Source organism: Pseudomonas sp. So3.2b (genome assembly GCF_019464415.1).
Classification (GTDB): Bacteria; Pseudomonadota; Gammaproteobacteria; order Pseudomonadales; family Pseudomonadaceae; genus Aquipseudomonas; species Aquipseudomonas shahriarae.
This window is the reverse complement of sequence record NZ_CP080494.1, coordinates 6,123,891-6,167,549: the sequence shown is the minus strand read 5'-3', so window position 1 is coordinate 6,167,549 and position 43,659 is coordinate 6,123,891. Positions and strand designations below refer to the sequence as shown.

At 61.8% G+C, this 43,659-nt stretch carries 44 protein-coding genes and 1 pseudogene (1 of these 45 cut by a window edge); 24 read left to right on the top strand and 21 right to left on the bottom strand.

Translation table 11 applies throughout. The features are described from left to right. The first annotated feature begins 268 nt into the window (after positions 1-268). Positions 269-1,942, top strand: a complete 1,674-nt coding sequence (locus K1X80_RS27995) for a bifunctional diguanylate cyclase/phosphodiesterase (RefSeq protein ID WP_057960988.1) — start codon at positions 269-271, stop codon at positions 1,940-1,942. A gap of 65 nt (positions 1,943-2,007) precedes the next feature. On the opposite strand, the gene K1X80_RS27990 is transcribed toward K1X80_RS27995, so the two are convergent. Next, the gene (locus K1X80_RS27990) at positions 2,008-3,402 is read right to left on the bottom strand and encodes a NorM family multidrug efflux MATE transporter (RefSeq protein ID WP_057440496.1); all 1,395 of its coding nucleotides are present in this window, start codon (positions 3,400-3,402) and stop codon (positions 2,008-2,010) included. A 152-nt stretch (positions 3,403-3,554) separates the two neighbouring features. On the opposite strand from K1X80_RS27990, the gene K1X80_RS27985 reads away from it, so the two are divergent. Together K1X80_RS27985 and K1X80_RS27980 are read left to right on the top strand one after the other, a co-directional pair. Beyond that, positions 3,555-4,475, top strand: coding sequence for a LysR substrate-binding domain-containing protein (locus tag K1X80_RS27985; RefSeq protein WP_057960987.1), 921 nt, complete (start codon positions 3,555-3,557; stop codon positions 4,473-4,475). A gap of 189 nt (positions 4,476-4,664) precedes the next feature. Continuing rightward, positions 4,665-6,641: a methyl-accepting chemotaxis protein gene (locus K1X80_RS27980; RefSeq protein WP_057960986.1), complete on the top strand. Its 1,977-nt coding sequence runs from the start codon at positions 4,665-4,667 to the stop codon at positions 6,639-6,641. A 6-nt stretch (positions 6,642-6,647) separates the two neighbouring features. Here K1X80_RS27980 and K1X80_RS27975 read toward each other — a convergent pair whose 3' ends face one another. Beyond that, positions 6,648-7,559 (bottom strand): ABC transporter six-transmembrane domain-containing protein, encoded by a 912-nt coding sequence (locus tag K1X80_RS27975; protein ID WP_057960985.1) that lies wholly within the window; start codon positions 7,557-7,559, stop codon positions 6,648-6,650. Positions 7,560-7,672: 113 nt separating this feature from the next. On the opposite strand from K1X80_RS27975, the gene K1X80_RS27970 reads away from it, so the two are divergent. After that, complete coding sequence (locus tag K1X80_RS27970) at positions 7,673-8,257, top strand: TetR/AcrR family transcriptional regulator (protein ID WP_220172600.1); 585 nt, start codon at positions 7,673-7,675, stop codon at positions 8,255-8,257. On the opposite strand, the gene K1X80_RS27965 is transcribed toward K1X80_RS27970, so the two are convergent. Together K1X80_RS27965 and K1X80_RS27960 are read right to left on the bottom strand one after the other, a co-directional pair. Then, entirely contained in the window at positions 8,254-9,750 is a 1,497-nt protein-coding gene (locus K1X80_RS27965; protein WP_057960983.1) for a YifB family Mg chelatase-like AAA ATPase, read from the bottom strand. The genes K1X80_RS27970 and K1X80_RS27965 overlap by 4 nt on opposite strands. Positions 9,751-9,898: 148 nt before the next feature. Next, entirely contained in the window at positions 9,899-10,159 is a 261-nt protein-coding gene (locus K1X80_RS27960; RefSeq protein WP_057444205.1) for an accessory factor UbiK family protein, read from the bottom strand. Positions 10,160-10,579: 420 nt separating this feature from the next. Between K1X80_RS27960 and glnK the strand changes: the two genes are divergently transcribed. From glnK to sutA, 4 genes and pseudogenes are all read left to right on the top strand, one after another. Next, positions 10,580-10,918 (top strand): P-II family nitrogen regulator, encoded by a 339-nt coding sequence (gene glnK, locus K1X80_RS27955; protein ID WP_002555808.1) that lies wholly within the window; start codon positions 10,580-10,582, stop codon positions 10,916-10,918. A 34-nt stretch (positions 10,919-10,952) separates the two neighbouring features. Beyond that, positions 10,953-12,290 (top strand): ammonium transporter, encoded by a 1,338-nt coding sequence (locus K1X80_RS27950; RefSeq protein ID WP_029289659.1) that lies wholly within the window; start codon positions 10,953-10,955, stop codon positions 12,288-12,290. Between the two features lie 252 nt (positions 12,291-12,542). Continuing rightward, positions 12,543-12,703: pseudogene (locus tag K1X80_RS28350) on the top strand (YjbQ family protein); the annotation flags it as partial. 103 nt (positions 12,704-12,806) lie between these two features. Then, positions 12,807-13,133 (top strand): transcriptional regulator SutA, encoded by a 327-nt coding sequence (sutA, locus tag K1X80_RS27940; protein WP_057440491.1) that lies wholly within the window; start codon positions 12,807-12,809, stop codon positions 13,131-13,133. Positions 13,134-13,243: 110 nt separating this feature from the next. Here sutA and K1X80_RS27935 read toward each other — a convergent pair whose 3' ends face one another. Genes K1X80_RS27935 through lptM form a run of 6 tightly spaced genes read right to left on the bottom strand, consistent with a single transcriptional unit; the run spans position 13,244 to position 17,829 of the window. Continuing rightward, positions 13,244-13,939: an HAD family hydrolase gene (locus K1X80_RS27935; protein WP_057440490.1), complete on the bottom strand. Its 696-nt coding sequence runs from the start codon at positions 13,937-13,939 to the stop codon at positions 13,244-13,246. Beyond that, positions 13,936-14,835: a tyrosine recombinase XerC gene (gene xerC / locus K1X80_RS27930; protein WP_057440489.1), complete on the bottom strand. Its 900-nt coding sequence runs from the start codon at positions 14,833-14,835 to the stop codon at positions 13,936-13,938. Before xerC ends, K1X80_RS27935 begins: the two co-directional genes overlap by 4 nt. Positions 14,836-14,837: 2 nt before the next feature. Further along, positions 14,838-15,563 (bottom strand): DUF484 family protein, encoded by a 726-nt coding sequence (locus tag K1X80_RS27925; RefSeq protein WP_057440488.1) that lies wholly within the window; start codon positions 15,561-15,563, stop codon positions 14,838-14,840. A 13-nt stretch (positions 15,564-15,576) separates the two neighbouring features. Beyond that, entirely contained in the window at positions 15,577-16,407 is an 831-nt protein-coding gene (gene dapF, locus K1X80_RS27920) for a diaminopimelate epimerase (protein ID WP_057440487.1), read from the bottom strand. Positions 16,408-16,410: 3 nt separating this feature from the next. Then, a complete protein-coding gene (gene lysA / locus K1X80_RS27915) occupies positions 16,411-17,658 on the bottom strand; it encodes a diaminopimelate decarboxylase (protein WP_057440486.1) in 1,248 nt (415 codons plus the stop codon). 9 nt (positions 17,659-17,667) lie between these two features. Next, a complete protein-coding gene (gene lptM, locus K1X80_RS27910; protein WP_038444426.1) occupies positions 17,668-17,829 on the bottom strand; it encodes an LPS translocon maturation chaperone LptM in 162 nt (53 codons plus the stop codon). A 239-nt stretch (positions 17,830-18,068) separates the two neighbouring features. Here lptM and cyaY point away from each other — a divergent pair, with 239 nt between their 5' ends. From cyaY to rnk, 3 genes are all read left to right on the top strand, one after another. Further along, positions 18,069-18,401: an iron donor protein CyaY gene (gene cyaY / locus K1X80_RS27905; protein ID WP_057440485.1), complete on the top strand. Its 333-nt coding sequence runs from the start codon at positions 18,069-18,071 to the stop codon at positions 18,399-18,401. Between the two features lie 2 nt (positions 18,402-18,403). Beyond that, a complete protein-coding gene (locus K1X80_RS27900) occupies positions 18,404-18,622 on the top strand; it encodes a DUF1289 domain-containing protein (RefSeq protein WP_057440618.1) in 219 nt (72 codons plus the stop codon). Positions 18,623-18,765: 143 nt separating this feature from the next. After that, positions 18,766-19,176 carry a nucleoside diphosphate kinase regulator gene (gene rnk, locus K1X80_RS27895; RefSeq protein WP_057444204.1) on the top strand — a complete coding sequence of 137 codons (411 nt, stop codon included), beginning with the start codon at positions 18,766-18,768 and terminating at the stop codon, positions 19,174-19,176. Here rnk and K1X80_RS27890 read toward each other — a convergent pair. The 3 genes from K1X80_RS27890 to K1X80_RS27880 form a co-directional block, all read right to left on the bottom strand. Next, a complete protein-coding gene (locus tag K1X80_RS27890; RefSeq protein WP_186625823.1) occupies positions 19,173-21,998 on the bottom strand; it encodes a class I adenylate cyclase in 2,826 nt (941 codons plus the stop codon). The genes rnk and K1X80_RS27890 overlap by 4 nt on opposite strands. A 167-nt stretch (positions 21,999-22,165) precedes the next feature. Beyond that, positions 22,166-22,420 carry a TIGR02647 family protein gene (locus K1X80_RS27885; RefSeq protein WP_057440483.1) on the bottom strand — a complete coding sequence of 85 codons (255 nt, stop codon included), beginning with the start codon at positions 22,418-22,420 and terminating at the stop codon, positions 22,166-22,168. Between the two features lie 172 nt (positions 22,421-22,592). Continuing rightward, on the bottom strand, positions 22,593-22,877 hold the full coding sequence (locus K1X80_RS27880; RefSeq protein ID WP_057440482.1) for a hypothetical protein: 285 nt from the start codon (positions 22,875-22,877) through the stop codon (positions 22,593-22,595). A gap of 125 nt (positions 22,878-23,002) precedes the next feature. On the opposite strand from K1X80_RS27880, the gene K1X80_RS27875 reads away from it, so the two are divergent. Beyond that, a complete protein-coding gene (locus K1X80_RS27875) occupies positions 23,003-23,662 on the top strand; it encodes a glutathione S-transferase family protein (protein WP_170059889.1) in 660 nt (219 codons plus the stop codon). 169 nt (positions 23,663-23,831) lie between these two features. On the opposite strand, the gene argH is transcribed toward K1X80_RS27875, so the two are convergent. Continuing rightward, a complete protein-coding gene (gene argH, locus K1X80_RS27870) occupies positions 23,832-25,226 on the bottom strand; it encodes an argininosuccinate lyase (RefSeq protein ID WP_057440480.1) in 1,395 nt (464 codons plus the stop codon). A gap of 550 nt (positions 25,227-25,776) precedes the next feature. On the opposite strand from argH, the gene K1X80_RS27865 reads away from it, so the two are divergent. The 7 genes from K1X80_RS27865 (at position 25,777) to K1X80_RS27835 (ending at position 32,166) form a co-directional block, all read left to right on the top strand. Continuing rightward, on the top strand, positions 25,777-26,523 hold the full coding sequence (locus K1X80_RS27865) for a LytTR family DNA-binding domain-containing protein (RefSeq protein ID WP_057440478.1): 747 nt from the start codon (positions 25,777-25,779) through the stop codon (positions 26,521-26,523). Positions 26,524-26,661: 138 nt separating this feature from the next. Further along, a complete protein-coding gene (hemC, locus tag K1X80_RS27860; RefSeq protein WP_057440477.1) occupies positions 26,662-27,603 on the top strand; it encodes a hydroxymethylbilane synthase in 942 nt (313 codons plus the stop codon). Then, positions 27,600-28,367: a uroporphyrinogen-III synthase gene (locus K1X80_RS27855; protein WP_057960979.1), complete on the top strand. Its 768-nt coding sequence runs from the start codon at positions 27,600-27,602 to the stop codon at positions 28,365-28,367. The genes hemC and K1X80_RS27855 overlap by 4 nt, the downstream gene beginning before the upstream one ends. 19 nt (positions 28,368-28,386) lie before the next feature. Beyond that, positions 28,387-29,499, top strand: a complete 1,113-nt coding sequence (locus tag K1X80_RS27850; RefSeq protein ID WP_057960978.1) for a uroporphyrinogen-III C-methyltransferase — start codon at positions 28,387-28,389, stop codon at positions 29,497-29,499. 5 nt (positions 29,500-29,504) lie between these two features. Further along, a complete protein-coding gene (locus tag K1X80_RS27845) occupies positions 29,505-30,746 on the top strand; it encodes a heme biosynthesis protein HemY (RefSeq protein ID WP_057440474.1) in 1,242 nt (413 codons plus the stop codon). 235 nt (positions 30,747-30,981) lie between these two features. After that, positions 30,982-31,503 (top strand): disulfide bond formation protein B, encoded by a 522-nt coding sequence (locus K1X80_RS27840; protein WP_057440473.1) that lies wholly within the window; start codon positions 30,982-30,984, stop codon positions 31,501-31,503. Positions 31,504-31,707: 204 nt separating this feature from the next. Continuing rightward, positions 31,708-32,166: an Rsd/AlgQ family anti-sigma factor gene (locus K1X80_RS27835; RefSeq protein WP_057440472.1), complete on the top strand. Its 459-nt coding sequence runs from the start codon at positions 31,708-31,710 to the stop codon at positions 32,164-32,166. Between the two features lie 54 nt (positions 32,167-32,220). Here K1X80_RS27835 and K1X80_RS27830 read toward each other — a convergent pair whose 3' ends face one another. Further along, a complete protein-coding gene (locus tag K1X80_RS27830) occupies positions 32,221-32,886 on the bottom strand; it encodes an FKBP-type peptidyl-prolyl cis-trans isomerase (RefSeq protein ID WP_057440471.1) in 666 nt (221 codons plus the stop codon). 192 nt (positions 32,887-33,078) lie between these two features. Here K1X80_RS27830 and K1X80_RS27825 point away from each other — a divergent pair, with 192 nt between their 5' ends. Continuing rightward, positions 33,079-34,287, top strand: coding sequence for an AlgP family protein (locus tag K1X80_RS27825; protein ID WP_220172599.1), 1,209 nt, complete (start codon positions 33,079-33,081; stop codon positions 34,285-34,287). Here the strand turns inward: K1X80_RS27825 and K1X80_RS27820 are convergent. Beyond that, positions 34,284-34,748, bottom strand: coding sequence for a TIGR02444 family protein (locus K1X80_RS27820; protein ID WP_057960967.1), 465 nt, complete (start codon positions 34,746-34,748; stop codon positions 34,284-34,286). The genes K1X80_RS27825 and K1X80_RS27820 overlap by 4 nt on opposite strands. A 50-nt stretch (positions 34,749-34,798) precedes the next feature. On the opposite strand from K1X80_RS27820, the gene K1X80_RS27815 reads away from it, so the two are divergent. The 3 genes from K1X80_RS27815 to K1X80_RS27805 all read left to right on the top strand — a co-directional run bounded on the left by K1X80_RS27815 (position 34,799) and on the right by K1X80_RS27805 (position 37,982). Further along, entirely contained in the window at positions 34,799-36,709 is a 1,911-nt protein-coding gene (locus tag K1X80_RS27815) for an ATP-binding cassette domain-containing protein (RefSeq protein WP_057960966.1), read from the top strand. Beyond that, positions 36,709-37,278 carry a mechanosensitive ion channel family protein gene (locus K1X80_RS27810; RefSeq protein WP_120734326.1) on the top strand — a complete coding sequence of 190 codons (570 nt, stop codon included), beginning with the start codon at positions 36,709-36,711 and terminating at the stop codon, positions 37,276-37,278. The genes K1X80_RS27815 and K1X80_RS27810 overlap by 1 nt, the downstream gene beginning before the upstream one ends. Before the next feature lie 71 nt (positions 37,279-37,349). After that, complete coding sequence (locus K1X80_RS27805) at positions 37,350-37,982, top strand: LysE family transporter (RefSeq protein WP_057960965.1); 633 nt, start codon at positions 37,350-37,352, stop codon at positions 37,980-37,982. Between the two features lie 78 nt (positions 37,983-38,060). Here K1X80_RS27805 and K1X80_RS27800 read toward each other — a convergent pair whose 3' ends face one another. Genes K1X80_RS27800 through K1X80_RS27785 form a run of 4 tightly spaced genes read right to left on the bottom strand, consistent with a single transcriptional unit; the run spans position 38,061 to position 41,204 of the window. After that, positions 38,061-38,801 carry a hypothetical protein gene (locus K1X80_RS27800; RefSeq protein ID WP_057440467.1) on the bottom strand — a complete coding sequence of 247 codons (741 nt, stop codon included), beginning with the start codon at positions 38,799-38,801 and terminating at the stop codon, positions 38,061-38,063. 3 nt (positions 38,802-38,804) lie between these two features. Next, positions 38,805-39,392 (bottom strand): penicillin-binding protein activator LpoB, encoded by a 588-nt coding sequence (gene lpoB, locus K1X80_RS27795; protein WP_057960964.1) that lies wholly within the window; start codon positions 39,390-39,392, stop codon positions 38,805-38,807. A gap of 35 nt (positions 39,393-39,427) precedes the next feature. After that, the gene (locus tag K1X80_RS27790) at positions 39,428-39,796 is read right to left on the bottom strand and encodes a YcfL family protein (RefSeq protein ID WP_029289599.1); all 369 of its coding nucleotides are present in this window, start codon (positions 39,794-39,796) and stop codon (positions 39,428-39,430) included. 10 nt (positions 39,797-39,806) lie between these two features. Next, positions 39,807-41,204, bottom strand: a complete 1,398-nt coding sequence (locus K1X80_RS27785) for a COG3014 family protein (RefSeq protein ID WP_057440465.1) — start codon at positions 41,202-41,204, stop codon at positions 39,807-39,809. A 303-nt stretch (positions 41,205-41,507) separates the two neighbouring features. On the opposite strand from K1X80_RS27785, the gene K1X80_RS27780 reads away from it, so the two are divergent. Further along, positions 41,508-43,406, top strand: a complete 1,899-nt coding sequence (locus K1X80_RS27780; RefSeq protein ID WP_120734324.1) for an FTR1 family protein — start codon at positions 41,508-41,510, stop codon at positions 43,404-43,406. Positions 43,407-43,497: 91 nt separating this feature from the next. Here K1X80_RS27780 and elbB read toward each other — a convergent pair whose 3' ends face one another. Beyond that, positions 43,498-43,659: the end of an isoprenoid biosynthesis glyoxalase ElbB gene (gene elbB / locus K1X80_RS27775; protein WP_057440464.1), read on the bottom strand. Its footprint extends 504 nt past the window's final position; only the last 162 of its 666 coding nucleotides appear in the window; its start codon lies off the right edge, out of view — the gene reads right to left on this strand; it ends in the stop codon at positions 43,498-43,500.

Here is a 43,659-nt window from a genome sequence, read left to right as displayed (position 1 = left end):
ACAGGGTTTTGGGAGTCTTTGAGCGAAAAGGGCGGGCATTTTAACAGGCTGGCAAGATTCTGCCGCCTCTGAACGACAGTGTGACGTACCACTCGATCTAAATTTGCCGGTTTTGTTACTTTGCCGCAGGATGTGCGGTGTTTTTGGGTCTATTGTTCGATCTAGACCTGCACTGCGCGTATTTGATAACCAATATCATTGGTCATTATCAGGCTGCGCGTCATAATGCCCGCCGCCAACGAATTTTTGCAAAGTCTAGGGAGCTAGCTTGTCTACGCCTGTCGAACCCTTGCGTTTGCTGCTACTGGCCGATGAGCCAGCGTGGGCAGCGTTGTTGCGCGAGTGCCTGGCGCCGATGGGCGATGGGGCTGTGCTGGTCAGTGCGCCAAGCTGGGAGTCGGTGAGCAGCCTGTTCGACGACGACCGCACGGCTGTCTTGCTCACCACCCCGGGTCTGCAACCTGGCCCTGGCCGTTGTAACCTGCCCACCGTAATGCTGCTGGAGCAGGAACCGCTGGTTGCACCGTTGGGCGCCAGCGATTGGTTGATCCGTGGCGCGTTTGATGTGGATACGCTGCGCCGCTGCCTGCGCCATGTGCGCGAACGCGGCTTGCTGGAAAACACCCTGCAACGCCTGGCCGCACAAGACCCCTTGACCGGCATCGCCAACCGCCAGGGTTTCCAGACCCTGCTGGCCGCGCGCCTGGCGGAAAACGACGGGCGTGGCCTGGCCCTCGGCCACCTGGACCTGGACAACTTCCGCCATGCCAACGATGCCCTCGGCCATCAGGCGGGCGACCGGCTGATCCTGCAAGTGGTCTCGCGGCTCAAGAGCCAACTGGAGGTCGGCGACCAACTGGCGCGCCTGGGCAGTGATGAATTTGCCTTGTTGATCGACACCCGCCGTGCGCCGCAACGCGCCGAGTGGATGGCCGAGCGCATCACCGAGGCCATGGCCGAACCTTACTGGGTCGATGGCGAGAGCCTGCTGATCGGTTGCAGCCTCGGTGTGGCCCATGCCCGCGCCAAGGCCGGCGCCGACCCGTTGATGTGGCACGCGCATATCGCCATGCAACAGGCCAAGAGCACCCAGGGCTGCACCTTTCATATCTTCAATGAACGCATCAACCGCAATGCCCGTAGCCTCGCCGACCTGGAAAGCGAACTGCGCCGGGCGCTGCGCCGTGACGAACTGGAACTGCATTACCAGCCGCGGCTGGACCTGGACGATGGGCATATCGTCGGCCTCGAAGCCCTGGTGCGCTGGCGCCACGGTGAACGTGGCTTGCTGCCGCCGAGCGAGTTCGTGCCGCTGGCCGAGCAGAGCGGCCTGATCGTGCCGTTGGGCTACTGGGTGATTTCCCGGGCCCTGCGCGATATGCAGGACCTGCGCGAGCGCGGCCTGCCGCCGTTGCACATGGCGGTCAACCTGTCGTTCCGTCAGTTTCAGGACAGCCAGTTGCTCTCGACCCTGAGCCGTTTGATTGCCGAGCGTGGGGTGGAGGCGCAATGGCTCGAATTCGAGCTTACTGAAACCGCCGTGATGCGCCGCAGCGACCTGGTCAAGCAGACCATGGATGCCTTGGGCCGCCTGGGTGTGCGCTTCTCCCTGGATGACTTTGGCACCGGGTTCTCGTCCTTCGTGCACCTCAACAGCCTGCCGATTGCCTTGCTCAAGATCGACAAGAGCTTTGTCGGCGGTATGGAAGAGCGCGAAGAAAACCGCAAGCTGGTGCACGCCATGATCAACCTGGCCCACAACCTCAACCTGGAAGTGGTGGCCGAAGGCGTGGAAACCCCGGAGCAACTGGCGTTGTTGCGCTTGTTCGGCTGCGACCAGGCCCAGGGTTACCTGATCAGCAAGCCGTTGCCGCTGGCGGAATTGGTGGAATACCTGACGTTTGGCAGCAGCCAGCAGGCGTTGTTGGGCGATGTGATCTAGCCCTGTAAACCAATCAAAAAGGTGGGGGCTGGCAAGCCAGCTCCCACACTGACCGAGTACATCCTTCAGTTAGGCTGTGGGACCGCATCGACTTGCGGCTCCTGGGCAATCATCCGCTTCATCTTCGCCTCAAACGCCCAGGTCAGGGTAATCGCCGCACAGGCAAGCCCCAGCGCCAGACCCCACCACACGCCGGTCGGGCCCCAGTCCAAGGTAAACGCCATCAACCAGGCCGCCGGTGCGCCAATCAACCAGTAACAACCCAGGCCGACGAGGAACGTGGTCTTGGCATCCTTGAGCCCTCGGATGCAACCCATGGCGATGGTCTGCACGCCGTCGAACAGCTCGAACCACGCCGCCACGGCCAACAGGCTGACCGCCAGGCTGATCACTTGGGCGAAGGCCGGGTCGTCATGGTCGAGGAACAGGCCGATCAGCGGGTCTGAAAACAGCCAGAACACCATGGCAAACCCCAGCATCACGCTCGCGCCGAAGGCGATACCCACGCGTCCGGCCAGCCGTGCATCGAGCAGTTGCCCGCCGCCATAGTGCAAGCCGATGCGCATGGTGACGGCATAGGACATGCCCGCCGGCACCATGAACGCCACCGAGACGATTTGCAGGGCAATCTGGTGGGCCGCCAACTGCGTACTGCCCATGGTGCCCATGCACAGCGCCGCAAAGGCGAACAAGCCGACTTCCACCGCATAGGTACCGCCAATCGGCAGGCCCAGGCGCCACAGCTCGCGCAAGTAATGCAGGTTGGGCCGCAGCAGGCCCTTGCCCAGGGGGTAGGCCGCGTAGGCGCGGTTGTATTTGATGTACCACAACAGTGCCAGGGCCATGCAGTTGGCGACAATCGCCGTGACCAGGCCAATGCCCATCAGGCCCAGCTTGGGCAGGCCGAACATGCCTTCGATCAACGCATGGTTGAGCAGGTAGTTGAGCACCGTGCCGCACAGGCTGATCACCATCACCGGCGTGGCTTTGCCGATGGCGCTGGTGAAGCCGCGCAGGGCCATGAACGTCAGGTAGCCGGGCAGGGCGAACGGCAGGATCATCAGGAATTGCCCGGCCGACTGCACGTTGGTTTCGGTCTGGCCGAACATCAGCAGCACCGGCTTGAGGTTCCACAGCAGCAGGCCGGCCACCAGGGCCATCAGCCAGGCCAGCCACAGGCCGGCCTGGGTCAGGCGGGTGGCGCCCTCGATGTCGCCGGCGCCCTGGCGAATGGCGACCAGGGTGCCCACGGCGGCAATCACGCCGATGCAAAAGATCGACACAAACGAATAGCTTGCCGCACCCAGCCCGCCGCCGGCCAGGGCTTCGGGGCTGAGGCGGGCCATCATCAGGGTGTCGGTCAGCACCATCAACATGTGCGCCAACTGCGAGGCAATCAACGGCCCTGACAGCCGCAGAATGGCCCAGAGTTCGGTACGCGCCGGATGCTGCATGATCATCACGCTCAATAATTGCACAAGGGGTAGAAGGGTTGATTCTCGGCGCTCTCAGCGCTTTGCACAAAGGGATAAATGCGATCATTCGCATGATTAAAACTCATGCCAGGATGAATCTGGTAGGGTTTCGGAATCGTGCCGTCGGAGTTTTCCTCATGTCTCGTCGCCTGCCTCCGCTGTATGCCTTGCGTGCATTTGAAGCCGCCTCACGGCATAACTCCTTCACCCGTGCGGCCGAAGAACTGTCCATCACCCAAAGTGCAGTCAGCCGGCATATCCGCACCCTGGAGGAGCATTTCGCCTGCCGCCTGTTCCAGCGCAGCGGGCGCACCTTGCAGTTGACCGAGTCGGCGCGCCTGCTGCTGCCTGGGGTGCGCGAGGGCTTCGCCGCCCTGGAGCGCGCCTGCCATACCTTGAATGCCGAAGATGACATCCTGCGCATGAAGGCCCCGTCGACCCTGACCATGCGCTGGTTGCTGGCGCGCCTGAGCCGGTTCCGGCACTTGCAGCCGGGCAACGAGGTGCAGTTGACCAGCGCCTGGATGAGCATCGACGAAGTGGATTTCAATCAGGAACCGTTCGACTGCGCGGTCTTGCTGAGTGACGGGCACTTTCCGGCGGACTGGGAAGCCAGCTACCTGTTTCCCGAACTGTTGATCCCGGTGGGCGCGCCGAACCTGCTCAATGACGGCCCCTGGGATGTGGAGCGCCTGGCCAGCGCTGAACTGCTGCACCCCACGCCGGATCGGCGTGATTGGCGCCGCTGGTTGCAGCGTACGGGGCTGGCGTCCCGCGTCGCCATCAAGGGCGGGCAGGTGTTCGATACGCTGGAGCTGGGGATGATTGCCGCTGCCCGGGGCTATGGCGTGTCCATGGGCGATCTGCTGATGGTCGCCGAGGATGTGGCCCAGGGGCGCTTGAGTTTGCCATGGCCGACTGCGGTGGCCAGCGGCGAAAGCTATTACCTGGTCTGGCCCAAGACCCGCCCCGGTGGTGAGCGCCTGCGCAGGCTGTCGGACTTCCTGCAAAGTGAAGTCCGGGCCATGGCCTTGCCGGCGGTGGAACAGCTCGAGTGAAACGATGCAGCGTCCTACACACGGTGCCTTTGAGTGATGCCCCTGTAATTTGCTCAAGTATTGATTGGGGCCGCCGAAGTAGGTGTGTCGGAGTCGCCATTAGTTGCGGCTCAGCGTGCCCCCAATCCAAGAAATTTGCCGATTAGCGCTATGAGATCAGGACGATCCGGGCCTCGGCCAGGAGCTGTCATGTCTCAACCCCGCGCCCGCATCGCTTCGCAGCTGGGCATTGCCTTGGCGGTCATATTGGCTGTCGTGATCAGCGGCAGCACGGTATTTGCCCTGCGCTCCCTGGACTCGGCCAACCTGCTGACCCGGGAAGAACACCTGGCCAGCGAAGCGCGTTTGCTCGCCGACCAACTCAATACCTTCCACAGCACCCTGCGTGAGAGCACCCAGCGTTTGAGTGGGTTGTTTGAAAAGCGCTTCGGCGCCGGGTTGAGCGTACGTCCCGAGCAGATGGTGAGTGTGGCCGGGGTGCAGACCCCGGGCCTTTACCTGGGCACTGAAGTACTGAACAACAACTTCGACGAGGTCGATGAGTTCAAGCAGATGTCCGGCGGCGTGGCCACGGTGTTCGTGCGCAGCGGCGAAGACTTTGTCCGTATCAGCACCTCCCTGACCAAACAGGACGGCAACCGCGCCATCGGCACCGTGCTGGATCGCCAGGGGCCGGCCTACCAGCGCCTGCTCGCCGGGCAGAGCTACATCGGTCGCGCGGTGCTGTTCGAACGTTCCTACATGACCCAGTACAGCCCGGTACGTGATGCCAGCGGCCAGGTGATTGCGGTGTTGTTCATCGGTTTCGACTACACCGATGCGCAGAACGCCCAATTCGCCAACCTCAAGCGGTTCCGCATTGGCCAGACCGGCTCGCTGGCGCTGCTGGACGAGCAAAAACACTGGCTGGTGCCGCCTGCCGGCGTGCAGGCGTTGGAGCAGGCCGTTCCGGTGATCCTGGAGCTGGCGCAAAAGCCTGGCCAGGGGCGTTTCTGGAGTGACAAGGGCGAAGACTTCTACAGCGTTGCAGTGCCATTTGACGGCGGCCCGTGGTCGGTGGTGGCGAGCATGCCCAAGGCCGAGATCCGCGCGGTGACCTGGGCCGTGGGTATCCGCCTGGTGATCGGCAGCGTGCTGGCGATGCTGTTGGCGGTAGGCGCGGCGGTCTGGTTGCTACGCAGCAAATTGCAGCCCCTGGGCGACCTGGTGCGCCAGGCCGAAGCCCTGGGGGCCGGTGATTTGAGTGCGCGGCTGAATGTGTCCAGCCACGATGAAATCGGACAGCTGGCACGCAGCTTCAACCAGATGGGCGAGGCCTTGTCGACCATGGTCTCCCATATCCGCAAGGCGGCCGAAGAGGTCAACAGCCGCGCCCAGGCGCTGTCAGGTTTGTCGGGAGGCGCTTATGAGGGCATGGAGCAGCAATCCGGCGAGATCACCAGCATGGCCGGCGCGGTGGAAGAGTTCAGCGCCACTTCGCTGAACATTGCCGACAACATGGGCAATACCGAACGCATGGCCCAGGAAAATGCCCAGCAGACCCGCATTGGCCGCAACTCGATGCAGGAGGCGTCGTCGTCCCTGGAGCATATCGCCACGGCACTGAACAGCACGGCCAAGGTGATCAATACCCTGGGCCAACGTTCCCAGGAAATCGGCGGCATCGTCGGCGTGATTACCTCGATCGCCGAACAGACCAACCTGCTGGCACTCAACGCCGCCATCGAGGCGGCGCGGGCCGGGGAGCAGGGGCGTGGATTTGCCGTGGTCGCCGATGAGGTGCGCAACCTGGCCTCGCGTACCCGCCAGGCCACCGATGAGATTTCCGGGATGATCCAGAGCATCCAGCAGGAAACCGGCAATGCCATCAGCACCATGGAACAGGGCAATGTGCTGATGCAGGAAGGCTTGTCGCGCAACGCCGACGTGGCCTCGGCCCTGGCGCGCATCGACGAGCAAAGCCGCTCGGCGGGGCAGCAGTTTGCCGCGATTACCACAGCGACCCAGGAGCAAAGCAGCACCGCGACCTTGCTCAGCAGCAACCTGCAGAGCATTGCCCTGGCCAACAGTGAGCAGCGGGAAGTGGTCTCGAACCTGGCGATTACCGCCAGGGAGCTGGAGACGTTGGCGGCAGGGCTGCGGCAAGAGGTGGATCGGTTTCGGTAAGGCTGATCAATTCCCGAGTCCCGGATCCACCCGTTTGCCGATGTCCTTGAGCCGCGCCAGTTGATCAACCATCCCTGGCGCTTCGTCGAGGCTGCTGGCGAAGGTCCACAGGTACGTCATCACCGCATAGACATGGCCGGCCTTGACCGCTGGCGACAAGGCCAGTTGGCTGATCGCTACGATGAACAGTAGCGCTGCCAGCGCGCCGAGAAACAGGTAGGCGACGGCTTCGCGGTCCGACAGCCAGATACGCAGGCGTGACAGCAGTTGGTAATGGCGTCGCAACGTCTGGGCGCCAACCTTTTCCACCAGGCCAATCTCTTTCTCCAGGCGGTTATTCAACCGTTCGTGCAACTGCTCGTTACGGCGGGCAAAGCGCGGTAGCAGGATGATGCAAAGCAGCAGTGCCGCAAAGCAGGCCAGGCCCACCCAAGGTTCAATCACCAATAACATCGCGGCCGCGCCAACGATGGAGACCAAGGCTGTTGCGATCACCGGCACATGCTTTTCGAAGAAGTCGACAAAGTCCCGCGCCAGCACCACCCGTGCGGCGGCCTTGGACGTGCTGTGATTCTGTAGACGCTGGTTGAGAATCACAGGCACGGCAAGATCGGCGTAGATCCGCGTGAAGGTACGGGTATCCAACGCCCGGCGTGCGGCGCCGACCACCCAGAACGCCATCACCACGGCCGCATAGAACAGCGCACTGCTGGCATCGCCGCGCAGGATCGAGTCCACGGCGAAACCGGCAAACAGGGGATAGGCCAGCAGCAACGCGTTCTCCAGCGCAACCAACGACAGCGTGCAGAACAGCTTGCCGGGATAAGCCTTGGCGATTGCCTTGAGGGTTTGGCTGGCCGATTGCTGGCCGATTTTCTTGCTTTCTTCGATCAGGATCTGTGGCGTTGTGGATGGCATGGGTGCACCAAAGGAGTAATAGGCGCTACTATTGAGCGACTGCTCAAGTATCCTTGAGCAGTCGCTCAAAAAGCAAGCGCCGCTTATCTGACGGCGCCCGTAAGGAATTGCCCATGTCGCGTATCGACCGTAAAGACCAGATCATCGCCGCTGCCCTGGAGCTGTTTCACAGCAAGGGCTTTGCCGATGTCTCCACCCGCGATCTGGCGGAGCATGCGGGCTTGTCCCGCAGCCACGTGTATCACTACTTCAGCGACTGGAAAGAACTGCGCCGCGAAGCCTTTGTTCGCTTCGCCAATGAGCAGTTGGACGAAGTGCGCGGGCCATTGGCAGATGCGCCGCCGCTTGAGGCCTTGGTGGGTTTCCTCAAGGGTTGCCTGCCGTGTACCGCCGACGCCGGCTGGGCGCTCTGGCTGGATGCCTGGGATGAGGCGATGCATGACGCGGAACTGGCTCAGGCGTATCTGCTGGTCAATGCCCAGTGGCAAGCCATGCTTGCCGATGTGATCGAGCAGGGGATCGCTGCCGGGGTATTCCGCTGTGGCTCATCCAGTCGTGCGGCCCGCCAGATCTTTGCGGTGACGATGGGTTATACCGATGACCTGTTGCTCAAGCCCTCCGTCGAGTCGGCGCAAGTGGTACTGGGTGAGGTGATGGAAGTGGCGGGGCTGCTGCTGGATTTGCCCAGGGATCGCTAAGTCACGGCGGTTGGCCGGTACTGCAACGCTTCGGCCAGATGATGGCGAGCGATGGCGTCTGCCTGTTCCAGGTCGGCCAGGGTGCGCGCGACCTTGAGTAGCCGATGAGCTGCGCGCAACGACAGGGTCAGGCGCTCACAGGCGCTTTCCAGCCAACCCTCATCGGCTTTCGATAGCTCGCAGTGGCGCCGCAAACCCGTCAGGTCGAGGAATGCATTTGCACAGCCCTGGCGTTGTTGTTGGCGATCCCTGGCGCTGGCGACGAGGGTTGAAGCGCTGGCAGTGTCATTGCCGGTTTGTTTGGCTGGGTTCAGCGCGGTGCTTTCCCGGGCAACGGTCAGGTGCAGGTCGATTCGATCCAGCAACGGCCCCGAGAGCTTGTTGCGGTAGCGCTGGATCTGTTCCGGCGTACACCGACAGCGCCCGCTGGGTTCGCCCATATAGCCGCAGGGGCAAGGGTTCATGGCTGCCACCAGTTGAAAACGTGCGGGGAAGCTCACGCGGTCGCGCGCCCGGGAAATCACGATATGCCCGGACTCCAATGGCTCGCGCAGCACCTCCAGCACCTTGCGATCAAATTCCGGCAGTTCATCGAGAAACAACACGCCGTGATGGGCCAGGGTGATTTCCCCAGGTTGTGGCTTCGAACCGCCGCCCACCAGCGCCGGCCCGGACGCCGAATGGTGCGGCTGACGAAATGGCCGGTGGGGCCAGTGGCTCAACGGTGCGAGGCTGACCACCGACTGGATGGCCGCCACTTCCAGGGCTTCCTGTTCGCTCAAGGGCGGCAGCAGGCCGGGCAGGCGGCTGGCGAGCAAGGTCTTGCCGGTGCCGGGTGGCCCGCTGAACAGCAGGTTGTGGGCACCCGCTGCGGCAATCAGCAACGCGCGCTTGGCGGCAAGTTGGCCCTGCACCTCGCTCAGGTCCGGGTAAGGTTTGTTCAGGTACAGCAGCCCGTCGGACTTGTACGGCTCGATCGGCACCCGTCCATTCAGGTGCGCCACCACTTGCAGCAGATGATCCACTGCAATCACCTTCAACCCGGAGGCCAGGCACGCCTCCTCGGCATTGGCCCTGGGCACGATCACGCTGCGCCCGGCCTTGCGTGCCGCCAGCGCGGCCGGCAACACCCCTTTGACGGCCCGCACTTCGCCAGACAGGGCCAGTTCGCCAAGGCATTCAACGTCATCCAACTCCAGCGCCGGTACCTGCACGCTGGCCGCGAGAATCCCCAGGGCAATCGCCAGATCAAAACGCCCGCCGTCCTTGGGCAGGTCGGCGGGCGCCAGGTTGAGGGTGATACGGCGTGCGGGGTATTGCAGCGCGCTGTTGAGAATGGCGCTGCGCACCCGGTCCTTGCTCTCCTTGACCGCGGTCTCCGGCAGGCCCACCAGGGTCAGGGACGGCAAGCCATTGGCCATATGCACTTCGACAGTGACGGCGGGGGCTTCGACGCCGATCTGGGCGCGGCTGTGGACGATGGCGAGGGACATGCTCGTTCCTTGAAAGGGAGGGCCGCGTGCTGCGGTTTTTCAAGGGTAGACGAGGGAGGGTGAGGCGCTGTGTGCAGGTTTTACAGAACGTATCCAGGCGCTGTCATTGCAGGAGCCGGCAAGCCGGCTCCAAGAGGGGACGCGGTGGTTATTCCTGAGGTGGATTCAGCCGCGCTTCCAACTCCGCCACCTTCGCCTCCAGGCTCTCCAGCCGCGCACGGGTGCGGGCCAGGACTACCATCTGGCTGTCGAACTCCTCACGGCTGACCAGGTCCAGCTTGCTGAACCCGCTTTGCAGCAGCGCCTTGAACTGGCTTTCGATTTCATTGCGGGGCAGCGGGGTTTCGCCGCTGAACAGGCGAGAGGCGTGGCCGCTCAGGGCGTCGAGGAGGTCTTTGGGCGCGAGCATGGGAAACATTCCGGAAAACAGTTGGCCGGCAGTGTATCACGCAGCGCCTATAGTCTTTTCAGCGTGGCCTGCGCACGCTTTTCGCGCATTGGGCTGAATGCGGATGCACTGTTTTTGTGCGTATCCAGGCTGCTGCACCGGCCCATTGGTGGGCGTAGACGGGCAACGGATTGATTTCAGTGACTTTTACGGAGCTGGCAAGGTTTCTGCTTAGACGATCATGACCCATGCACTGATGCAGTCGCTGTGACGAATGCAGTGCGCTGACGGACCAGGGTACATGTTTCGTCACCAACGGTTAGCTGGCGTCGCAAAGGCATTTGCCGAGGCGACGATGCGTTACAAAGCCAGGCACTGCGCTTAGACTTGAGACGGGTTTGTTTTCCTGGGGCAAGTCCACCAATTCGGGAGAGAGTTTTCATGAAGCTAGTCACTGCCATCATCAAGCCGTTCAAGTTGGACGATGTACGCGAGTCACTGTCCGAGATCGGCGTGCAGGGCATTACCGTCACTGAGGTCAAAGGCTTCGGTCGGCAGAAGGGTCATACCGAGCTGTATCGCGGCGCGGAATACGTAGTCGATTTCCTGCCGAAGGTGAAGATTGATGTCGCCATTGACGACAAGGATCTTGATCGGGTTATCGAGGCGATAACCAAGGCAGCCAACACCGGCAAGATCGGTGACGGCAAGATCTTCGTGGTCAATCTGGAACAGGCTATTCGCATCCGTACCGGCGAAACCGATACCGACGCAATCTAAGCCGCCAAACCCCAACGCCCCAGGAGAAAACAATATGACTCTGCGTAAATTCGCAGGGCTAGGAGCCCTGTTGTCCATCGTAATGCCCAGCCTGGCCATGGCGGCAGACGAAGTGGCGGCTCCAGTCCTCAATTCCGGCGACACTGCCTGGATGCTGACAGCCACCGCACTGGTGCTGTTCATGACCATCCCTGGCCTGGCGCTGTTCTACGGCGGCATGGTCCGCTCCAAAAACATTCTTTCTGTGATGATGCAGTGCTTCGCCATTACTGGTCTGATCAGCATCCTGTGGGTCGTCTACGGCTACAGCATCGCGTTCGACACCACGGGCATGGAACAGGGCGTCGTCAACTTCAACTCGTTCTTCGGCGGCATGGGCAAGGCGTTCCTGGCGGGTGTCACACCGTCCAGCATCACTGGGCCTGCGGCGCTGTTCCCGGAAGCGGTGTTCATCACCTTCCAGATGACCTTCGCGATCATCACCCCGGCGCTGATTGTCGGTGCGTTCGCCGAGCGCATGAAGTTCTCCGCCATGCTGCTGTTCATGGCCATCTGGTTCACCCTGGTCTATGCGCCGATCGCGCACATGGTCTGGAGCGGCAACGGCGGCCTGATGTGGGACTGGGGCGTGCTGGACTTCGCTGGCGGCACCGTGGTGCACATCAACGCCGGTGTGGCTGGCCTGGTGGCGTGCATCGTGCTCGGCAAGCGTAAAGGCTACCCGACCACCCCAATGGCCCCGCACAACCTGGGCTACACCCTGATCGGCGCGGCGATGCTGTGGATCGGCTGGTTCGGCTTCAACGCCGGCTCCGCTGCTGCGGCCAACGGCACGGCCGGCATGGCGATGCTGGTGACTCAGATCGCCACTGCTGCTGCGGCACTGGGCTGGATGTTCGCCGAGTGGATCACCCACGGCAAGCCAAGCGCCCTGGGCATTGCCTCGGGTGTGGTAGCCGGCCTGGTGGCCGTTACCCCGGCCGCCGGTACCGTAGGCCCGATGGGCGCACTGGTGATCGGCCTGGCGTCTGGCGTGATCTGCTTCTTCTGCGCCACCAGCCTCAAGCGCAAGCTGGGCTACGATGACTCCCTGGATGCCTTCGGTGTGCACGGTGTGGGCGGGATTGTCGGGGCGATTCTCACCGGCGTATTCGCGGCGCCGATCCTGGGTGGCTTCGGCACCGTGACCGATATTGCTGCACAGGTCTGGATCCAGGCCAAGGGCGTAGGCTTTACCGTGATCTATACCGGCATCGTGACCTTCGTAATTCTCAAGGTGCTGGATTTGACCATCGGCCTGCGTGTGACCGAAGAGGAAGAGGCCGTTGGCCTGGACCTGGCGGAGCACAACGAACGTGGCTACAACTTGTAAGAACGTATGAAAAAAAACATGCCCGGCTTGCCGGGCATTTTTTTGTCTGGTATTTGCCTGTGGTGAAGGCGCGTGAGCATTTTTGTGCCGAGTTTGTGATTGGATCCACACGGTACTTTTCAGTGTGCGAATGTCTTACAGGCATGTAGGCGTATTCGGCACTTTGTTTTTTCCCAGAGCGCGCTAGAATGCGCGCCGATGGGCGCAGAACTGTATATGGCGACAGACCCTGATTACCCAGCGGGCCAAGCCCCGGGTCATTTCAAGGGCAGCCTATCGGGTCGCCAACTGAGTTTGCCGGTCAAGGCCGGCCACTTGGCAATGGGCACATGGCAACGCGTTTATCTGGACGAGCACCCTGATCATGGCGGTGCTCGTAAAGTCCTCGCCACCTGCACGGTGATGGGGCATAAGCCACTGGTTATCCGGTGGACGTTGATTTTTTTCCGGCAGCCTTCGACAGATGGTGAAGCTGGGCTATAACTAATCTGCTTTTCGCAAGTCATGAGGTAGAACATGAGCGACGATGATCTGGAAAACGACGAACTGGAAGTAGGTGACGAAGACGACACCGAAGAAGGCCTTGAAGCGGTAGCGGAAGACGTTGCTGACGATGACGGTGGCGATGATGCACCTGTTCCGGCCGCCAAAGGCAAGGCCAAGGCTGCTGTTTCGGTAGACGAACTGCCGAGCGTCGAGGCCAAGAACAAAGAGCGCGATGCGCTGGCCCGTGCGATGGAAGAGTTCCTCGCCAAAGGCGGTAAAGTGCAGGAAGTCGAGGCCAACGTGGTGGCAGATCCACCGAAGAAGCCGGATAACAAGTACGGCAGTCGGCCTATCTGAGGCCGGTTACTTGCTTGCTGAAAAAGCCCGCCGTCGCTGCGGGTTTTTTCATGCCTGGAATAAACTCCAGCAGGCTCCCACCTTGGATTTCCAGTGGTATCGCAGCCGCGTTATTTCCAGCTGTGGAGCAGCTCCGGTAGCTCGGTCAGGCTGCGAATCTGCGCATCCGGCAATGCCTCACCTTCCCAAACCTTGCCGGTCGGGTTGAACCACACGGCTCGCAACCCCGCCTGCTGTGCCCCGGCGATGTCATCGCCAGGGTGATCGCCAATATGCACCGCCGCACTGGCATCCACCCCGCCCCGCTGCAACGCCTCTTGAAACAAGCGCGCATCCGGCTTGGCGATGCCGATATCCTCGGCCCTCAGGGCAAAGTGGAAGTAATCCGCCAGGCCTACGCGCTGCACATCGGCATTGCCATTGGTGATCACCCCCAGCAGAAAGTGCTGGCGCAGGGCTTGCAGCATCGGCTCGGCTTCGGGGAAGACGGTGAGCTGGTGCCGCGCATGAATGAACGCTTCAAAACACACATCGGCCATCTCCGTGGCTTGCGGCTGTGGATAACCGGCCTCTTCAAAGGCGTGCATCAGCACCCGCTGGCGCAGCACACTGATCCGGTGTTTGAGCTCGGGATGACGTTGCAGCACCTGCTGGCGCAGGCTGGCGAAATGCTCCAGGGGCAGGTCGCCGACCTTGGACGCATGGGTCGCCAGCCATTCGCGCATCGACGCTTCGGCGCTGATGATGACGGGGACGTTGTCCCACAGGGTGTCGTCCAGGTCGAAGGTGATTAGCTTGATGCTCATGAGTCGCCGCCTTTAACACGTTTGGCCCTGGGATGGGCGCTGTCGTACACCGTTGCCAGGTGCTGGAAGTCCAGGTGGGTGTAGATCTGGGTGGTCTTGATATCCGAGTGGCCGAGCAGTTCCTGCACGGCGCGCAAGTCTTGTGACGATTCCAGCAGGTGGCTGGCAAAGGAGTGCCGGAGCATGTGCGGATGCAGGTTCTGCCCCAGCTCCCGCTCGCCGGCGGCCTTGACCCGCAACTGAATGGCTCGTGGCCCGAGGCGTCGGCCTTGCTGGCTGACAAACACCGCGTCGTCCGGCGGATTGCTCAGGGCTCGCAGGGGCAGCCACACCAGCAGGGCGTCGCGGGCCTTTTTGCCGATGGGCAGCACGCGGGTCTTGCTGCCTTTGCCATGCACTTGCACCAGGCCGTCGGCCAGGTCCAGTTGCTCGAGGTTGAGGCTGGTCAGCTCCGACAGGCGCAGGCCCGAGGAATAGAACAGCTCCAGGATCGCCTGGTCGCGGTGCGCCAGGAAGTCATCTTCGACCGCGCCATCGAGCAATTGCAGGGTGCGGTCGGCATCCAGGGTCTTGGGCAGGCGGCGCTCACCCTTGGGCGGCGCCAGGCCGTTGGCCGGGTCGTGATCGCACAGGCCTTCGCGGTTGAGGTAGTGATACAGACCACGTACCGCCGACAGCAGGCGCGCCAGGCTGCGGGAGGATTGGCCCTGCTGGTGCAGGCGTGCAATCAGGCTGCGCAGGCCCTGGATATCAAGGGCCTTCCAGCTGCTGATCTGGTGTTTCTGGCAGAACGCCAGGACCTTGTTCAAGTCCCGTCGGTAGGCTTCCAGCGTATGGGGAGACACCTGGCGCTCGCTGCGCAGGTGAGCGCAGTAGGCGTCCAGTTGCCGTTCCATGGCTAGCGCACCGCGCGCAGGGCAGTGGTAAAGCGCGGCAGGCTGCGGCTCAACACTTCAGCAATGTAGGTCAAAAACAGCGTGCCTACCGTGCTCTTGTAGTGCTGCGGATCACGGCTGGCAATGGCCAGGACGCCATGCAGGCCTTGATGGTTGAGGGCGACCACGGCAGTCGAGCCGATCTGCACGCGCTGGTCCTCGCCAAACAGGAAGTCCAGTTCATGCTCGCGCAGGGTGCCGCTGATGGTCTTGCCTTCCGACAACAGGCCGCCAATGGCGGTCTGCGCTTCGCTGCCCTTGACCCAGCGCCCGACCGGCATCGGGTTGTCACTGAACAGGATCAGGCTGACAAACGGCACCTGGAAGTCCTGGCGCAGGCTGTCTTCGACGGCAATGGTCAGGTCTTCCAGGCTGGCGGCATCCAGCAGTGCCAGGATCAGGCGGCGGGTCTTGTCGAACAGGCGGTCGTTGTCGCGGGCCACGTCCATCAACTGTGAGAGCCGATGGCGCATTTCGATATTGCGCTCGCGCAGGATCTTCATCTGCCGCTCCACCAGCGACACGGTATCGCCGCGCTGGTGAGGGATGCGCAGGGCCGGCAGCAGTTCGTCGTGTTCGACGAAGAAGTCCGGGTTAGCCTCCAGGTAAGCGGCGACGGCCGCTGCCTCCAGGCTTTCGCAAGGGGATCCTTCGGGCTGCTTGGCGGGTGCCTGGGGCTTATCGGTCATTGGCGAGTCGCTCTCATAGACGGACCTGTCCTTCGTATACACGGGATGCCGGGCCGGTCATCTTCACCGGTTGGCCTGGGCCTGCCCATTCGATGGACAGGCGTCCGCCGGGCAGGTCGATCAACAGGGGCGAATCCATCCAGCCCTGGCTGATCGCAGCCACGGCGGCGGCGCAAGCGCCGGTGCCACAAGCCTGGGTTTCCCCGGCGCCGCGTTCCCACACGCGCAATTGCGCACGGGAGCGGTCGATGACCTGCAGGAAGCCGACGTTGACCCGCGCCGGAAAGCGCGGGTGATGTTCGATCTTCGGTCCCAGTTCATGCACCGGCGCATTGTTGATGTCGTTGACCCGCAGCACCGCATGGGGGTTGCCCATGGACACAGCGGCCACCTCGACCACAGTGCCGTCGACATCCAGTGGATAACTCAAGGCCTGGGCCTCAGCCTGGAACGGAATATCGGCCGGCACCAGGCGCGGGGCGCCCATGTCGACGCTGATCTGGCCGTCGCTGCGGATATCCAGCTCGATAATGCCGCTTTTGGTCTCGACGCGAATCTGCCGTTTGGCGGTCAGGCGCTTGTCCAGCACGAACCGGGCGAAGCAGCGCGCACCGTTGCCGCACTGTTCCACTTCGGAACCGTCGGAGTTGAAGATCCGGTAACGGAAATCCACCTCCGGATTGCTTGGCGCCTCGACGATCAGCAACTGATCGAAGCCGATGCCGGTATGGCGGTCGCCCCACAGCTTGGCGTGCTTGGGCAGGATATGCGCGTGCTGGCTGACCAGGTCAAGGACCATAAAGTCATTGCCCAGGCCGTGCATCTTGGTAAAACGCAGCAGCATGGCTTACTCCGGCAGCAGGCTTTCGCCAGCAAACAACTCGGCTACCGTCTCGCGGCGACGCACTTCAAACGCTTGATCACCGTCCACCAACACTTCGGCGGTACGCCCGCGGGTGTTGTAGTTGGAGCTCATGACAAACCCGTAGGCACCGGCCGAATGCACGGCCAGCAGATCGCCTTCTGCCAGGGCCAGTTCACGGTCCTTGGCCAGGAAGTCGCTGGTTTCACAAATCGGGCCGACGATGTCATAGGTGCGCGGGGCGCTGTCGCGCGGGCGCACGGCGCTGACATCCATCCAGGCCTGGTACAGCGCCGGGCGGATCAGGTCGTTCATCGCCGCATCGACGATGGCGAAATCCTTGTGTTCGGTGTGCTTGAGGTACTCGACCTGGGTCAGCAGTACGCCTGCATTGGCAACGATGTAGCGGCCCGGCTCGAATATCAGCTTCAGGTCGCGGCCTTCGGTGCGCTCGCGTACGGCCTTGACGTAGTCGGCCACCAGCGGCGGCTCTTCGTCGCGATAACGCACGCCCACGCCACCGCCCAGATCAATGTGGTGCAGGTAGATGCCGCACTCGCCGAGGCGGTCGATCAGCGCCAGTAGGCGGTCGAGGGCATCGAGGAAGGGGGGCAGGCTGGTCAGTTGCGAACCGATATGGCAGTCCACACCCAGTACTTCCAGGTTTGGCAGTTGGGCGGCGCGGATATACACGTCTTCGGCGTCGGCAATCGCGATGCCGAACTTGTTCTCTTTGAGACCGGTGGAAATGTACGGGTGGGTACCGGCATCGACATCCGGGTTGACGCGCAGGGAGATCGGCGCACGCACGCCCATCTCGGCGGCCACCACTTGCAGGCGCTCCAGCTCGTCGGTGGACTCGACGTTGAAGCAATGCACGCCGATTTCCAGGGCGCGGCGCATGTCTTCGCGGGTCTTGCCGACCCCGGAGAACACGATTTTGTCAGCCTTGCCGCCTGCGGCCAGTACACGCTCCAGCTCGCCACGGGACACGATGTCAAAACCAGCGCCCAGGCGCGCCAGGACATTGAGTACACCCAGGTTGGAGTTGGCTTTTACTGCATAGCACACCAGGCTTGGCGTGCCCTCCAGTGCATCGGCAAAGGTGCGGTATTGCGCTTCGATATGCGCTCGCGAGTACACATAGGTCGGGGTGCCGAAGCGTTCGGCAATCGCGGACAGCGCCACGCCTTCCGCGAACAGCTCGCCGTTCCGGTAGTTAAAAGCGTCCATGAAATTCCCTTAGTAGGTGTCGTGCTTGTGCGCTTTGGATTGCGACGTTTGCGCCTGTTCATTCGGGTCTTTGCTGTCATCGGGCAGGTACAATGGGCCTTTTTGACCACAGGCACTGACGAGGCAAGCGACCGCGACGAGCGCAGCAAGGGAAGAGATCAGGCGCTTCATGGCTAAATCCTTGAATATGCATTAATTGCGCCCGAGTATACCGACCACCCGCCAGCTTGCCTATGTGCCGGGACACCCGTCCGGCGGGGCTTTGCCGAGTATGTCGTGAAGTGGCCTACATTAATTTGGGATATTTCTCGCGGCTGATGGGAACGAAATCGGTATTCTTTGCAATCATGATGGCGCCTCCGTATCGTGCGGCGCTTGAGCGTGAGTAGACACTTTTTGAGGTTCCCACCATGAGTTTGACCGAAGCCCGCTTTCACGACCTGGTCGATGCGACCCAGCAAGCGCTGGAGGATATTTTCGACGAGAGTGGCCTGGATGTGGATCTGGAAAATTCTGCCGGCGTGCTGACCGTCAAGTTCGAGAACGGCAGCCAATTGATCTTCAGCCGCCAGGAGCCGCTGCGTCAGTTGTGGCTGGCGGCACGTTCCGGAGGTTTTCACTTCGACTATGACGAAGAAGAAAAACGCTGGTCCCACGACACCAGCGATGAGCTGCTGAGCGAAATGCTTGCACGCATCACTCAGGAACAGGCCGGCGTCGAGCTGGATTTCGACGAGATTTGATCGTGACCCAGCCCACACCCGCCCGTCCGCCCAAGCCGCTGTTCAGCAATGTCAGCCCGGCAGTGCCGTCACCTTGTATCAGTTTGTGTCGGCTGGATGAGCAGAAAGTCTGCCTTGGCTGCTTCCGACACGTGGAAGACATCCGGGAATGGCGTTCCGCCGACGATCAGCGGCGCCGCGTGATCGTCGCACAGGCCGAGCAACGCAAGGCCGGTGCCTGACCTTCAGACCAGCCCATCTTGTTTATTTGGTGTGCTGTGGTAGTGTCCGGGTACACCTCAACTCATCGAGGTCCGTGAGAACCCCGCCGTTTATTGGCGGGGTTTTGCTTTTTTGTGCAGAAAAAAAGGAGTCTGCCGCAATCATGACTGCACCTTCCATCATCCTCACCCGTCTCGATGTGCAACGTCTTGAGCAACTGATCGACCGTATGGACGATAAACTGCCAGGCGTCATCGCCCTGCAAGCCGAACTTGACCGCGCTGAAGACGTGGTTGGTCACGATGAAGTGCCTGCCGGTGTCGTGACCATGAACTCCAGCGTGCATTGCCGCGAGCAAAGCAGCGGCAAGGACTATCACCTGACCCTGGTCTACCCCAAGGACGCGAATGCCGACGAAGGCAAGATCTCGATCCTCGCCCCTGTGGGCAGTGCGCTGCTGGGCCTGCAGGTTGGCCAGCACATCGACTGGCCCGCTCCAGGTGGCAAGACCCTCAAGCTTGAGCTGCTGAGTGTCGAAGGCCAGCCTAAAGACGGCGGCGCATTCACGCTCTAGACCTGATTCAAGGCCTGGTTGAGCGCCTGCTCCAACTCGGCCTTGTAGCGCAGGTAGAGATTGCTTGGGCTTTGAACATCACCGAGTAGCCCGGACAGGTCCAGGTCGGTGATGTAGCAACGATAGCGCTCGGTTTCCCGACGCTGCCCGACGATCTCCTGGGCGACCACTGCAAACAGCTGGTCGCCAAATTCCAGTTCACAAAACTCCCGCTGATTGCAGTACAGGGTAATCCCCACCTGGCCTGGCGCGCCCTTGCCGATAATCGCCTGCACGTCGTAGAACGGTTTGTTGGCCTGGACCTGGGGTGCCGGTCGTGGCTCGACCCGACGGGCCCGACCGCTTGCCGATGGCAACAGCTGGTAATACAGCGTTTGCACGGCCCCCAGTGGCTGCTGCGGGTCCAGCGGTGACAGCGCGTCCCGACGATAGATGACCGACTGCAGGAAGCGCTGCAAAGGGGCGAGCAAGCTTTGCTCATCATGAAACGGCAGGCGCTGTTGCCAGAGGGCGTTGAATTCGTCGAGCACGTACAGCTCGGCAAAACCGTCATTGATGCGGTAGAACACCTGCACACAATCCGCCTGGCCCATCGGTAGCAGCGCCGCCAGATCGTGGTCTTCCAGGGCCATGGCATCCAGGTGCAACGGGCTGTAGCTGGCCAGTTCTTCGCTGAGGTATTCCACCAGCGCCTGCTCGCTGGCCAGGGACACATGATTGGCCTGCCCCGGCGCCAGTTCCATGACGTGATAGTGCTGCTGCACCTGGATCAGATAGCGGTGGTTGAGCTGGCTGAGCATCAGGTTTTGCGCGGTATCGAAAATCTCTTCCACACGCTGGGCAATGAACTGCGCACGGTTATGGCAGAAACAGCGCACCCGCAGCCGTGGCAGTTGGTCGTGTGGTAACTGATTCAGGTAATCGCGCAGGCAATCGAGCAGGGCGTGAGGGCCCTCGTAACGGCTGACCATTACCTCGTTCCAGCTGTTGAGTGTCACCTGGTCCAGGGTCAACACCAGGTTTTCCCTGACGCCGGCGTAACTCAGGGAGTCGGTGCGCTCGGTGGTCATCAGGATATTCAAGTCACGGTGGTGCTTGAGCGGGTCGACGCCGACGTTGACCAGCAACAGCACCTCCTCGGGTATCGCCGTACGCAGCAGGCGTTCCTCATCCACCGTGGCCAGGGGCAGGGCGACGGTCTGTTGCAGGCTGCCCAGCAGATTGAACAGCTCGAATTCGCTCAAATCGCTGGTGCCCGGATGCAGGGCCAGGCGCGTGCTGCTGTCGATCACGCCGTTGCGATGGCACCAGGTGAGCATCTCCAGCAGGTCGCGGCTGCGTTTGATCGGCGCAAAGTGCTCCCATTCCAGGGCGGTCAGGCTGCCGTTGTACAGGCCCCAATGGTACTGGCCCGGCTCCTTGCGATTGGGCGAGTGGACCAGGGTGAGGGTGTCTTCGGCCAGGTCCGGGGCAATCCCCGGGTTGATGAACTCGACCTTGCCGGCCTTGCGTTCAAAGGCGGCGTACAGGCGCCGGCCCAGCACATTGAGGTCGCGCTTGTTGATCAGGCTCACGGTCTGTTCGGTGCGGGCGAATTGGGTCAGGAAGCGATAGCTGTAATTGAGCTCATTGACCAGGGCGCGGCGTTCGGACGCGACCTGTCGCACTTTCCACTGGCTGCGGCTGTCGAGCAGGGCCAGTTGCCGCTGGTCCCAGCCCCATTCGTGGGCCAGGCGCTCCAGCAGCGCGCGTTGCCAGCTGGTGGTGCGCTTGCGGTTGACCTTCAGGTACAGGCTGCGCCGCACCAGTTCCAGGCGCTCGGGTTCGTTGCGTCCGCGCAGGTATTCCTCGATGCGACGGTAGACCACGATATACGGGTCCAGCTCATCCAGGTCCAGTTGGTTGGCGAACACCGCGCGTTTGAAACGCAGGCTCAGGCACTGCACCTTGGGGTGCTCGCTGGCATACACCTCGGTGAGCAACAGCTTGAGCACCGACTTGTAGGGTGACTCGATACCCTTGAACAACTGCCACAGGCCGGCGCCGATAAATTCTCCCGGCGGGATATGGGCCAGGTGCCCGAGGTCGAGGGTTTCGTCGGCGCGGATAAAACGTTTGGAAATCAGCGCGTGGGTAAATTCGGCGTAGCGCGCTTCTTCGTAGACTGGCACCAGCCACCAGATTGGCGTGCGCCCGGCCAGCCAGATGGCGGTGCGGTAGAACTCATCGAGCAACAGATAGTGCTGGCTGGTGCCGCAGTCATCTGAGCTGAGCTGGGTATCGCGACCGCCCTGAGCAAAACGGCTGGGTTCGATCAGGAAAAAATGCGCCTCGGCGCCCATGCTCAGGGCCCAGGCCTCCAGCAACTGGCACTTTTTGCGCAATTCGACCAGCTCGGCCTCGTTTACCTCGGCGGCGTGGCAGACCCACACGTCCATATCACTCTGGTCGGCCTGGGCCAGTGTGCCAAGGCTGCCCATCAGGAACAGACCGTGGATCGGGGTGGGCGGGTTGCCGTGGCGTGGCTTGTAGGAAAACGAGCGGGTCAGGCGCTGGGCTTCGGCCAGGACCTGGGCATCCGGTTCAAAATTCGACAAACCGGCCGGCGTACTGCCCGAGACATAGCCAGGCAACAAGGGGTGATTGACATGGAAAAACAGCGGCAGCAGTGCCAGCACGCTTTGCTGGCGCGGCGTCAGGCCTTCGACAGCCCGGGCCATGCGGCCGGCATTGAGGGTGAGGAAACGCGAGCGCAGTTGGGCCAGTACCTTGCGGTCAATGCCTTCATCCAAGTCAGGGCGGATTTCATGGGTACTGGTCATGTCGAACTCAACGGCTCGCAGGCCCGGCGTGGGCGGCCGTGTAGGAGTTTACAGACAGAATCGTAGGAGGTTTAAGGGGAATTTGTTTTTGGCGCCAGAATTTTATCGTCGGCGCAGAAGTGCCCGCGGAATCCGTGAACAGAGGATTCCGTGGGCGATACGGTGGGTCAGGCGGCTTCTTTGGTGGTAGCGGTGGTCAGGATCGTCAGCAGTGTTTGCGCTTGTTCTGCTGCGTCGCGGCCCAGACTGGTCAGGTAGCCGCCATCTGGCTGGTCGATCAGTTTTTTCTCGAACAGGCGTTTGGCCGCAGCAATGGCAGTGGGAGCAGCGGTCTGATGGACTTTCAGACCTTCCTGGGAACTGCCCAGGTTGAAAAGTGCAAGGATTTCCAGTTCGGCAACCAACTCAGGGGTATACGACATAAGGACTCCAGACGTTCTAGGAATTGTCAGACGCTAGCAGCCCCTAAGGTGAACGTACTTGGGCGAACTGTCCAGTCTGGAGGAGCGAGCTTGCTCGCGAAAAGCGTTAACGTTGACCCGGGGCAGTTGGAGAAACGCGGCGCGCTCAGGTTTTTCGCGAGCAAGGGCAGGGTTACTGGTTTTCCGGCGGCAGCTCTGGCAGGGCGCGCAGGGCGGTTTCATACCAGTCGGTGTTGAACGGCCGGTCTTCTTCCAGCATCGCGTCGATTTCCACGGCCAGCACATGAGCCATCAGGTTCAGGATGTCTTCGCGCTCGTAGCCCACCAGGGTCAGCTTGTTGAATGTGGCCTTGGCCGCCGGCGGGTTATCGCTTTCGATCTGGTTTTCGATCGCTTGGGTCAAGGTGGATTCGGCGAACTCTTCGTCGTCGTTGTCGATATCGGTTGGCTCGCTCATGGCTGCCTCCTGTCAGGAAAGGGCGCCAGTCTACCTCCATTCAGCCCGGTGATGCTGCTGGTCAGGTGGCGCGTCACGTTCTATAACCTAACCAGCCAACCCCTGCACGGCCTGGAGGCTTTGTGATGCTCAAGCTCTACGGATTTTCGGTCAGTAACTACTACAACATGGTCAAGCTGGCGCTCCTGGAAAAGGGCCTGCCCTTCGAGGAAGTGGCGTTTTATGCCGGGCAAACCCCTGAAGCCCTGGCGGTGAGCCCGCGCGGCAAGGTGCCGGTGCTGAAGGTGGAAAACGGCTTTATCAACGAAACCAGCGTGATTCTCGAGTACCTCGAACAGACGCAATCGGGCCCGGCCCTGCTGCCAGGCGATGCGTTCCAGCGTGCCCAGGTGTTGGCGTTGTGCAGGGAAATCGAGTTGTACATCGAACTGCCGGCCCGGGCTTGCTATGGCGAGGCGTTCTTTGGCATGCCGGTACCGCAGGCGATCAAGGACAAGGCCAAGGCCGAGTTGCTGTTAGGGGTTGCTTCGCTGGGGCGGCACGGCAAGTTTGCGCCGTATGTGGCAGGGGAGCGTTTTACGCTTGCTGATGTGTACTTCATGTACAGCGTGGACTTGGCGTGCGCGGTTGGTGGGAAGCTGTTCGGCCTGGATCTGCTGGCTGAGTTGCCGAAGGCCAAGGCTTTGCTGAAGACGCTGCAAGACCTGCCCAACGCCCAGCGAGTGGCGGCGGACAAGGACGCGGCGATGCCGGCCTTTATGGCGATGATCGCGGCGAAGAAGTAATAAATGTGGGAGCTGGGCTTGCCCGCGATGCAGGCACCTCGGTGTGTCAGTGACACTAAGGTGATGCTATCGCAGGCAAGCCAGCTCCCACACAAGCGGGCTCCCACAGTTGACCGAGGTAGATTGAAGGCCCCGGTCAAAGGTGGGAGCTGGCTTGCCTGCGATGCTTTTAGCGGCTGGCGAGCAGGGCCTGGCCGCGCACTACGGCTGCCTTGACCTGGGCCGGAGCCGTGCCGCCGATATGGTTGCGAGCATTGACCGAGCCTTCCAGGGTCAGTACCGCAAACACGTCTTGCTCGATCTGGTCGCTGAACTGGCGCAGCTCTTCCAGGCTCATTTCCGCCAGATCCTTGCCAGTATCCACGCCGTATTTCACCGCATGGCCAACGATTTCATGGCAGTCACGGAATGGCAGGCCACGGCGCACCAGGTAGTCCGCCAGGTCTGTGGCGGTAGAGAAACCGCGCAGGGCCGCCTCGCGCATGATGGCGTGCTTGGGCTTGATCGCCGGGATCATGTCGGCAAACGCGCGCAGCGAGTCGCGCAGGGTATCGGCGGCGTCGAACAGCGGTTCCTTGTCTTCCTGGTTGTCCTTGTTGTAGGCCAGAGGCTGGCCTTTCATCAGGGTCAGCAGGCCCATCAGCGCGCCGAATACACGGCCGCTCTTGCCCCGCACCAGCTCTGGCACGTCGGGGTTTTTCTTTTGCGGCATGATCGAACTGCCGGTGCAGAAACGATCCGGCAAGTCGATGAACTGGAACTGCGCGCTGGTCCACAACACCAGCTCTTCGGAGAATCGCGACAAGTGCATCATCGCGATGCTGGCGGCGGCGCAGAACTCGATGGCGAAGTCGCGATCCGATACGCCGTCCAGGGAGTTGCCGCCCACGGCGTCGAAACCCAGCAGTTGCGCGGTGTATTCGCGGTCGATCGGGTAGGTGGTGCCGGCCAGCGCGGCGCTGCCCAGGGGCATGCGGTTGGCGCGTTTGCGGCAATCGACCAGGCGCTCGTAGTCGCGGCTGAGCATTTCGAACCAGGCCAGCAGATGGTGGCCAAAGGTCACAGGCTGCGCGGTTTGCAGGTGGGTGAAGCCGGGCATGATGGTGTCCGATTCACGCTCTGCCTGCTCCAGCAGACCTGTTTGCAGGCGGGTGATTTCGGCCAGGATCAAGTCGATTTCATCGCGCAGCCACAGGCGGATATCGGTGGCTACCTGATCGTTGCGGCTACGCCCGGTGTGCAGTTTTTTGCCGGTAACGCCGATGCGATCGGTCAGGCGCGCCTCGATATTCATGTGCACGTCTTCAAGGTCCACGCGCCAGTCGAAGGTACCGGCCTCGATTTCGCCACGGATCGTGGTCAGGCCGTCAATGATGCTGTCGCGCTCGGCATCGGTCAGCACGCCGACCTTGGCCAGCATGGTGGCGTGGGCGATGGAGCCCATGATGTCGTGGCGATAGAGGCGCTGGTCGAAATTGACGGAGGCGGTGAAGCGCGCGACGAAGGCGTCGACGGGCTCACTGAAGCGGCCGCCCCAGGACTGGTTGGTCTTGTCGGTGCTCATGGATTCGCTCGTGATCTGCTTAAAAGAGGCATGAAAGTGTGCCGCCGATAATAACAGGGTTGCTGATGGAGGCGTTGATACGCCGCGTCGGCATTTTTATTTGTTTGCTGGATGGCAAAGTGCCTTGCCGTCTGCCGCGTCCGGGATGAGACTGGAGGTGGGAGTGACGCGGGGGTTTAACCCGGCCGGTTCCTGAGGTAAACAAAGGATGTTTATTGAAACGATATTTGACGATTGAGCAATGTCGTCTTCATGAGCGTCTACAGTTGCACTGACAGGGGTGCACTGCACCAATGCCAGGCAATGAGGTCGAACTCCAGGCTAACCTTAAAGTAGAGGGGGTGTTCATATTGTGTATCAGCAAACCCTATGACGATGCCCTGCGGTATCGGGTTATGGGCGGTATTGAACAGGTCCGGGTAAATATTGGTGTCGCTCTCGGGGCACTTTTTGCCGCTCGCGCTAGTCTTAGCGTGGATCGCCGTGACGGAAGTCACCGCACCTGTCTACGCTATCCTTGTGCGAGACTCACGCAGGAATCCAGCGCAATATGAATGTCCTGATCGTTGATGACGAACCCCAAGCCCGCGAGCGACTGAGCCGTATGGTCAGTGAGCTTGAGGGGTACAGTGTCCTTGAACCCAGCGCTTGCAGTGGCGACGAGGCATTGGCCTTGATCGAAAGCCTGAAGCCGGATGTGGTGCTGCTCGATATCGCCATGCCGGGCCTTGATGGCCTGCAGGTAGCTGCCCGCTTGAGCGAGCGCGAGTCGCCGCCGGCATTGGTGCTTTGTGCCAGTGAAGAGGAGTTTCCCTCCCAGGCCCTGGAGGCCAGCGGTGTCAGCTTCCTGGTCAAGCCAGTGGCTGCCGATGCGGTACTCAAGGCCTTGAAGAAGGCTGAGCGACCCAATCGCGCCCAGCTCGGCGCCTTGACCCAGCCCGCAGCGCAAAGTGGCAACGGCCCGCGTAGCCATATCAGCGCGCGGACCCGCAAGGGCATCGAGCTGATTCCCGTGGACCAGGTGATTTACTTTATCGCCGACCACAAGTACGTGACCTTGCGCCACGAGGTCGGCGAAGTGCTGCTTGATGAGCCGCTCAAGGCCCTGGAAGACGAATTTGGCGAGCGCTTTGTGCGCATCCATCGCAATGCGCTGGTGGCCCGCGAGCGTATCGAGCGCCTGCAACGCACGCCCCTGGGGCATTTCCAGTTGTTCCTCAAAGGGCTCAACGGCGATGCGTTGATCGTCAGCCGACGCCATGTCGCAGGCGTGCGCAAAATGATGCAGCAGCTTTAGCCCGAGGGCTTGAGCGACCTGCATGCCCCGAATCCCGGAGTGACGCGGCCAGGGAGGCCCCGCACTTGCTGATTCAAATCAAGGCGGTTCTGCCTGAGCTGTTATTATCTGCCGTATCTATTCAGTACGGATTGATCCATGTCCTCTCGCGAAATCCGCATCGCCACCCGTAAAAGTGCCCTGGCCTTGTGGCAGGCCGAATACGTCAAAGCCCGCCTTGAGCAAGCCCATCCGGGCCTTACGGTGTCCCTGGTGCCCATGGTCAGTCGCGGCGACAAGCTGCTCGACTCGCCACTGTCGAAAATCGGCGGCAAGGGGCTGTTCGTCAAGGAGCTGGAAACCGCGCTCTTGGAGAATGAAGCCGACATCGCCGTGCACTCAATGAAAGACGTACCGATGGACTTTCCCGAAGGCCTGGGCCTGTATTGCATCTGCGAGCGTGAAGACCCGCGCGATGCCTTCGTGTCCAACACCTACGCCTCCCTTGATGAGCTCCCCCTGGGTAGCATCGTCGGGACTTCCAGCCTGCGTCGCCAGGCCCAGTTGCTGACCCGTCGCCCGGACCTGCAGATCCGCTTCCTGCGGGGCAACGTCAATACCCGCCTGGCCAAGCTGGATGCCGGCGAGTACGACGCGATCATCCTGGCGGCGGCGGGCCTGATTCGCCTGGGCTTTGAAGACCGCATCACGTCGGCCATCAGTGTCGAAGACAGCTTGCCGGCCGGTGGGCAGGGGGCCGTCGGTATCGAATGCCGTACCGCAGACCGTGAAATCCAGGCGCTGCTCAAGCCTCTCGATCATCAGCAAACCGAAATTCGCGTCACCGCCGAACGCGCCCTGAACAAGCACCTCAACGGTGGCTGCCAGGTACCGATCGCCTGTTACGCGGTCCTTGAGGGTGACAACCTCTGGCTGCGTGGCCTGGTGGGCGATCCCGACGGTGGTTTACTGCTCACCGCTGAAATTCGCGGGCCACAAGCCGAGGCCGCCAGCCTGGGTGTGAAGGTTGCCGAAGAATTGCTGGCCAAAGGCGCCGGCGCCATTCTGCAAAAAGTCTATGGCGAGGCCGGTCCGCAGTGACCGGTTGGCGTGTGCTGCTGACGCGGCCTGCCGAGGAATCGGCAGCCCTGGCGGCCTCGTTGTCCGAAGCCGGTATCTTCAGCAGCTGCTTGCCGTTGCTGGAAACCGAACCCTTGCCCATCACTCCTGAGCATCAGGCGGTTTTCCAGGGCCTGGATCGCTACTGCGCGGTGATCGTGGTAAGCAAGCCGGCCGCGCGCGTGGCGCTGCAATTGCTCGATCAGTACGCGCCAGCGGTGCCGGCGTTGCCGTGGTTCAGCGTCGGCGCAGCAACGGCCCAGGTTCTGGCTGACCAAGGCCTGGATGTGAGCTACCCCGAGGTTGGGGATGACAGCGAAGCCTTGCTTGAAGTGCCCCGGTTGCGCGAGGCTGTCGCCATTGCCGATGCCCGGGTATTGATCCTGCGCGGGCAGGGTGGGCGAGAGTTGCTGGCTGAGCGTTTACGCGGCCAAGGTGCTAGTGTCGATTATCTGGAGTTGTATCGTCGGTTTCTGCCAGCCTACGACCCGGATGTGCTCGCCCAGCGCATTGCTGTGGAACGCTTGAACGGCCTGGTGGTCAGCAGTGGGCAGGGTTTTTTGCATTTGCAAAGCCTTGCCGGCGCCCATTGGCCACGCGTGGCACAGTTGCCGTTGTTCGTGCCCAGCCCACGCGTCGCCGAAATGGCGCGGGCGGCGGGCGCGGAAAAAGTTGTGGATTGCCGCGGTGCCAGTGCCGCGGCTTTGCTAGTGGCGTTACGGAGCCAGCCCGTTCCCACTCTCTAATAACGCAAAGGATGGACACGTGAGCGAAACAGCCTTGCCTAAAGATGAAGCTCAGCCCGCGCTTGATGCGCCTGTTGAGACCCCGGTCACTGCGCCGCGCCGTGGCAACGGCCTGGCGGTCTTCGCCTTGCTGCTCGGTGCCGCCGGTGTTGCGGCCGGCGGCTGGGGGCTCTGGCAGGTCCGGGCCCTGCAAGCGAGCAGTCAGCAACAGTTGGGGCAGGTGCGTACCCTGGATGAACAATCCCAGGGTATTGAGCAGGCACAACAGCAGTTGGCCGCGCGCCTGGCGCAATTGCCGGGTGCTGATGAGCTGGAAGAACGCCGTCGATTGGTGGCGCAATTGCAGGGCGACCAGCAACGCCTGAATCAGCGTCTGGAAACCGTCCTGGGCGCTAGCCGCAAGGATTGGCGCCTGGCCGAGGCCGAGCATCTGCTGCGTCTGGCCAGCCTGCGCCTGTCGGCCTTGCAGGATATCAACAGTGCCCAGGCGCTGGTGCAGGGCGCCGATGAGATCCTGCGCGAGCAGAGCGATCCCGGTTCCTACGCCGCCCGTGAGCAGTTGGCCAAGAGTTTGGCGGCCTTGCGCAGCGTCGAGCAGCCAGACCGTACCGGGCTGTACCTGCAACTGGCGGCGCTGCGGGACCAGGTGGTGCAACTGGCCGCCGTGTCCCCGGAATATCAGCTGCAAGAGAGCCCACAGGGCCGTCCGAGCACCGACACGGACAGTCGCTGGAGCCAATGGTGGGAACAGATCTCCCGCTACTTCCGGATCGACTTCAACCCCGACGATAACATCCGCCCGCTGCTGGCAGGCCAAGGCTTGAACCAGGTGCGACTGGCCCTGAGCCTGGCGCTGGAGCAGGCGCAATGGGCGGCGCTCAATGGCGAACCGGCGGTGTACGCCCGTGCGTTGGGCGAGGCGCGCAGCGTCTTGCAAGACAACTTCAACCAGGACAACCCGCAAAGCCAGGCCATGCTGGCGCGTATCACCGAGCTTGAGCCCAAGGCCGTCTCGGTGGTGACCCCGGACCTCGCCGCGAGCTTGTCTGCGGTGCAGGCTTACCTTGAACGCCGCCATCTGTCTGCCGATGAAGCCAAGGCTTCCGCCGGTAAGCCGGCGACCCAGGAGTAAAGCCGATGAAGCGTTTCTATGTGATCCTGGTGCTGGCGATTGCCCTCGCCCTGGCGCTGGCGGTAGGCATCTCGAAACACACCGGCTATGTGCTGATCACCTATCCCCATGTGCTGCATTACGAGTCTGGCCTGTGGTCGACCCTGGTGGCGGTGTTTGTCGTCGGCCTGGCGATCTATCTGCTGCGGGTGCTGCTGGGGCTGGTGACAACCTCTGGTGGCGTGGTCAATCCCTGGTCGCGCCGCAATCGCAGCCGACGCGTGCAGGTCGCCATCGAGCAAGGGCAGATGGACCTGGCGGAAGGCCGCTGGGCCAGCGCCGAGCGACACCTGCACCGTGCTGCAGAAGCCGAGCGTCAGCCGCTGCTGTATTACCTTGGCGCGGCCCGGGCCGCCAACGAGCAGGGGCGTTATGAAGAGTCCGACGGCCTGCTTGAGCGCGCCCTGGAGCGTCAGCCCCAGGCCGAATTGGCCATCGCCTTGAGCCACGCGCAGTTGCAGATGGACCGTGGCGACACCGACGCCGCCCTGGTGACTCTGCAGGCCATGCATGAACGCCATCCGCACAACGCCCAGGTATTGCGTCAACTCCAGCGCTTGCACCAGCAGCGCGGTGACTGGTCTTCGGTGATCCGCCTGTTGCCGGAACTGCGCAAGGACAAAGTGCTGCCTGCCGCCGAACTGGCAGATCTGGAGCGCCGGGCCTGGGGTGAAAACCTGAGCCTGGCGGTCCAGCGTGAAGAGCACGGTGAAGCCGGCCTGCAATCCCTTGAGCGGGCCTGGCAGCAGTTGACCTCGGCCCAGCGCCAGGAGCCCCAACTGGTGCTGGCCTATGCCGAGCAGTTGCGTCAGCTGGGCGCCGATGCCAAGGCCGAAGAGGCGTTGCGTGTGGCGCTCAAGCGCGGTTATGACAGCCACCTGATCCGGTTGTATGGCCTGTTGCGCGGTAGCGATCCGGCACGCCAGCTGAAATTCGCCGAAGGTTGGCTCAAGGATCACCCGGGGGATGCCAGCCTGTTGCTGACCTTGGGTCGGCTTTGCCTGCAAAACAGTTTGTGGGGCAAGGCGCGGGACTATCTGGAAAGCAGCCTGCAAGTGCAGCGCAACCCCGAGGCCTGCGCCGAGTTGGCGCGCTTGCTGGCGCAGTTGGGTGATACCGAGCGCAGTAATCAGCTGTTCCAGGAAGGCCTTGGGCTGCTGGATAGCCGTCTGCTGGCTTCACCGCTGCCGGTGCCTGCACGGGTTTGACGTAGGATTTTTTGAAGGGTTGGCTGGGAAACATCTGGCAGCCAGCCCTTCAAATCCCCTTGGTTAGGGGCGTTTCAGGGGCTGAGGTGGTTTCCCACACTGAGCCACGCAAAGTTACCTACCTTCTGACGGTATATCCCTGCAATCTCACGGAAGCGTCTGCTCCAGCGCGTATTGAAAGGGGTAAGGTCTTTCCTCTACCGTAACTACCTATCTCTTGCGTTGCGGATAAACAATGTCTTTGGCCCCCTCACGCTCCTTGTTCTTCCTGGCGTTCATGGCCGGTGTGCTGACGTTGGGCGCGTCTTTTTATCTGGAATATGGGGCATTGCTGCGACCTTGTTTCCTGTGCCTGATCCAGCGCAGCCTGCTGGCGGTGTTCACCCTGATCAACCTGATAGCGACGCTCCATGGCCCCAGGCGTGTGGGCATTTACCTGTATTGGGCGGCGAGCATGGGCTGTGCATTGCTCGGCGCAGTGACAGCGGTGCGCCAGGTGCTGTTGCAGAATATCCCGCCTGACCAGATGCCCAACTGCTGGCCAAGCCTGGAATACATGATCGAAAACCTGACGCTGGGGCAAGCCCTGCAACTGGCATTCAAGGGCACTGTCGACTGTGTGGAAATCAACTGGACGTTGTTCGACTTGAGCATCCCGGAATGGAGCCTGCTGTTCTTCATTGCCATGCTCATCCTGGGAGGGACGCAGTTTTCACGCCTGTTGTCCGGTCAGGGTTTGCGGTTTGTGAAGCACTGATTGGGGTTGTTGGCTCGTAGGATGGGATTAAACACTTGTATGAACTTTCTGGTCTGCGTACCTTGAAGCCATAGTCATGCGGGCATAATCTGGCCCGCACGCGTTATTGAAACAGTTTGTTCGATGCGGCGTTGTCCGGTGCCGCTTTATCCTCGAAGTGTTGCGCGGGCAAAAGCGGCACCGCCCATAAGGGAAGAGATCATCATGTTGGAAAGTTGTCAGAATGCTCAGGAACGCTGGGGTGGTGTGCATAAGCTGATCGACAGCTGGTTGAAGGCACGTCACGAATTGGTTCGAGCCTTTGATGCTCTCGGTGAGAAGCCCGAAGCGCTGGCTGAGAACCGTGGATCTCTGCAGGACTTCTGTGGTGTCTTGGTGGATTACGTCTCGGCAGGTCACTTCGGGGTCTATGAGCAATTGACCAAGGAGGCCGAGGCCTTCGACGACCAGCGTGGCCTGGACTTGGCCGAGACTATTTACCCGCGCATTGATGTCATCACCGAAAAACTCCTGGCCTTTAACGACCTTTGCGACAAAGGCAAGTGCGTTGCCGAAAAATTCAAAGAGCTGGGCGGCCTGCTCCATGAGCGCTTCGAACTGGAAGACTGCCTGATCGAAGTGCTGCACAACGCCCACAAGGAAGAGCCTGCAACCCAGGCTTGAGCCTCAGCGGCAAGACAAAAAACGGTGCGCATGGCGCACCGTTTTTCGTTGGGTTCAGCTACCGATTGCGAGCAGCTCAATCTCGAAAACCAGTGGCGTGTAAGGCGCGATCAGCTCACCCGCACCGTCTGCGCCATAAGCTTGGGCCGATGGAATGACCAGGCGCCACTTCGCGCCAACCGGCATCTGTTGCAATGCGCTTTGCCAGCCGCTGATCACGCTGTCCAGGCGAAACCATTGGGGCTGGGCACTCTGGTCGAAAATCGTCCCATCGGGCAATCGCCCCACGTACTTCACTTGAACCCTGTCACGGGCGCCCGGCTTTTTCCCGCTGCCGGCGGCCAACTCTGTGAGCAAGATACCGTCGGCCAATTCGCGCACGCCGGCCCGGGCTTTTTCCGTGGCCATGAATTGTTGCTCGGCGGCGAGGGCCTTTTCGCTTTGCGGCACTTGGGCCTCGGCGCTGGCCTGTGCTTCGTGCTGGGCAAGAATTTGTGTGATACGCGCGTCATCCAGGGCCAGGGGCTTGCCTTGATAGGCCTGCTTGAGGCCTTCGAGCAAGGCCTGGATCTGCAAGTCGGGGACTTCCTGGCGCAGGCGTTCGCCTAGGCTGGCGCCCAGGCTGTAGGCCAGATCGTGGCTGTCTTTGGACGCCGTCGGCTCACTTGCGTTGGCCACTGAAAGCGACAAACCCAGGATGAAAAAAAGGTAACGCGACATGGGTGTTCTCCAGCCGAAAGTGCGGTGGATTATGCCAGTGTGGATGGGCAAAAACCGGAGCGGTTTTTCGTTATATCAATAAGAATTTTTGTGCGGTGCAACGCAACGCATTCGATACTGTCAACATGCCCTAGCGGCGGTAAGAGCAGAGGGCTAGTATGAGCCGCACCCACGTCAGCCAGGAGGTAAACCATGTCGGCCAAACAGAAGCCTGTTAATACCCCGTTGCACTTGCTCCAACAACTCTCGGGCAGCCTGCTCGAACATTTGGAAAGTGCTTGCTCCCAAGCCTTGGCTGATGCAGAGAAATTGCTCGCCAAGCTGGAAAAACAACGCGGCAAGGCTCAAGAAAAACTGCACAAATCCCGCACTAAACTGCAAGACGCCGCGACCGCCGGCAAAGCCAAGGCGCAAACCAAAGCCAAGGGCGCCGTCAAAGAACTTGAGGACTTGCTCGATGCCCTCAAGGATCGTCAATCCGAAACCCGCACCTACATCCTTCAACTCAAGCGCGATGCCCAAGAGAGCCTGAAACTGGCGCAGGGCGTGGGTCGTGTGAAAGAAGCTGTGGCCAAAGTGTTGAGCACTCGTACACCAGCCAAGGCAGTTGCGGCCAAGGCGCCGGCCAAAGTTGCGGCCAAGCCTGCTGCTAAAAAAGCGCCTGCTAAAGCTGCTGCTGCGAAACCAGCCGCCAAGCCAGTTGCTAAAACTGCTGCTGCGAAACCAGCCGCCAAGCCAGTTGCTAAAACTGCTGCTGCGAAACCAGCCGCCAAGCCAGTTGCTAAAACTGCTGCTGCAAAACCAGCCGCCAAGCCAGCTGCTAAAACTGCTGCTGCGAAACCAGCCGCCAAGCCAGCTGCTAAAACTGCTGCTGCAAAACCAGCCGCCAAGCCAGCTGCTAAAACTGCTGCTGCGAAACCAGCCGCCAAGCCAGCTGCTAAAACTGCTGCTGCGAAACCAGCCGCCAAGCCAGCTGCTAAAGCTGCTGCTGCGAAACCAGCCGCCAAGCCAGCTGCTAAAACTGCTGCTGCGAAACCAGCCGCCAAGCCAGCTGCTAAAACTGCTGCTGCGAAACCAGCCGCCAAGCCAGTTGCTAAAACTGCTGCTGCAAAGCCAGCGGCCAAGCCAGCTGCCAAACCTGCTGCTGCAAAACCAGCGGCCAAGCCAGCTGCCAAACCTGCTGCTGCAAAACCAGCGGCCAAGCCAGCTGCCAAACCTGCTGCTGCGAAACCAGCAGCCAAGCCGGTTGCCAAACCTGCGGCTGCCAAACCCGCGCCAGCTCCAGCAGCTGCCAAGCCAGCGACTCCTGCCGCACCGGCAGCGCCAGCCGCTACCACTGCACCGGCCAGCAGCACGCCTGCCCCGGTAGCACCAGGCACCACCCCAACCAGCGCTTCCTAAGTGCCGGTGGCCGCGGCGCGCAGCTGAAGCAGCGCGTCGTGGTCAAGGTTGGCGGCTTCGGTCGCCAGTCCTTCAAGCCATGTCTGATGCGTGGCGCGTTCTCCCGTTGGCCAAGCCTGTGCCAGCGCTTCCAGACGTAACAGCAACTGCTGTTCGGCTTCCAGTTCCAGGGCCTTGACCCGCTCGCGCAACGTTCCCAGCCCCACATCCTGCTGCGCTATGGCGCGCCATTGCTTGCGCACCCTGCGCAAGGGCTCCACAACGTCTGCCTGCCAGGGACCGGCGATTGCTCGCAGCGCCTGCACGCGTCCAGGTTCAAGGGCCACCCCGCGCTGTTCCAGCCACAGCCCGCACAACAACAGACACACATCCGCCCCTTGCTCCTGCAAGCGCAGGCAGGCATCTTCAGCGCCCGTACGGGCGTAGGTCGAGAGGGCAAAGCTCCACAGGTCAGCGCACATGTTCACACCCAAGCCAGCGGCCAACGAAGCTGGTAGACTCCGCCGCCATTATGATCCGACTTCAAAGCCTAACATTACAGCGTGGCCCGCAACGTCTTCTCGAAGACGCCGAGCTGACCCTGCACGCCGGTCACAAAGCCGGCCTGATCGGTGCCAATGGCGCCGGCAAATCCACGTTGTTCGCCCTGTTGCTCGGTGAGCTGACCCCTGATTCCGGGGACTGCCTGCTGCCAGCCGACTGGCGTATCGCCCACATGCGCCAGGAGATCGACACCCTGGACCGCATCGCGATCGACTACGTGCTCGATGGCGACCTGCGTCTGCGTCAGGTGCAACACGACCTGGCCGAGGCCGAGAAAGCCCAGGACGGTGCCGCCCAGGCCCGCCTGCACTCGGAACTCGACAGTGCCGACGGCTACACCGCCGACGCCCGCGCGCGCAAAATGCTCGCCGGCCTCGGGTTCACCAACGAACAGATGGACCGCCCGGTTGCCGACTTCTCCGGTGGCTGGCGCATGCGCCTGAACCTGGCCCAGGCGCTGATGTGCCCCTCGGACCTGTTGCTGCTCGACGAACCGACCAACCACCTGGATCTGGATGCAATCCTGTGGCTGGAGGATTTCCTCAAGAGTTACCCAGGCACGTTGCTGCTGATCTCCCACGACCGGGATTTCCTCGACGCCGTGGTCGATAACATCGCCCATGTCGAACAGAAGAAAATCACCCTCTATCGCGGCGGCTACACCGCGTTCGAGCGGGCCCGTGCCGAACGCCTGGCCCAGCAACAGCAGGCCTTCGAGAAGCAGCAGGCGCAACGTGCGCATATGGAAAGCTACATCGCCCGGTTCAAGGCCCAGGCCACCAAGGCCCGTCAGGCCCAGAGCCGGATCAAGGCCCTGGAGCGCATGGAAGAGCTGTCGGCGGCCCACGTCGATTCGCCGTTCGACTTTGTGTTCCGCGAGTCAGTGAAAATCTCTAGCCCCTTGCTCGACCTCTCGGATGCCCGCCTGGGTTATGGCGACAAGACCATCCTGGAGAAGGTCAAGCTGCAGCTCACCCCGGGCGCGCGCATCGGCTTGCTCGGCCCCAACGGCGCGGGCAAGTCGACGCTGATCAAGAACCTGTCGGGCGAGCTGCAACCCCTGGCCGGACGCCTGACCCGTGGCGAGAACCTGGTGGTGGGCTACTTCGCCCAGCATCAATTGGACTCCCTCGACGCCAAGGCCAGCCCGCTGTTGCACCTGCAACGCCTGGCGCCGACCGAGCGCGAACAGACCCTGCGCGACTTCCTTGGCGGTTTCGACTTCCGTGGTGCGCGCATCGACGAGCCGGTGCTGAATTTCTCCGGCGGCGAAAAAGCCCGCCTGGCCCTGGCCCTGATCGCCTGGGACCGTCCCAACCTGCTGCTGCTCGACGAACCGACCAACCACCTGGACCTGGAAATGCGCCTGGCGCTGACCATGGCCCTGCAGGAATTCAGTGGCGCTGTGCTGGTGGTGTCTCACGACCGCCACTTGCTCAAGAGCACCACCGACAACTTCCTGCTGGTGGCCGATGGCAAGGTCGAAGAGTTTGATGGCGACCTGGACGACTACGCCCGTTGGTTGACCGACTACCGTCTGCGCAACGCGCCGGTCAGCAACACCCCGGTCAACCCGGACAAGACCGACAAAAAAGCCCAGCGCCAGGCTGCTGCGGCCCTGCGCCAGCAGTTGGCACCGCACAAACGCGAAGCCGACAAGCTTGAAGCCGAATTGGGCAAGGTCCACGAACGCCTGGCCAAGATCGAAACCAGCCTCGGCGACAGCGCGGTGTACGAAGCGGCCCGCAAGGATGAGCTGCGCGACCTGCTGGCCGAACAGGCCAAGCTCAAGGTGCGCGAAGGGCAACTGGAGGAGACCTGGATGGAAGCCCTCGAACTGCTGGAAGGCCTGCAAGCGGAGTTGGAGGCGCTGTCCTGATGGAAGCCTTGCAGCTGCCACTGCCGGCGCAATGGATCGAACCGATGTGGGTCGGTGTGCAAATCCTGCTGATCCTGCTGGCCGGTTACCTGGCCCAGCGCTTCGTCGCCAAGGGCCTGACGCGCCTGGGTGAGCGCTATCCGTTTCCGCCGCAACTGCTGATGCCCCTGCGTGGTGGCCTGCGTTGGCTGATCATGGGCAGTGCGCTGATCTTCGTCCTCGAACGCCTGGGGGTCTCGGCCACCGTGCTGTGGACCGCGCTCTCGGGTTTTGTGGCCGTCGCGGCGGTAGCGTTCTTTGCCATGTGGTCGGTGCTGTCCAACCTGCTGTGCGCGATCCTGATCTTCACCGTCGGGCCGTTTCGCCTGGGTGATGTGGTCGAGCTGGTGGACACCGTCGACAAGCCCGGCGTCAAAGGCCGGGTGATCGCGATCAACCTGCTGTACACCACGCTGATCGAAGTGGCCGAAGCGGGCACCGACAGCGCCGTGGTGCAAGTACCCAACAGCCTGTTCTTCCAGCGCTCGGTACGCCGCTGGCGCGGTAGCGATATCAGCCCTTTACCTTAAAAATTCTCTAGCCAGCCCTCGGTCCTTGGCGTTAGCTTAGTGCTGACAACGAATTTGCTACGAGGTGTGTAATGGCGCTCGACACATGGCTGGCCTTCTTCCTGGCCAGTTGGATCATCAGTCTCTCCCCCGGCGCGGGCGCCATCGCCTCCATGTCCAGCGGCCTGCAATATGGTTTCCTGCGCGGTTACTGGAACGCCATTGGCCTGCAATTGGGCCTGGCGATGCAGATTGCCGTGGTGGCGGGCGGCCTGGGCGCCGTTCTGGCGACGTCCTCAACCGCGTTCTATGCGATCAAATGGTTTGGCGTGGCGTACCTGGTGTACCTGGCCGTCAAGCAATGGCGCGCCCTGCCCATGGACATGAGCGATGACGGGCCAGTCCGCCCGATCGGCAAGCCGCTGGCGATGATGTTCCGTGGTTTCCTGGTCAATGCCAGCAACCCCAAGGCTCTGGTGTTCATGCTGGCGGTGCTGCCGCAGTTCGTGAACCCACAGGCGCCGCTGCTGATTCAGTACCTGATCCTCGGTGCGACCATGATTGGCGTGGATATGATCGTGATGGCGGGCTACACCGGGCTGGCGTCGAAGGTGCTGCGCCTGTTGCGCACGCCCAAGCAGCAGAAACGCGTGAACCGCACGTTTGCCGGGTTGTTCGTGGGCGCTGCGGGTTTCCTCGCCAGCCTGCATCGCGCCACGGCCTGACTGAACAAGTCCAATCAAAACTGTGGGAGCAGGCAAGCCAGCTCCCACATTGATGTGTGCTAGCCGAGCCATTGAGCTTCAGTGCAGGATTTTCGGCGCCTCATCCCTTGGCAGGTTGTTGCGCAATGCCGGCTGCCCAGGCTCCTGGTAGCCACCGCCCAGTTGCTCCTGCAGCTGGCGCGCCACATCTTCACCCAAGGTTTTCGACACTTCCTTCACCACCCGTGGCCGGCTCAGGCTGACGCGCACGTCGCGACTGTTCACCAGCTTGGTGTCCTGGCCCTCACCCATGGCGGTAAACGCCGAGGTGATTTCATAGGTGCGGGTGTTGATCAGGCTGAAGTCCGCCACGACCGCCAGTCCCAGCACCGCTGAATAGCTGTTGGTGCGATCCAGGGCGTTGATGTCCTGGGTGAAGTCGATATCCGACAAAGTACCAAACAGCACATAGTCGGCGCCCTTGAAGTGGCCGGCCTTGATCCGCTTGATCACGTCGTACACATCGCCCTTGGCCTCGCTGGTGTAGGGCGTGCCCTGGACCAACTGGAACTGGCGCGACTTGAGAATCTCCCCCTTGATATCGCCGCTGAATTTACGCAGCTCACTCTGTTCGATGTAGCTGTTGCGGCTCTCGAACTCGGTGTAGCTGGACGCACCGCTGGCGTTGTACGGGCTGGCCTGGAAGTTATTGGTCGCCGCGACGGCGTGGATGTATTCCTCCACCCGCGCCTCGTAGGCCAGGTCCGTCACCGCGATTTTCGGCGCCGCCCAGGCGCCAACGCTGCACAGCAGGGCGATGATGCCGATCCATGGACGCATGGCTTAGCGCTCCGTGGTCTTGCGGATTTCTTTTTCGTCCATCCATTCCGCCAGGCCGCTTTCGACGTCGATCAACTGCAGGCTGAACTTGTAGAACACGTCCTTGTAGTCGGCGCTGCGCTTAACGATGGAGCTGATGGAGCCTTCCAGGCGGTACTTGGCGGCAACCATGTTGCCGGTCTTGCTGACCGTGGATTTCTTGTACAGGCCGCTCTGGTTTTGCAGCTTGAGCTGGTCGACCTGGCTTTGCATATCGGTGTTGTCGCTGGCGAAGCGGGCGGTGCCGGTCTTCATCAGTTGGGTCTTAATCGAGGTGGTGATCTCGCGGGTGTCGATGTACTCGCTGGTCTTGTTCTTCACGTCATACACCTGCACCACCGGGCGGCCCTGGAGGATGCCGGACTGCGCCAGGGAGCGGGTCATGCTTTCGGCGATCATCTGCAGGTCGGTGGAACCGAACTCGTTGGTCACCAGTTCCACGGCCTTGGTGTCGCCGTAGCTGATATTTTTACCGCCGATGACCGGCGAGGTGTTGGCGCAGCCGCTGGCCAGGACGGCGACTACGGCGAGGAACGAAAAGCGTACAAACATGGGAATGTCTCTCGAAAACTGAATAGGGGGCTGGCTCAAGGCGTCTTGACTTCAAGGCGGAAGTCGGCGGCCTGGGGCAGGTTGGCGATGGCCGGCAGGAAGGTGGCCTGGTTGGCGTAGAGGTTCAGCACTTTCCAGGTTTCTTCGTCACCCACCGGGAAGCCATCGGCGCCCAGCCAGGCGAAGCGGTAATACATCATCTGGTTGCTGCTGGTGATGTTGCTCAGTTGCACCTTGGCCGTCAGGAAGCCGTTCTCGCGGGCTACCCGAATGGCGCCGACGGCGATGCCCTTGAACTTGCCCATCACCACGACTTTGCTCGCGGCGCTGCCTGGTTCCGGCGGCGGGGTGGCGCAACCGGCGAGGAAGATCAGCGCCAGGGCGCCGAGGATGAAATGACGCATAGCGTGCTCCTTAAGGTTGTTTGAGGCTGGCGACGGCCTGGGCCGGGTTGCTCGCGACCACATGGGCGGCCACGCCGCTGGTGAAGACCTGGTTGCCGACCACTCGCAAAGTGATCACCTGATGGCGTTGTTCGGCCTTGACCGTCACCAGGGTGCCGCCCAAGGCATTGGGCAGGCTCACCTGGTGCTCACCGTGCTTGAGGCGCAGGCGCGTGACCTGGGTCAGGTCCGGCAGGGTGCGCCAGGTGCGGGTATCGGCGCCTTCGGTGACGGCGGACGCGATGCCCAGCACCAGGCCGGCCATCGGGTTGGTCTGGTTGAGGTTTTTTTGCGTCACGCCGCGGCTGATGGCGCGCACGGTGGTACGCAGGATGATCCCCGGCATGTCGTCGCGCAGGGCGCGGCGCGACATTGCAGTGGTGCTGTTGAGGGGCGTGAGGTTCTGCTGCCGACCATCGACGCCGATCTGCGCAAAGGTGGCCGTCGAAGTGTCTGGCTTGATCACCGGGAACGACAGCGGTGTGATCACCCAATGCCCGTCGATAGGGATCGGCAACGGCAGGCGGATCGAGTCGCGGGCCGGCGCCAGGCCGCTCTGCACTACGATCAGCACGTCGCTTTCGTCAGCTGCCACGCGGGAGGCATCCAGGTCGAGCAGGGCCTGTTCCAGCAACGGTGTATTGGGGCGCAGTTCGGCGGCTTTGCGGTAGCCCGGCGCGGCCAGGTCCTTTTCGCCCAAGGCTTCGTAGATGAAACCGGCCAGGTAATGACTGAACGCGCTCTGGTAGCTGTTCTTCAGGCCCACCACGTCCGGCGCATCGAGACTTTCCACCGGATAGCCGCGCAGATCCTTGAACTGCGTGGCCACGCCCTGGCGCTCGGCTTCGTTTTCGCGCTTGAGGTATTCCTTGTCCCGCAGTTCGGCGATCACCGCTTCGCGTTCGTGGGTTTTCTTGATTTCGGTGCGCGCGCCGTCGAAGTCATTGACGGCCAGCAGGTTCAACGCCATCTGGGTGGTGAGCATGACTTTTTCATAGTCATACCCTTCGTAGCGCCGCACCTTGTCGTTGACCAGGAAGCTACCGAATTGCGCGAGATAGCGCTCGGTGTCGAACCTGACCGACTCTTCCCACTTGTACACCACCAGGTCTGCCCGGTGCCAAGCCGCCTGGCTGCCGGTCAGATCGCCCTTGGCCCGCAGCAACTCGCCTTTTTCGAAGTAGTAGAGAAGGTCTTTGTCTTCGCTGCTGTTGTTCTTCTCCAGCAGGGTCAGCGCGCCATCGACATTGCCGCTGGCCAACTGCTGGTTGGTGGCTTGCAGTTCAGTGTCGTAGCTGCGGAACATCGAACAGCCCGACAGCAGCGTGAGTGCCGCGAGGGCAAGGGAGGTAAAGACGCGAGATGCCATTGAGGTGCTGCTTCCCTGAGCGTAATCGGCCGAAGGGGCTGGTCGGGCCAAATAACCAAGTGCAGGAAAAACCTTTTCCCACACATCCCTCATAAAAAGAGGAGCCTAAATGCCGTTTCGCGATAACGAAGGCGGCGCATTATAGGCCTCGTTACTGGCAAAACAATGGCTTTTCCGCTGCTTTATTTGAGGGTTGGCCCCTACCTGAGCGAGTCATTTCAGCGGCCAAAGCACTAACGTCTTGAGTCAAACCGATTAACATTCGACAATGTGTTACTTCTTGTTTCCATTTGGGATTCATTCATGACTGCCCCCTCCCGTTTTCTCGCCTGGCTGTTGCTGCCGGCGTTGGTGTCGTGCAGCTTCAATCTGCTGGCTGCTACCGCAGAGGGTGCGCCCCAGGCCCTGCATTTACTGGACTACATTGGCGCTGACTATCCGCCGACGGTGGAGGCGGGCAAGGTGGTCGACGACTCCGAATACCGCGAACAGGTGGAGTTTCTCGGCGTGTTGCAGGGGCTGGTGGTAGAGCTGCCCGACAAGCCCGAGCGTGCGAGCCTGGTCAAAGGCGTCGATGAGCTGCTGGCCGCTGTCACTAACCGCCAGGATGGCAACGCGGTAGCGCGCCAGGCGCGTCAACTGGGTGCGCAACTGGCGGCCGCCTATGAGGTCAGCCAGGCGCCGGCCATTACCCCGGACCCTACGCGCGGTGCGCCGCTGTACGCCCAGCACTGTTCGGTGTGCCACGGTGACGCCGGTGCGGGCGATGGCCCGGCCGGTGTCGGTATGGCCCCACCGCCGGCCAACCTGCGCGATGCCCAGCGTCTGGACCGTCTGAGCCTCTACGGTATCTACAACACCCTGGGCCTGGGCGTCGAAGGCACCGACATGCCGTCGTTCGCCGACCAGTTGGATGACCGGCAGCGCTGGGACCTGGCCACCTATATCGCCGGCTTTACTGCCGACCCGGCCGCCGCGAAAAGCGAAAAATCCTTCAACCTGGCCGACCTGGCACGCCAGACCCCGGAAGAAGTGCTGGCCGCCGAGGGGCCGGACGCGGTCCGGGTGTTCCGCGCCCAGCGCGCCCAGCCGCCCCAGGTCCAGCGTGGCCCGGCGCAGTTGCTGGAGTACACCGCTGCCACCCTGGACAAGAGCCTGGCAGCGTTCCGCAGCGGTGAGCACGAACAGGCCTACGACCTGTCGGTAGCGGCGTACCTGGAAGGCTTCGAGCTGGTGGAAAGCTCCCTGGACAACGTCGATGCCAACGTGCGCAAGGACACCGAGAAAGCCCTGATGGCGTATCGGCAGTCGTTGCAGGATGGTTTGCCGATCGAGCAGGTCCAGCAGCGCCTGGACGTGGCCAAGGGCAAACTCACTGAAGCGGCCGGCCTGTTGGGCGGCGACGGCCTGAGCTGGTCGTTGAGCTACATCTCGGGCTTGCTGATTCTGCTGCGTGAAGGGTTGGAAGCGATTCTGGTGCTGGCGGCAATCCTGGCCTTTTTGCGTAACACCGGCCAGCAATCGGCGGTGCGCAGTGTCAACGTCGGTTGGGCCCTGGCGTTGGTCGCCGGTGCGGCGACCTGGGCCCTGGCGGCGTATGTGATTGACGTCAGCGGCGCCCAGCGTGAACTGCTCGAAGGCTGTACGGCGCTGTTTGCCAGCGTGATGGTGCTGTGGCTCGGGGTGTGGATGCACGACCGACGCCACGCGGCCGCCTGGCAGGACTACATCAAGAGCAGCCTGGTCGGCGGTGGTGGGCGTTTTGGGTTTGCGGTCCTGGCGTTCTTCTCGGTGTACCGCGAACTGTTCGAAGTGATCCTGTTCTACGAAACCCTGTGGCTGCAAGCCGGTCCTGCCGGGCATAACGCGGTACTGGCCGGTGGCGCCACGGCGCTGGTGCTGTTGATGGGCTTGGCGTGGATCATCCTGCGCGGTTCGGCGAAGCTGCCGTTGGCGCTGTTCTTCGGGATTAACGCGGCGTTGCTGTGCGCGCTGTCGGTGGTATTTGCCGGGCATGGCGTGAAGGCGTTGCAGGAAGCGGGCATCTTCGGCACCCGGCCGGTGGCGTTCTTTGACTTCGACTGGCTGGGCATCCATGCCGATGCGTATTCGTTGAGTGCCCAGGCCGTGGCGATCATTGCGATTGTGGTGCTGTACAGCCGCAGCCGGTTGGCCGATAAGCGCCGGGTGGCGGCTTCCTGAAGGTACTGGCGGTCAAGTTGTGGGAGCTGGCTTGTGTGGACGCTGGCTCCCACACAAGCCAGCTCCCACATTTTTAATCGGTGTCGCCCATTCAGTCGCTCTCGTGGGTCAGCTCCAGCACCCGGTCCACCAGCTTGTTGATCCCCGATGCCACTTCGCTGATGTTTTTGCCCAGCATATAGGCCGGCGTGCTCACCAGCTTGCGCGCCTTGTCTTCGACGATTTCGTCTACCGCGCATTCCTGGTGGGTGGC

What these genes read in the sequence shown, in the direction of transcription:
- K1X80_RS27990 (WP_057440496.1), bottom strand. Translation starts at nt 3,402, where the DNA reads ATGATCATGCAGCATCCGGCGCGTACCGAACTCTGGGCCATTCTGCGG.
- K1X80_RS27985 (WP_057960987.1), top strand. Translation starts at nt 3,555, where the DNA reads ATGTCTCGTCGCCTGCCTCCGCTGTATGCCTTGCGTGCATTTGAAGCC.
- K1X80_RS27980 (WP_057960986.1), top strand. Translation starts at nt 4,665, where the DNA reads ATGTCTCAACCCCGCGCCCGCATCGCTTCGCAGCTGGGCATTGCCTTG.
- K1X80_RS27975 (WP_057960985.1), bottom strand. Translation starts at nt 7,559, where the DNA reads ATGCCATCCACAACGCCACAGATCCTGATCGAAGAAAGCAAGAAAATC.
- K1X80_RS27970 (WP_220172600.1), top strand. Translation starts at nt 7,673, where the DNA reads ATGTCGCGTATCGACCGTAAAGACCAGATCATCGCCGCTGCCCTGGAG.
- K1X80_RS27965 (WP_057960983.1), bottom strand. Translation starts at nt 9,750, where the DNA reads ATGTCCCTCGCCATCGTCCACAGCCGCGCCCAGATCGGCGTCGAAGCC.
- K1X80_RS27960 (WP_057444205.1), bottom strand. Translation starts at nt 10,159, where the DNA reads ATGCTCGCGCCCAAAGACCTCCTCGACGCCCTGAGCGGCCACGCCTCT.
- glnK (WP_002555808.1), top strand. Translation starts at nt 10,580, where the DNA reads ATGAAGCTAGTCACTGCCATCATCAAGCCGTTCAAGTTGGACGATGTA.
- K1X80_RS27950 (WP_029289659.1), top strand. Translation starts at nt 10,953, where the DNA reads ATGACTCTGCGTAAATTCGCAGGGCTAGGAGCCCTGTTGTCCATCGTA.
- sutA (WP_057440491.1), top strand. Translation starts at nt 12,807, where the DNA reads ATGAGCGACGATGATCTGGAAAACGACGAACTGGAAGTAGGTGACGAA.
- K1X80_RS27935 (WP_057440490.1), bottom strand. Translation starts at nt 13,939, where the DNA reads ATGAGCATCAAGCTAATCACCTTCGACCTGGACGACACCCTGTGGGAC.
- xerC (WP_057440489.1), bottom strand. Translation starts at nt 14,835, where the DNA reads ATGGAACGGCAACTGGACGCCTACTGCGCTCACCTGCGCAGCGAGCGC.
- K1X80_RS27925 (WP_057440488.1), bottom strand. Translation starts at nt 15,563, where the DNA reads ATGACCGATAAGCCCCAGGCACCCGCCAAGCAGCCCGAAGGATCCCCT.
- dapF (WP_057440487.1), bottom strand. Translation starts at nt 16,407, where the DNA reads ATGCTGCTGCGTTTTACCAAGATGCACGGCCTGGGCAATGACTTTATG.
- lysA (WP_057440486.1), bottom strand. Translation starts at nt 17,658, where the DNA reads ATGGACGCTTTTAACTACCGGAACGGCGAGCTGTTCGCGGAAGGCGTG.
- lptM (WP_038444426.1), bottom strand. Translation starts at nt 17,829, where the DNA reads ATGAAGCGCCTGATCTCTTCCCTTGCTGCGCTCGTCGCGGTCGCTTGC.
- cyaY (WP_057440485.1), top strand. Translation starts at nt 18,069, where the DNA reads ATGAGTTTGACCGAAGCCCGCTTTCACGACCTGGTCGATGCGACCCAG.
- rnk (WP_057444204.1), top strand. Translation starts at nt 18,766, where the DNA reads ATGACTGCACCTTCCATCATCCTCACCCGTCTCGATGTGCAACGTCTT.
- K1X80_RS27890 (WP_186625823.1), bottom strand. Translation starts at nt 21,998, where the DNA reads ATGACCAGTACCCATGAAATCCGCCCTGACTTGGATGAAGGCATTGAC.
- K1X80_RS27885 (WP_057440483.1), bottom strand. Translation starts at nt 22,420, where the DNA reads ATGTCGTATACCCCTGAGTTGGTTGCCGAACTGGAAATCCTTGCACTT.
- K1X80_RS27880 (WP_057440482.1), bottom strand. Translation starts at nt 22,877, where the DNA reads ATGAGCGAGCCAACCGATATCGACAACGACGACGAAGAGTTCGCCGAA.
- K1X80_RS27875 (WP_170059889.1), top strand. Translation starts at nt 23,003, where the DNA reads ATGCTCAAGCTCTACGGATTTTCGGTCAGTAACTACTACAACATGGTC.
- argH (WP_057440480.1), bottom strand. Translation starts at nt 25,226, where the DNA reads ATGAGCACCGACAAGACCAACCAGTCCTGGGGCGGCCGCTTCAGTGAG.
- K1X80_RS27865 (WP_057440478.1), top strand. Translation starts at nt 25,777, where the DNA reads ATGAATGTCCTGATCGTTGATGACGAACCCCAAGCCCGCGAGCGACTG.
- hemC (WP_057440477.1), top strand. Translation starts at nt 26,662, where the DNA reads ATGTCCTCTCGCGAAATCCGCATCGCCACCCGTAAAAGTGCCCTGGCC.
- K1X80_RS27845 (WP_057440474.1), top strand. Translation starts at nt 29,505, where the DNA reads ATGAAGCGTTTCTATGTGATCCTGGTGCTGGCGATTGCCCTCGCCCTG.
- K1X80_RS27840 (WP_057440473.1), top strand. Translation starts at nt 30,982, where the DNA reads ATGTCTTTGGCCCCCTCACGCTCCTTGTTCTTCCTGGCGTTCATGGCC.
- K1X80_RS27835 (WP_057440472.1), top strand. Translation starts at nt 31,708, where the DNA reads ATGTTGGAAAGTTGTCAGAATGCTCAGGAACGCTGGGGTGGTGTGCAT.
- K1X80_RS27830 (WP_057440471.1), bottom strand. Translation starts at nt 32,886, where the DNA reads ATGTCGCGTTACCTTTTTTTCATCCTGGGTTTGTCGCTTTCAGTGGCC.
- K1X80_RS27825 (WP_220172599.1), top strand. Translation starts at nt 33,079, where the DNA reads ATGTCGGCCAAACAGAAGCCTGTTAATACCCCGTTGCACTTGCTCCAA.
- K1X80_RS27820 (WP_057960967.1), bottom strand. Translation starts at nt 34,748, where the DNA reads ATGTGCGCTGACCTGTGGAGCTTTGCCCTCTCGACCTACGCCCGTACG.
- K1X80_RS27815 (WP_057960966.1), top strand. Translation starts at nt 34,799, where the DNA reads ATGATCCGACTTCAAAGCCTAACATTACAGCGTGGCCCGCAACGTCTT.
- K1X80_RS27810 (WP_120734326.1), top strand. Translation starts at nt 36,709, where the DNA reads ATGGAAGCCTTGCAGCTGCCACTGCCGGCGCAATGGATCGAACCGATG.
- K1X80_RS27805 (WP_057960965.1), top strand. Translation starts at nt 37,350, where the DNA reads ATGGCGCTCGACACATGGCTGGCCTTCTTCCTGGCCAGTTGGATCATC.
- K1X80_RS27800 (WP_057440467.1), bottom strand. Translation starts at nt 38,801, where the DNA reads ATGCGTCCATGGATCGGCATCATCGCCCTGCTGTGCAGCGTTGGCGCC.
- lpoB (WP_057960964.1), bottom strand. Translation starts at nt 39,392, where the DNA reads ATGTTTGTACGCTTTTCGTTCCTCGCCGTAGTCGCCGTCCTGGCCAGC.
- K1X80_RS27790 (WP_029289599.1), bottom strand. Translation starts at nt 39,796, where the DNA reads ATGCGTCATTTCATCCTCGGCGCCCTGGCGCTGATCTTCCTCGCCGGT.
- K1X80_RS27785 (WP_057440465.1), bottom strand. Translation starts at nt 41,204, where the DNA reads ATGGCATCTCGCGTCTTTACCTCCCTTGCCCTCGCGGCACTCACGCTG.
- K1X80_RS27780 (WP_120734324.1), top strand. Translation starts at nt 41,508, where the DNA reads ATGACTGCCCCCTCCCGTTTTCTCGCCTGGCTGTTGCTGCCGGCGTTG.